We start from the raw sequence: 54,964 nt of genomic DNA, 5'->3' as shown, positions 1-54,964 counted from the left end.
CCCGCCAACTGATGCAGCGCCACGCCATCGTGATCGCCTGCCAGAACGCGCTCTTCCTGCTCGCCCTCATGACACAGGAACTCGCTTGAACAACGACAACGGCAACAACAAGAACGACAGCAGCAGCAGCAGCAGCAGCAGCAGCAGCAATGGCGACGGCAACGACAGCGCCCGCCCCGGCGCCATCGTGCGCCGCGGGCTCGCGGTGGTGGCGGGCCAGCTCATCATCGGCGCGGCCGGCCTCCTGACCGGCGTGCGCGCCATCTGGTCGGGCACCACGCCCAAGGCCGAGCAGACGCTGTACTTCGCCAACCACACGAGCCACGGCGACTTCGTGCTGCTGTGGGCCACGCTGCCCTCCGACCTGCGCGCGCTCACGCGGCCCGTGGCGGGCCAGGACTACTGGGAGGCCTCGAAGCTGCGCAACTTCATCGGCAAGGACGTGTTCAACGCGCTCATGATCCGCCGCGACGGCTCGGGCCAGGGCGGCAACCCGGTCGACCAGATGAAGGAGGCGCTGGAAGGCGGCGACTCGCTCATCATGTTCCCCGAGGGCACCCGCAACACGGGCGACGACATCCTGCTGCCGCTGAAAAGCGGCCTCTTCCACCTGGCGCGCGCCTGCCCCACCGTGCGGCTGGTGCCGGTGTGGATCGAGAACCTCAAGCGCGTGCTGCCCAAGGGCACGCTGGTGCCGATCCCGCTGGCCTGCACGGTGCGCTTCGGCGCACCGATCCAGCTCGAGGAAGGCGAAGACAAGACGGCGTTCCTCGCCCGCGCACGCACGGCCATGCTCGACCTGCGCCCGGAGTACGACCGCATCGAACCCAACGGAGGGACCGCCTCGTGATCGAAATGTCCCCCTTCGCCTGGACCACCTTCAAGCTCTTTGGCGGCGTCTTCGGCGTGCTCGTGCTGGCCTCGGCCATCGGCGCGCTGCTCAAGTGGCGCGTGGCGCACGGCCAGCCGCACTCGGTGATCGACAACCTCAACTCGCGCGTCAACGCGTGGTGGGTCATGGTGGCGGTGATCGGCCTGGCCTTTGCCTTCGGCAAGGGCGGCGTGATCGTGCTGTTCTACCTGATCTCGTTCTATGCACTGCGCGAGTTCATCAGCCTGGCCTACACGCGGCGCGGCGACCACGGCGCCATTGCGCTGGCCTTCTTCGTGGCGCTGCCGGGCCAGTACTTCCTGATCTGGATCGACTGGTACGGGCTGTACTCGATCTACATCCCGGTCTACGCCTTCCTGCTGCTGCCCATCCTGGCGGCCGTGGGCGGCGACACGCAGCGCTTCCTGGAGCGCACCTCGAAGATCCAGTGGGGCCTGATGGTGTGCGTGTTCTGCATCAGCCACGTGCCGGCGCTGCTCACGCTGCAGATCCCGGGCTTCGAGGGCCGCAACCTGCTGCTGATCGCCTTCCTGGTCATCGTGGTGCAGGGCAGCGACGTGCTGCAGTACGTGTGGGGCAAGCTCTTCGGCAAGCGCAAGGTGGCGCCCGAGCTCTCGCCCTCGAAGACCTGGGAAGGACTGATCGGCGGCGTGGCCAGCGCCACCGCGATGGGCGCGGCGCTGTACTGGGCCACGCCCTTCAACCCATGGCAGGCGGCGCTCATGGCCTTCATGATCTGCCTCTTGGGCTTCTTCGGCGGGCTGGTGATGTCGGCCATCAAGCGCGACCGCGGCGTGAAAGATTGGGGCTCCATGATCGAAGGCCACGGCGGCATGCTCGACCGGCTCGACTCGGTGATCTTCGCGGCGCCGATCTACTTCCACGCGCTGCGCTACTGGTGGGTGCCATGAGCCCGGCGGCGAAGAAGACCGCGGTCAAGACCGACCGCATCGTCGACGACACGCCACTGGAATGCGCCGACGCCGCCGCGCTGCTGCGTTGGTACAAGAAACACCATGCGAGCCACGCCGGCGTCTGGCTGCGCATTGCGAAAAAAGCCAGCGGCATCGCCTCCGTCGACCACCCCGAGGCGCTGGAGATCGCGCTGTGCTTCGGCTGGATCGACGGCCAGCGCAAGAGCCAGGACGCGCAGTTCTTCCTGCAGCGCTTCACGCCGCGCACCGCGCGCAGCATCTGGTCGAAGATCAACCGCGACAAGGCGCTGAAGCTCATCGACGAGGGCCGCATGCAGCCCGGCGGCCTGGCCGAGGTGGAGCGCGCCCGCGCCGACGGCCGCTGGGAGGCGGCCTACGACGCCCCGAGCGTGGCCACCGTGCCGCCCGACCTGCAGGCCGCGCTCGACGCCAACCGCAAGGCCAAGGCCTTCTTCGCCACGCTCGATGCGCGCAACCGCTTCGCGGTGCTGTTCCGCACGCAGGGCGCGAAGAAGCCCGAGACGCGCGCCCGGCGCATCGCGCAATTCGTCGAGATGCTCGCCAAGGGCGAGAAGATCCACCCCTGAGCCTGCACGCGGCGGTGCGCGCCGCTCACTGCGGCCCGGTGCCCGTCGCGATGACCGCGAGCTGGTCGGGGTCCACGATGCGGATGCGCTTGTAGCTCATGTCGATCACGCCTTCCGCGACCAGCCGCCCCAGCTCCTTGTTGATGGTCTGGCGCGACAGCCCGAGCATCGCCGCGAGGTCGTTCTGCGACAGCCGCACCGGCAGGCTCGCGGCGGCCTCCACCTGCATGCCGTAGAAGTGGATCACGCTCATCAGCGTGGCGGCCACGCGCCCGCGCACCGAGTTCAGCATCTGGTTCTGCAGCAGCACCACGCTCAGCCGCTGGCGCTTCAGGCCCAGCCGGGCCACGCCGCGCCACAGCGCGGGCTCGGCGTCGAGCACCGCGATCACGGCGTCGCTGGGCAGGTGGACGATCACCGAGTCTTCGTGCGCGTGGTAGTCGTAGGGCAGCGGCACGTCCTCGAGCAGGCGCACCAGCGGCGCCACCTGGCCGGGCCCGAGCAGCGCGTTGACGTACTTGCGCCCCTGCGGGCTCATGCTGCTGATTTCCAGGCAGCCTGACACCACCGCCAGCAGCTCGCGCTTGTGGCGGTCGCGCGCCAGCACCTGCGTGCGGCGGCGGTAGCGCACCAGCCGCGCCGACTTCATGAGCTCGGCGCGGCGCGCGTCGGGCCATTGGGAAAACAGCTCGTTCCAGCGCAGCGCGCGGTCGAGCAGCTCGGCGCTGTCTTCGGCGTCGGGAGGGGTGGTTGCAGGTGGTCGGGTCAGCGGGTTCTCCCTGCCCTGGTGTTCACGAATCTGTCAAAGCGTTGACAGATTCGGGGGCCCTTCATTTCTATCGTAAGCCCCGGACATCGACAAGCACACAGGCGGCACCGCCTTGCGGCTCGCCACACCGGAGACAACCCAAATGAAGAAGACAGCCACCGCGGCCCTCGCGCTCGCGGCCTGCGCCCTTGCGTCCGCGCAAAGCACCGTGAGCGTCTACGGCACGCTCGACCTGTACGTGGCGCACGCCAGGTCGGGCCCCGCCTCCTCCACGCGGCTGGAGGACGGCGGCCAGACCGCCTCGCGCATCGGCTTTCGCGGCACCGAGGACCTGGGCGGCGGCCTGGGCGCGCACTTCACGCTGGAGAGCGGCTTTGCGCCCGACACCGGCAACGGCACGCTGCCCGGCCCCGCGATGTCGTTCAGCCGGCAGTCCTTCGTCGGGTTCTCGGCGCCGTGGGGGCAGATCGACGCGGGCCGCATGTACACGCCGATGTTCTACGCGCTGTTCAAGGCCGACCCCTACGGCCTGAACTCGGTGTTCTCGCCCATCAACCTGGTGGCCGCCACCGACGCGCAACCGGGCCTCACGCCCTTCGCGGCCCGCGCCAGCAACATGGTGCGCTACCGCACGCCGGCCAGCATGGAGTTCTTCGCCGACCTGGCCTACGCGCCCGGCGAATCGAGCGCGCCGAGCCACCAGAGCGGCAACGTCTACGGCGGCAACATCGGCTGGGCGCGCAAGCCCTACTACATCGCCTATGCCTTCCAGCGCGCGCGCTCGGGCTCGGCGGCGGCGCCCGTGGCCTCGCCCGCCACCACGACCTACCAGGCGCTGACGGGCTCCTACGAGCTGCCCTCGATCGGCCTGCAGCTGTACGCCAGCTACGTGCGCAACGCCTCGAGCCTGCCCAACGTGCCGACCGCGAAGCTCGTGAACCTGGGCGCCACCTACAACGTGACGCCGGCCTCGAACCTGATCTTCGGCGCCACGCAGCGCAAGGTGGCTGAGAGCGAACGCTCGCAGCTGGCGTGGACGCTGGGCTACGACTACTACCTGAGCAAGCGCACCGTCGTCTACGCGCGCTGGCTGCGCCTGCTGAACCGGCACGGTGCCTCGGCCTCGCTCGCGACCATCCCGGTGGTGGCCAACAGCGGCAACGACGTGCGCGTGCTCGCCACCGGCATCCGCCACAACTTCTGACTTCCGAACCCTTCGCCATGCCCATGGACTTCTTCTCTTCGCAAGCCGAATCCCTCTCGGCGCTGTTCGCGCCGCGTGCCATCGCGGTGGTCGGCGCCTCGTCCAACGCGCAGAAGATCGGCGGCATTCCCGTCGACTACCAGCGCCGCTTCGGCTTCGAGGGCGCGCTGTACCCGGTCAACCCGAACGCCGACCGCATCCAGGACCTGCCGGCCTACCCCAGCCTGCGCGCCATCGGCCAGCCGGTGGACCTGGCCATCCTCGCGGTGCCGTCGGCGCTGGTCGACGGCGCGCTCGACGACGCCATCGCGGCGGGCGTGAAGGGCGTGGTGCTGTTCTCCTCGGGCTTTGCCGAGGTGGGCACCGAGGGCGCGGCGGCGCAGGCGCGGCTGGGCGACAAGGCGCGTGCCGCGGGCGTGCGGTTGGTCGGCCCCAACTGCCTGGGCTTCATGAACATCGCGCGCCACGTGTACGCCACCTTCTCGCCGGCGCCCGGCGTGGGCCGCGTGATGCCGGGGCGCATCGGGCTCGTGAGCCAGTCGGGCGCGTTCGGCGCCTATGCCTACGCGATGGCGCGGGCGCGCGGCGTCGGCCTGTCGCTGTGGGCCACCACCGGCAACGAGGCCGACGTGCAGGTCGCCGACTGCCTGGCCTGGCTCGCGCAGGACCCCGACACCGACGTGATCATGGCCTACATGGAAGGCTGTCGCGACGGCCCCCGCCTGCGCGCCGCGCTGGCGCTGGCACAGGCCAACGGCAAGCCGGTGGTGATGGTCAAGGTCGGGCGCACCGCACTCGGCGCCGAGGCCGCGGCCTCGCACACCGCCGCACTGGCGGGCGACGACGCGGTGTACGACGCCGTGTTCCGCCAGTACGGCGTGCTGCGCGCGCGCAACCTCACGGAGTTCTTCGACCTGGCCCACAGCGCGGCCGTGGCAGGCCGCCCGCGCGACCGCTCGATCGGCCTGTTCACGCTCTCGGGCGGCGTCGGCGCGCTGATGGCCGACGAGGCCTCGGCCCAGGGCCTCGATGCCCGGCCGCTGAGCGAGGCCGCGCAGGACACGCTGCGCCGCTGGGTGCCCTTCGCGGCGCCGCGCAACCCGGTCGACATCACGGGCCAGGTCACCAACGACATGACGCTGATCGATCGCACGGCGCGCGTGATGCTGGACGACCAGGGCTTCGCGTCGTGGATGGGCTTCCTGGCTGCCGCGGGCGCGTCGGACGCGTTCTGGCCGGTGCTGCGCTCGTTGGTGAGCTCGCTGCGCGAGGCGTATCCCGACACGCTGCTGGCGGTGAGCACGCTGCTGTCGCCCGAACGTCGCGCCGAGCTCGAAGCGATGCGCTGCCTGGTGTTCGCCGACCCGTCGGATGGCATCCGCACGATCGCCGCGCTGGCAGGGCTGAAGCCTGCGGCGGCGGTGGTTGCGGCGCCCGCGTCGATCCAGGCGCCGCTGACGCTCGCGCCCGGCACGATGTCCGAGCCCGACGCGCTCGCGCTGCTGGCCGATGCCGGCGTGCCCGTGGTCGCGCACCGCGTGGTGCGCAGCGCCGACGAAGCCGCGGCTGCAGCCGACGCGCTCGGCGAGGCGGTGGTGGTGAAGATCGTCAGCGCCGACATCCCGCACAAGTCGGACGTGGGCGGCGTGGCGCTCGGACTGCGCGGCGCGGCGCAGGCGCGCGCGGCCTTCGAGCGCACGCGCGACCTCGCGCTCACCGCACGGCCCGAGGCGCGGCTCGACGGCGCGCTGGTGGCACGCATGCTGACGGGCGGCGTCGAATGCATCGCGGGCGTGCACCGCGACCCGGTGTTCGGGCCGGTGCTGATGTTCGGCCTGGGCGGCATCCACGTCGAGACGCTGCGCGACGTGTCGCTGCGCGCACTGCCGATCACACGCGACGACGCGCTGGCCATGGTGCGCGAGCTGCGCGCCTTCGCGATCCTGAACGGCGCGCGCGGCCGGCCGCCGGTCGACCTCGATTCGATCGCCGATGCGCTGTGCGCGCTCGCCGACTTTGCACAGCGCGCGGGCGACTCGCTCGACAGCGCCGAGATCAACCCGCTGATCGCGCGCGCGCACGCCGAGGGCGGCTGCGTGGCGGTCGACGCGCTGGTCGTCGGCCGCGCGCCCTGAAGCACAACAACAACCACCGGAGACATCGCATGACGACATCGAAGAACGGACTCGGGCGCGCACTCGGCGCGGGCGCGGCACTGGCGCTCGCGGCAAGCACGGCGGCGGCGGCCACGGAAGCGCCCTTCCCCTCCAAGCCCGTGCGCATCATCGTGCAGTACCAGGCGGGCGGCTCGACCGACATCCTCGCGCGGCTCGTGGCCGAGGGCCTGTCGAAGCGGCTGGGCCAGCCGGTGGTGGTCGAGAACCGCAGCGGCGCGGGCGGCATCATCGGCACCGACTACGTGGCCAAGAGCCCGCCCGACGGCCACACGCTGCTGCTCACGGTGCCGGGCCCCGTCACGGCGAATCTGGTGCTCTACAGCAAGCTGCCCTACGACCCGCGCACCGACCTGCGCATGGTGTCGGACATCGCCACCACGCGCACCGTGCTGGCGGTGCACCCTTCGGTGCCGGCGACCGACTTCAAGAGCCTGATCGCCGCCGCCAAGGCCGCGCCCGGCAAGTACTCGATGGGCTCGTGGGGCCCGGGCACGCAGCCGCACCAGGTGCAGGTCTACATGGACAAGGCCTATGGCCTGCAGACGATGCACGTGCCCTACAAGGGCGAGAGCCCGATGGCGATCGACCTGATCGGCGGCGTGATCCAGATGACCGTGGGCTCGGTCACCACGCTGCAGCCGTACATCAAGGCCGGCAAGCTGCGCCCGCTGGCCGTGGCCGGCCCCCGGCGCGCCCGCGCGCTGCCCGACGTGCCCACCTTCGCCGAGCAGGGCTACGCCGACGAGGTCTACGCCATGACCGGCCCGACCTCGCTGATGGCGCCGGCCAAGACGCCCGACGCCATCGTCGAGCGCCTGGGCCGCGAGGTCAGCGCGGTGGTGCGCCAGCCCGAGGTGAGCCGGCGCATCGAGGAGCTCGGCGCCGAGCCCGTGGGCAACCTGCCGCCCGAGGCCGCCGCGGCCTACAAGGCCTTCCTGCCCGTGACGCTGAAGCTCACGCAGGCCACGGGCGTGAAGCTCGACTGAACCGCCTTCCCCTCTCCCTCTTTCCGAACCCCGAGGTCTCTCCCATGAACGCTCCCGCTCCCGTGCCCGACATCGCCGCCGCCCGCAAGGCGCTCGCCCGCTCCATCGGCCTGGCCGCCTTCGTCTACGGCTATCCGCTCACCGAGACCTACCGCACCTGCGCCATGCAGACCGCGCCGCGCGCCGAACGCCGCAGCGGTGCCTCGGCCGGCTCCGACGTGCGCGCGCCGCTGAACACGCTGCACCACGCGCCGCGCCCGTCCACCCACGAAGACCGCGACGTGGTCACGCCCGCCAACGACCTGCTCTACACCATGGCCTGGCTGCATCTGGCGCGCGGGCCAATGCTGCTGACCGTGCCTGCGTCGGCACGGCACCCGGGGCGCTACTTCGTGCTGCCGCTGTACGACGCCTACACCGAGAACTTCGAGAACCTGGGCCCGCGCAACTGCAACCCCGAGGGCGAGACGGTGGTGCTCGTGGGCCCCGGCGGCACCGTGCCGGAATCGCTCGCCGGCCACCGCGTGGTGCGCTGCCCGACCGACCTGGTCTGGCTCATCGGCCGCATCCTGGTGGGTGATGAAAGCGACTGGCCGGCCGCGCGGGCGCTGCAGTCGGAGATCCAGCTGACACCCGCGCCCGGCACCGTGCTGCAGGGCCGCCCGGCCGCCATCGAGCAGTGGGCCGGCCCGCACGAGGACGTCATGGCCGCCGCCTTCGAGCACGGCGAGCCCGCTGCAGAAGTGGCGCCGCGCTTCTTCACCAACGTGTGCCACGCGCTGGCCGAAGCGCCGGGCCGCGTGGAAGACCGCGCGCTCGTGGCGTGGTTCGGCCAGGGTGGGCTGCTGGCCAACGCTGCGTTCTCGTGGGACGCGCTCGAAGCACCGCTGCGCGAAGGCCTGATCGAAGGCTTCGCCGAGGGCGTGCAGCTGGTCGGCGCGGTGGGCCGCAACCGCCGGCCCAAGCCCTGGTCGATGACGCCGGCCACCGGCCGCTACGGCAACGAGTTCCTCGGCCGCGCGCGCACCGCCTACCTGGGCCTGGGCGCGCTGGCCACCAGCGAGGCGGTGTACGCCGCCGCACACCACGATGCCACGCAGGAACCGCTGGACGGCCAGCGCCGCTACACGATGCGCTTCGAGGCCGGCGACCTGCCGCCCGCGGACGCCTTCTGGTCGGTCACGCTGTACGACAGCGACCGTTTTCTCTACCCCAACGACGTCCGCCGCCACGCCATCGGCGACCGCACGCCCGGGCTGAAACGCAACGCCGACGGCAGCCTCGAACTGGTGGTGAGCCACGCGCGCCCCGCCGACGCCGCCAACTGGCTGCCCGCGCCGGCCGGGCGCTTCTACCTGATCCTGCGCATGTACTACCCGCGCGAAGGCGTGCAGGGCTGGCGCATCCCGGCGCTGCAGGCACAACAGGGCTGAGCACGATGCAACCGCACACCGACTCCCTTCACGCCCTGGCCGAAGAGGCCGTGGTCTACGCCTACCCGCTGTACGAGATGTGCCGCATGCGCGCGGCCACCTCGCCGCAGCGCACCGACGCCGCCGGCGAGGCGCCCAAGCCGCTGCGCTGGTGCAACGTGTTCACGCACGCGCGCCAGCTGCTGGGCGCGGGCAAGAGCCGCGTCGTCACGCCGAACAACGACACGCTCTACACCAACGCCTGGCTCGACCTGGGCGAGGGCCCGCTCGTGATCGACGTGCCCGACACGGCCGGGCGCTACTACGTGCTGGGTTTGCTCGACTTCTTCACCAACCCCTTCGCGCACCTGGGCCAGCGCCTCACGGGCACGGCGGCGCGCACCTTCGTGGTCACGCCGCCGGGATGGCGTGGCGCGCTGCCCGCAGCCTTCGACGCGCCGGGCGCGCGCATCGAGGCGCCCACGCGCTGGCTGTGGATCATCGGGCGCCTGCTGGTCGACGGCCCGCAGGACGTGCCGGCCGTCAACGCGCTGCAGGACGGTTTTCTCGTGCGCACGCTGACCGACTGGGAAGCCGGCCGCCGCTCGGCGCCGCGCGCCTTCGATCCGGCCTGCGACCCGAAGGCGCCGCTCACCGCGGAGCACTTCGCCGCGCAGGTGAACGCGGCGCTGCGCGACAACGCACCGCCGGCTGGTGATGCGACGCGGCTTGCGCGCTACGCATCGCTCGGCATCGGGGCCGATGCAGGCGCACTCGACGACGGCCAGCGCGCCGCGCTGCAGGCCGCGCTCGACACCGTTCTGCCCCGGCTGCGCGAGGCGCAGTCGGGCCGCACCACGGCCTCGGGCTGGGTGCAGATGCCGCTCGTGGAAGGCTCCTTCGGCGACGACCACCTGGCGCGCGCGCTGATCGCGCTCAAGTACATCGGCATGCTCGAAAGCCGCGAGGCCACCTACCCGATGGCCTGGCACGACGCCACGGGCGAGGCCCTCACCGGCCAGCGCCGCTACACGCTGCGCTTCGCACCCGACGCGCTGCCGCCGGTCGATGCCTTCTGGTCGCTCACGATGTACGACACGCGCGACTACATGCTGGTCGACAACCCGATCGACCGCTACGCCATCGGCGACCGCACGCCGGGACTGCGGCGCGACGCGGACGGCGGGCTCACGCTGCACATCCAGCACGCACGCCCCGAAGGCGAGGCCGCATTCGCCAACTGGCTGCCGGCGCCCGAAGGCAGCTTCTACCTGTGCCTGCGCGCCTACGTGCCGCGCGCCGAACTGCTCGACGGCCGCTACCAGCTGCCGCCCCTCACCGTCACCAAGGATTCCGCATGAGCGCCACCGCTGAAAAACCCCAAGCAGCAACAGAAGAAGAAAAGCCCTTCCTCATCGTCGGCACCGGCACCGAGACCGTCGCGCCGGGCCTGCACATCCTGCGCGGACAGGGCCAATCGTTCGTGGCCGAGACCAACGTGGGCCTGGTCGTGATCGACGCCGGCCCGGGCGGCTCGGTGACGCAGGGCATGATCGACGCGCTGCGCCAGCTCAGCGACGCACCGGTGCATGCGCTGTGCTTCAGCCACGGCCACATCGGCTACAACGCCGGCGTGCCGATGTGGCTGGCCCATGCCGCCGCGCGCGGCGATGCGCCGCCGCGCATCATTGCGCACCGCAACGTGCCGCGCCGCCTGGCGCGCTACCGCGAGACGCTGGCCCTGCAGCACCGCATGGCCGAGATCCAGTTCAACCGCCCCGCCGGCTTCTTCGACCACCGGCTGGTGACACACCCGCCCACCGAGACCTTCGACGACGTGCTGCAGATCGGCAGCGGCGAGCGCCGCATCGAGCTGCGCTGGGCGCCCTCGGAAACCGACGACGCGATCGCGCTGTGGAGCCCGGCGCAGCGCGTGCTGTACGGCGGCGCGGCGCTGATCGACTCCATTCCCAACATCGGCACGCCCTTTCGCACGATGCGCGACACGGTGCGCTGGGCCGACACGCTGGAGACGCTGGCGGCGTTGAAGCCGCGCAAGGCGGTGCGCGAATTCGGCGCCACGCTCGAGGGCGAAGACCAGGTGCAGCACGTGCTCGTGCACACGGCCCGCGCGCTGCGCTGGGTGCGCGCGGAGGTGGTGCGGCTCATGAACGAGGGGCTCAACGAGCGCGACATCCTGGCGCGCATCCGCTTTCCCGACGAGCTGTTCGCGGTCGAGTGGATGAAGCCCACCTACGGCGACCCGGGCTACATCGTGCGCGACATCTACCGCTCGGAGAACGGCTGGTGGGACCGCAACCCGACCTCGCTGCACCCGGCCGCGCCCGAGGCCATCGGCCGCGCGGTGGCCGACGCCATCACCGACAAGCGCGGCGTGATCGACCAGGCACGCGCGCTGGCGGCAAGCAGGCAGTGGCAGCTCGCGCTGCACGTGATCGACCTGCTGGCCACCGCCGAGGGCGAGGCCAGCGAGATCGCCGAGGCGCGCTCGCTCAAGGCCGAATGGCTGCGCGAGCGGGCCCGCGAAGTGCCCAGTTACGTCTCGCGCAACCTGTATCGCGTGGGCGCGGACATGATCGAACAAGGCACGCAGGCGCGCTTCGGCATCCGCTGAAGCCTTTCCATCGGAGACACGGACCATGACAACGACAACACCATTCCGCTTCGGCCTGCGCACGCTGCTGGCCGCCTGCTCCCTGGCCGCACTGGCAACGGCCAGCCACGCACAACAGGCCGACAGCTACCCCGACAAGCCCGTGACGCTGGTCGTGCCCACCGCGGCGGCCGGCGGCACCGACACCATCGCGCGGCTGATCGGCGACGGCCTGGGCAAGATCCTGAAGCAGCCCTTCGTGGTCGACAACCGCCCGGGCGCCAACGGCATCCTCGGCAGCGAGGTGGTGGCGCGTTCCACGCCCGACGGCTACCGGCTGCTGTTCACCTACGCCGCGACGATGGTGGTGAACCCCAGCCTCTACAAGAAACTGCCCTACGACCCGCTGAAGGACTTCGTGCCGATCGCCCAGGTCGGGCGCGGCGGCAACCTGCTGCTGGTGCGCAAGGACCTGCCGGTGAAGACCATCCAGGAGTTCGTCGCCTACGCCAAGGCGCGCCCCGACAAGCTCAGCTACTGCTCGTGGGGCAACGGCTCGGGCGGCCACCTGGCGATGGAAAGCCTCAAGAAGCAGGCCGGCCTGGTCATGACGCACGTGCCCTACAAGGGCAGCGGCCCCTGCGTGCAGGACCTCGTGGGCGGCCAGGTCGATGCGGCCTTCGCCGACATCTCCTCGACCGTGGAGATCGTGCGCGCCGGGCGCATCCGGGCGCTGGCCAACAGCGGCCCCTCGCGCATCCCGATGCTGCCCGACGTGCCCACCATGACCGAGAGCGGCTACCCCTTCACCACCTACGCCTGGTACGGCCTGCTGGCGCCGGCCAAGACGCCGCCGGCCGTCGTGAAGAAGCTCAACGAGGCCGTGAACCAGGTGCTGCGCGACCCCGCGGTGGTGCGCCGCATGTACGAGCTGAACTTCAACGACCTGCCGCAGAACACGCCCGAGCAGTTCACCGCCACGATCCGCAGCGACCTGCGCGACTGGGGCGCGCTGGTGAAGGACATCGGCCTGACGCTCGAATGAACGCCTGAGCGGCCCTGACCAAGGGTAAGCAACATGGTCGGGCGGCGGCGCTTCCCACACACTGCGCCGTGACAGGCACGGTTTCTGCTCATCGGCTGCGCGATGGCAACTGCGCCAGCGCGCACCATGACCGAGCTTCTTCACTTCAGCCGACAACTCACCGCCGAAGCCCAGGCGCAGGCCTCGGGCGTCGGCGCCTGGGACCAGCACTACGAGCAGCTGTCCAACGGCCGCTTCGAGGGGCTGGCCGAAGACCTGCACCTGGACTTCGTGCAGGTCTTCCACGAGCGCGCCAACCAGACCGTGCTGCAGCGCGGCCGGGGCCGCCCCGGCGCCATCGCCTTCGCGCTCACCGAGACGGCCGCCCCGGGCAGCTGGTACTGCGGCCACGACCTGGGCGGGCGCCAGCTCAGCGCGCTGCCGCCGCGGGGCGAGTTCGAGCTGCTGGCCGGCGCCGGCATGGACCTGATGGCCGTGTGCGTCGACACCGAACCGCTGGCCAAGCTGGCCACCACCCTGTTCGGCCCCGACTTCGAACTGCGCATGCCGGCGCCCGCGCCGGTGCAGCACCCCGGCTTCGACGAAACCGCCTTCACCCGCCTGCTGGGCGCCGCCCTGTCGCTGGCGCGCGACAACCTCGCGCAGCTCGAACAGCCGGCCGCGCGCCACATGCTGTCGCTGTCGCTGGCCGACGCGGTGCTGCAGTGCATGGGGTCGAAGGCCTTCGAGGCCCGGCTGCCCGCCAGCACGGCGGCGCGCCGCCACATCGTGGCCAAGGCGCGCGAGTACATGCAGGCGCACGCCGACGAGCCCATCAGCGTGCCCGACCTGTGCGCGGCCACGGGCGTGTCGCGCCGCTCGCTGCAGTACGCCTTCGAGGACGTGCTGCACCTGAGCCCCGTCACCTACCTGCGCGTGATGCGCCTGAACCGCGTGCGCTGCGAGATGCAGGCCTGCCGCGACGACACCATCGGCGACATCGCCGCGCGCTGGGGCTTCTGGCACCTGTCGCGCTTTGCCATCGACTACGCGCGCCTGTTCGGCGAGCTGCCGTCCGCCACGCGCGCGCGGTGGTTTGCCAAATCTTGATAACGCCCGCGCCGGCGGCGCTCTTACCTTCGCGGTTGTCCACCACAACACGCGAAGAAGGATGCAGCCATGCGCAGCAGCTACCACCGAACGCCCGGCCGCGGCGCCGCACGGCGTCTCCTGGGCACCGCCCTGGCCTCTGCCCTGGCGCTCGCCCTCGGCACCCTGAGCCCTGAGCCGGCCCTGGCCCACGGCGGCGCGGCCCACATGGTGCCGCTGAAGAAGACGGTGGAAGACTTCGGCGGCACGCTGCGCTGGGACAGCTTTGCCAACGTGTTCACCGTGGCGCGCAACGGCACGCTGGTGCGCCTGAAGCCCGGCTCGAAGACGGCGCTGGTCAACGGCCAGCCGATGCAGCTGGACGTGCCCGTCGTCATGCGCAAGGGCGCGGCCTACGTGCCGCACGACTTCGTGAACCAGGTGTTCCAGTCCAGCCTGGACAAGACCTTCGTGGTCGAGCGCGTGCCCAACCCGCTGAACCCGCTCACCGAGGCCGAGATCCAGGCCACGCTCGAGGTGCTGAAGGCCTCGGGGCGCCACAAGGCCGGCCTGCGCTTCACCGAGATCAGCGTGAAGCGCCCGCCCAAGGACGAGGTCTGGAACTTCGCGCTCACCGGCCAGCCCGTGCGCGCGCCGCGCCAGGCGGCCTTCGTGGCGCTGGACGGCAAGAAGGTCATCGAGGGCACGGTCGATCTCGCGGCGCGCACGCTCACCGCATGGAAGCCGATCGAAGGCGCGCACGGCATGGTGCTGCTGGACGACTTCGCCACCGTGCAGAGCGCCATCGAGGCCAGCCCCGACTACGCCAAGGCCCTGGCCACGCGCGGCATCGCCGACGTGAAGAAGGTGGTGGCCACGCCGCTCACCGTGGGCTATTTCGACGGCAAGGATTCGCTGCGCCAGGAAGACCGCCTGCTGAAGGTGGTGAGCTACCTGGACGTGGGCGACGGCAACTACTGGGCGCATCCCATCGAAGGCCTGGTGGCGGTGGTCGACCTGGAGCAGAAGAAGGTCATCAAGATCGAGGACGGCGGCCTCGTGCCCGTGCCGCTCAAGCCCACGCCCTACGACGGGCGCGACCGCGCGGCCACGCCCGCGCCCAAGCCGCTGGAGATCACCGAGCCCGAGGGCAAGAACTACACGATCACCGGCCACACGATGCACTGGCGCAACTGGGACTTCCACGTGCGGCTCGACTCGCGCGTGGGCCTGGTGCTGTCCACCGTCACGTACAACGACAAGGGCACGAAGCGCAAGGTGATGTACGAAGGCTCGCTGGGCGGCATGATCGTGCCCTATGGCGACCCCGACACCGGCTGGTACTTCAAGGCGTATCTCGACTCGGGCGAGTACGGCATGGGCACGCTCACCTCGCCCATCGAGCCGAACAAGGACGCGCCGCAGAACGCCGTGCTGCTGGACGCCACGCTGGCCGACTACACCGGCGCGCCCACCAAGGTGCCGCGCGCCATCGCGGTCTTCGAGCGCTATGCCGACCCCGAGTTCAAGCACCAGGAGATGGGCAAGCCCAACATCAGCACCGAGCGGCGCGAGCTGGTGGTGCGCTGGATCAGCACGGTGGGCAACTACGACTACCTGTTCGACTGGGTGTTCGCCGAGAACGGCACCATCGGCATCCACGCCGGCGCCACCGGCATCGAAGCGGTGAAGGGCGTGAAGTCGCGCACCATGCAGGACCCGACGGCCGCCGAGGACACGCGCTATGGCACGCTGCTGGACCACCACATCGTCGGCACCACGCACCAGCACATCTACAACTTCCGCCTCGACCTCGATGTGGACGGCGAGCAGAACACGCTCACCGAGGTCGACCCCGTGGTGCTGCCCAACACGCGCGGCGGCCCGCGCACCAGCACCATGCAGACGGTGCAGCGCACGGTGCGCACCGAGCAGCAGGCGGCGCAGAAGTTCGACCCCTCGACCATCCGCCTGCTGAGCAACCCGGCGAAGAACAACAAGGTCGGCAACCCGGTGTCCTACCAGCTGGTGCCGTACGCGGGCGGCACGCACCCCATCGCCAAGGGCGCCAACTTCGCGAAGGACGAGTGGATCAACCACCGCCTGAGCTTCATGGACCGCCAGCTCTGGGTGACGCGCTACGACCCCGAGGAGCTGTTCCCCGAAGGCAAGTACCCGAACCGCTCCAACAAGGACACGGGCCTGGGCCAGTTCACGGCCGACAACCAGGAGATCGTGAGCACCGACAACGTCGTGTGGCTCACCACCGGCACCACGCACGTCGCGCGCGCCGAGGAGTGGCCGATCATGCCCACCGAGTGGGTGCATGCGCTGCTCAAGCCCTGGAACTTCTTCGACGAGACGCCGACGCTGGGGCTGAACCGGCCAGCTGCGAAATGACTACATCCGACGAGGCCATCGGCCGCTACGAAGACCTGATGACGCTGGCGCCCGCGCTGCAGGCGCCGACCTACCGCCACATGGACCGGCTCTACGCGACGCGCGCGATCCGTCGCGGCACGCAGGTGCATCCGCTGCCCGAGGGCACGCCGGTCGATGCGCAGCGCTTCGGCATCAGCGACTTCATGGCGCGCAACCACACGGCCGGCCTGCTGGTGATCAAGGACGGCCGCGTCGTGCTCGAGCGCTACGCCATGGGCAACGACGCAGCGACGAAGTGGCTGTCGTTCTCAGTCGCGAAATCGCTGACCTCCACGCTGGTTGGCGCGGCCGTGAAAGATGGCCACATCGCCAGCCTCGACGATCCTGTGGTGCGCTACCTGCCCGCATTGAGTGGCTCGGCCTACGACGACGTGACGGTGAAGCAGGTGCTGCAGATGAGCTCGGGCGTGGCCTGGAACGAGGACTACCTCGACGCCGACTCCGACCGGCGCCAGCTGATGCGCGTGCAGCTCACGCGCGAAAAGGGCGCGGTGCTGAAGTTCATGGCGCAGCGCCCGCGCGTGGCACCGGCGGGCACGCGCTTCAACTACAGCACCGGCGAGACCTGCCTGGTCGGCGAGATCCTGGCCAGCGCGATCCGCCGGCCGATCAGCGACTACCTCTCACAAAAAATCTGGGCACCCTTCGGCATGGAGGCCGACGCCTACTGGCAGCTCGATGCGGTCGACGGCCAGGAGTTCACTGGCAGCGGCGTGAACGCCACGCTGCGCGACTTCGGGCGCTTCGGCCTGTTCGTGCTCGGCGGCGGCATGGCCGGCGGCCAGCAGGTGCTGCCCGATGGCTGGGTGGCCGATGCCACGCGCGTCGACGCGGCCAGCCACCTCGCGCCCGGCACGCTCGCGGGCTTTGAGCCGATGGGGTACGGCTACCAGTGGTGGACCTTCCCGACCGGCGAGAAGGCGCTGCCCGAACTCGACGGCGGCCTGTTCGCCGCGCTCGGCATCTTCGGCCAGCAGGTCTACATCCATCCGAAGGAACGGCTCGTGGTCGCGATCCACAGCACGTGGCCGGCGCCGATCCATCCGCCGAGCCTGGTCGAGACCGATGCGCTGCTCGGCGCACTGACCGCCGCGCTGCGCACCTGAACAGAGCGTGGCGCACGCCACGCCCTGCACTGCGTCAGGAAAAGATCACCTGCGCGTCGGTGTACTCCTTCAGCCCTTCTTCCGCGAACTCCACGCCGAGCCCCGAGGCCTTCACGCCGCCGAAGGGCGCGTTGGGCTGGATGGCGCCGTGCTTGTTGATCCACACCGAGCCGCACTCCAGGCGCGAGGCGATGCGCTTGGCGTGCTCGATGTCCTTCGACCACACGGACCCGCCGAGGCCGTTCTCGCTGTCGTTGGCGGCGCGGATGGCCTCTTCGACATCGGTGTAGCGGATGACGGGCAGCGCGGGTCCGAACTGTTCTTCGTCGACCAGCGCATCGCCGTTCTTCAGGCCCGCGACGATGGTCGCGGGGAAGAACAGGCCCTCGCCCGGTTCGCCGCCCGTGAGCACCTGGCCCTTCTTTTTCGCGTCGGCCACGAGCCGCGCAACCTTGTCGAACTGCATGCGGTTCTGCACCGGGCCGAGCACGTTCTTCTCGTCCATGCCGTCGCCCATCGGCACCTGCTTCGCAAAGGCCGCGAGATGCTCGCACACCTCGTCGTGGATGCTGGCGTGCACGTACAGGCGCTTCATGGCCGCGCAGGTCTGGCCGTTGTTGAGGAACGCGCCCCAGAACAGGCCTTCGGCGATGGCCTTGGGGTCGGCGTCGGGCAGCACGATGCCGGCGTCGTTGCCGCCGAGCTCGAGCGTGAGCCGCTTCATGGTGCTGGCGGCCGACTGCATCACCTTCTTGCCGGTGGCGCAGGAGCCGGTGAACACGATCTTGCGGATGACCGGGTCACTCGCCATGTCGGCGCCGAGGTTGGAGGTGCGGTCGTCGCAGCTCACGCTGTTGACCACGCCTTCGGGCAGCACCTCGTTGAGCAGCTCGACAAAGCGCAGCGTGGCCAGCGGCGTGTAGGGCGAAGGCTTGATGACGACCGTGTTGCCCGTGCGCAGCGCCGGCAGCACGTGCCACACGGCGATCAGCACGGGAAAGTTCCACGGCGTGATCGAGCCGACCACGCCCACGGGCTTGCGGAAGATCTCGACGTGGCCCTGCGCGTTGTCCTGCAGCACGCGCGGCGGCAGCGACAGCGCCGCGGTGGCGCCGGCCCAGGCCGCGGCGCCGCCCAGCTCCCAGCGCGACCCCAGGCCGTTGAGCGGCTTGCCCTGCTCCAGCGTGAGCAGGCGCGCCAGTTCTTCGGCGTGCGCGCCGATCTTCTCGGTGACGGCGCGGCAGGCGGCGGCCAGTTCGTCGTCGGACTTTCGCGACCAGCTCGTGAAGGCCTTTTGCGCGGCGGCCACGGCGGCGGCGAGGTCGTCGCGCGAACCGTTCGGCGCGGTGCCGATCACCTGGCCGTTGGCGGGGTTGCGCACTTCGAAGGAGGCCGTGCCTGGCACCGCGCGACCGCCGATCGTCATTCTTGTCTCTTGCATTGCTTTGTCCTGGTTGGGTTGACGCTGGCGCGCGCCGCAGGGCGGGCGCGCCGAGCCAATGTAGGAAAAGCAGGGGCCGGCGTCTTGGAGCCAGGCGTCAGCGAATGGACTCAGGCGTCAGTGCGTCAGTGCGTCAGGGGTCCAAGTGCCAGGCGCCCCGGCGGCACGCCGTAGCGCTTGCGGAACTCGCGGTAGAAGAACGACAGGTCGTTGAAGCCGCAGTCGTAGGCAACCACCGCGATGGCCGGCGCGGGGCCGCCCTGCCGGGCCGCCGCATCGAGCGCGGCGCGCGCCGCCGCCAGCCGCGCGTCGAGGATGTGGCGGCTCGGCGAAACGCCCAGTGCCTCGAAGGCCCGCTGCAGCAGCCGCGGTGACACGCCCAGGTGCCGCGCCAGTTCGCCCGCGTGGAAGGCTGGGTCGTGGAACTGCAGCGCCACGTGGTCCATCGCGCGGCGCAACACGCCCTCGCCGGCGTTGCGTGACAGCAGCGCGGGCGCCTGCCGCGCGCGCTCGACCAGTACCGAACCGAAGACGCCGAGAAAGGCCTCCACGAGGTGCGCGTCGTCGGACTGCCCGCTGTCGAGCAGGCGCGCGAGGATGGCGCGCATCGCGAAGCCCAGCGCGTCGCCGCGTCGCACGCACACGCCGCCCTGCAGCGCGGGGCCGAAGCGCGCGAGCATGTCGGCGCGCGGCAGGTGCACCGACACCTGCTGCGAGCTGGCGCCGTCGTAGACGAACTCCGAGGGCCGCGCCGAATCGATCAGCACGATGTCGCCGGCCTGCACCGCGATCTGCTGCGCGCCCTGGCACATGAGCGCGCCGCCGTGGTCCTGGAACACGAGGAAGAAATGCTCGCGGTCGTCGCGCCGGATGGCCTGCGCGTCGCGGTGCACGCGCTGCAGGTTCTGGCCGATGAGCGCCACGTCGACACCGCCGGCGCGCCGCACCTCGATGCCGCCCGAGACGGTCTGCTGGCGCGGCATGGGCACGGGCGTGAAGTTGCCGCACACGGCCTGCAGGCGCGGGCCGACGAGCTCGAACGGCATCTCGGCGCGCATCCGCGGCGTCAATGGGCCACCGGTCATGCTTGCAGACAGGGGGGCGAAAGAGGAAGCGCTCACGAGGTGTCTCCTTGCAACGCATGTTCGCCGGGCTTCCAGGGGCCCAAGGCGACCCCGGACTTCCACAGCTTGAGTGCGCCCGGCAGTATGGCGCGGCTGCCGACCTTTGCCACGCCCTGCTTGCGGATCTCGCGGTTCAGGCGCGACGAGAAGGCGGTGATCTTGCCGAAATCCCAGGCGCCGACGTCGCCCATCTCGCTCACCGTGCCCGACCAGGCCTGGGCACGCTTGAGCGTGTTGTGGTTGGTGTGAGAGTCTTCGAGCCGCGCGTCGCCCTCGGACAGCGCGCTCAGGTACAGCTGCACCAGGCCCCAGCCGTCGGCGCTGTAGCGAAAGGTGGCGCCATCGCAGGCCTTCGGGTCGAGCGCCACGTGACGAGGCACGAAGGGCGGCCCGGCCCCCAGCACGTAGAGCTGCAAGTGCACAGCGCGCCACTTCCTCCCATTGGGGTAGCGCCGCTCGAACTGCGCCAACACCTCGGCGGCCGTATGGAAGCGTTTCAGGGGCTGGCCGAAGTCGGAGCCCAGTTCATGGACCTCGCAGCTGCCTTCGGCCAGCAGCCACGTGAGCAGGCCCTCATGGTCTTCGGGCGTGGCGTAGAAGTCGCAGTTCGGCATGTCGTGCCTGCCTTCGGTGGCCTGCGGTTACTTCGCCAGGGCTTTCAGTGCCATCTTGATGCCGTCGCTCACGCTCGCGTCCTTTGGCAGCGCCTTCAGCGCGAGCGCGGCTTCCTTGTCGCTGTAGCCCAGCGCCACCAGCGCCTGCAGGATGTCGGCCTGCGCGTCGGACGCGGCATGCGCCGGCAGGCCGATGTCGGCGCCCAGCTTGCCCTTGAGCTCCAGCAGCAGCCGCTCGGCGGTCTTCTTGCCGATGCCCGGGATCTTCACGAGCCGGCCCAGCTCCTGCGTGGTGATGGCCTGCGCCAGCTCGCCCACGCTCATGCCCGAGAGCAGGCCCAGCGCGGTGCGCGGGCCCACGCCGGTGATCTTGATGAGCTGGCGGAAGGCCGCCCGCTCCTCGGCGGTGCCGAAGCCGTAGAGAATCTGCGCGTCCTCGCGCACGACGAAGTGCGTGAGCAGCGACACCTTCGCGCCGACGTTGGGCAGGTTGTAGAACGTGCTCATCGGCACGTCGACCTCGTAGCCGACGCCGTTGCAGTCCACCACCACCTGCGGGGGGTTGCGCTCTGCGAGCGTGCCGGTCAGTTTGCCTATCATGGGTGCCCTTTTTCCTTGAAATGTCCGGCGTGATTCTGCGACACACCTTTACCCCCCTGAACAATTCGCGCCTCGGCCACCTGTGCGGCCCGCTGGATGCGCACCTGCGCCGCATCGAGGACGCCCTGGGCGTGAAGATCGCGCACCGCCACGAGCAGTTCAAGGTCGACGGCCCCAAGGCCCCGGCGCAACGGGCCATGGAGGTGCTGCAGGCGCTGTACGAGATCGCCCAGCGCGCCATCGACCCGGCCGTGGTGCAGCTCACGCTGGCCGGCGACGGCTCGATGAGCGACGAGGATGCGGCCATGCTCGTCACGCGCCGCGCCGACCTGCGCGCGCGCACGCCCACGCAGGCGCTGTACCTGGACAACATCGCCAAGCACGACATCACCTTCGGCATCGGCCCGGCCGGCACCGGCAAGACCTACCTGGCCGTGGCCTGCGCGGTCGATGCACTGGAGCGCGCGGCGGTGCAGCGCATCGTGCTCACGCGCCCCGCCGTGGAAGCGGGCGAGCGCCTGGGCTTTTTGCCGGGCGACCTGACGCAGAAGGTCGACCCCTACCTGCGCCCGCTGTACGACGCGCTGTACGACCTCATGGGCTACGAGAAGGTGCAGAAGGCCTTCGAGCGCAACGTGCTCGAGATTGCGCCGCTGGCCTTCATGCGCGGGCGCACGCTGAACAACGCCTTCGTGATCCTCGACGAGGCGCAGAACACCTCGGTGGAGCAGATGAAGATGTTCCTCACGCGCATCGGCTTCGGCGCCAAGGCGGTGGTGACGGGCGACGTGAGCCAGATCGACCTGCCCAAGCAGCAGCTCAGCGGCCTGATCGACGCCGAGCGCGTGCTCAAGCGCGTGGCCGGCATCGCGACCACGCACTTCACGAGCGCCGACGTGGTGCGCCACCCGCTGGTGGCGAAGATCGTCGATGCCTACGACGGGCAGCGCAAGCGCTCGGGAGGCCACTGACATGGCGGCCTCCTTGCTTCCGGCCCTGTCGCTGTCGCTGCAGTTCGGGCGCTTCAAGGGCGTGGAGCGCCACCGCGCCGCGCTGCCGCGCCACAGCGTGACGCGCTGGATTCGCCACGCGCTGGACATCGACGGCGAGATCACCGTGCGCATCGTCGATGCCGACGAGGGCCAGCGCCTGAACCGCGAGTTCCGCGGCAAGGACTACGCGACCAACGTGCTCACCTTCGACTATGCGCAGGGCCCGGTCGTGATGGCCGACCTGGTGCTGTGCGCGCCCGTGGTGGCGCGCGAGGCCAAGGAAAACCGCAAGACGCTCGCCGCGCACTACGCGCACCTGCTGGTGCACGGCACGCTGCACGCGCAGGGCTGGGACCACGAAACGAGCGAGGCCGACGCGGACGAGATGGAAGCGTACGAAATCGAGATCCTCGCGGGCCTGGGCATTCGCAGCCCGTACGGGCGCTGAGCGGAGGCCGCGTCAGTGTCGGACACCGATCCCTGGTTGCCGCGCTGGCTGCCGCTGCTGCGCGAATGTGCCGGCGACGAGCCGGTGCTCGAATTGGGCTGCGCAGCGGGTCGCGACACCGCCACGCTGGTCGATGCCGGACTGCGGGTGGTGGCGGTCGAGCTGTCGTCCGACGCCTTGGCGCAGGCGCGGCAACGCGTGCCGACAGGCGCCGAGTTCCACTGCGGCGATTTCCGCGAGGCGTGGCCGCTGGCGGAGGGCGCCACGGTCGGCGCCGTGCTCGCGAGCCTGTCGCTGCACTACTTCGCGTGGGACGAGACGCTGGCGCTGGTGCGGCGCGTCCACCGCGTGCTGCGGCCGGGTGGCGTGCTGCTGTGCCGCCTCAATTCGGTCAACGACCTGCACCACGGCGCGCGCGGCCCGTCGGCCAGCGGGCGGGATGAGGATTTTTTCTACACGGTGGACGGCGTCCCCAAGCGCTTCTTCGACCGCGCCGCGGTCGAGCGGCTGTTTGCCGACGGCTGGCAGCTGCAGCACCTCGAGGAGGTGCGCGTGCTGCGCTACGACGAACCGAAGGTGGCGTGGGAAGCGGTGATCCGGCCTGCGCCGTTCACGCCGTCATCTGCAGCGGGATCGTGACCGGCCCGTCGTTCAGCAGGTGCACCTGCATGTCGGCGCCGAACTCGCCGGTCGCCACCACCGGATGCGCGCCGCGCGCCTGCGCCACGAAGTACTCGTAGAGCCGGCGGCCCTCGTCGGGCGGCGCCGCGAGCGTGAAGCTGGGACGGTTGCCGCCGCTCACGTCGGCGGCCAGCGTGAACTGGCTCACGACCAGCAGGCCGCCGCCGATGTCCTGCACGCTGCGGTTCATCTTGCCGGCCTCGTCCGAGAAGATGCGCAGCTTGAGGATCTTGGCGAGCAGGCGGTCGGCCACGCTGTCGCCGTCGCCGCGTTCGGCGCACAGCAGCACCAGCAGGCCGGCCTCGATGGCGCCGACGGTCTGGCCCGCGATGTCGACGCGGGCGTGGGCGACGCGCTGGAGCACGGCTTTCATGAATGGTGGTCCTCGAGTCGGGTGGCGCGCGCTTCCATGGTGAGCGGCAGCAGTTGGATGGTCACGCGCAGGCCGGGCACGGCGTCCATGAGCGCCTGCTCCAGTTCGTCGCGCAGGTTGGCGGCGCGCTGCAGGGTCCAGTCGCCGGGCACGTGCATGTGCAGGTCGGCAAAGCGGCGCTGGCCGGCACCGCGCGTCACCATGTCGTCGAAGCGCAGGCGGTCGCCCTCGGCATGGTTGGCGGCGAAGGCGTCGAGCGTGGCGCGCACGGTGGCGAGTGTCTCGGCATCGAGCGCCTCGTCCATCAGGCCCTGCGAGGAGCGCCACACGAGCTTGAAGCCCTCGCGCACGATGTTGAGCGCCACGCCGATGGCGATCAGCGGGTCGAGCCAGAGCCAGCCGCTGAAATGCACGGCCACGATGCCGACCAGCACGCCGACCGAGGTCCACACGTCGGTCATCAGGTGGCGCCCGTCGGCCTCCAGCGCAATGGAGCGGTGCGCGCGCGCCGCGCGGAACAGCACGAACGCCAGCGCCGCGTTGAAGCCCGAGCTGATCACCGACAGCGCCAGGCCCCAGCCCAGCTGCTCCAGCGGCTGCGGCGACAGCAGCCGCAGCACCGACACCCACAGGATGGCGACGGCGGCGGCCACGATCAGCAGGCCCTCGAAGCCGGACGAGAAGTACTCGGCCTTGTGGTGGCCATAGGGATGGTCCTCGTCGGCCGGGCGCTCGGCGATGGTCACCATGGCCAGCGCGAACATGGCGCTGGCGAGGTTCACGCAGGACTCCATGGCGTCCGAAATCAGGCCCATCGAGTTCGTCAGGTAGCCGGCCCATCCCTTCAGGAGGATGGTGATCAGGGCCACCGCGACAGAGACGCGAAGCAGCGTTTTAGGGGTCAACGTCATGCAGAAAGAACAAGATCAGGTAAAAAGGGCCTGTGCGGGCGGGCATTACGTCGCAGGAATCGGCTGAATTATCAGCCGCGTGACCATATGTAACGCCTTCGCCTTAATATTTGCGCTCATTGCGAAGCAATCAGTCACAGAGAGGCAAATGATGAAGAAATTTTTGACCGCCGCCCTCGGGCTCGCCATCGTCGGCGCAGCCACCCTGGCACAGGCCCAGGCTCCCGCTGCGGCTCCCGCTGCGCCCCAGCAGGCCGGGTTCGTGAAGACGGTGCGCGGCAACGTCCAGCTGCTCGACAGCGCCGGCGCCACGCGCACGGCCGCCCCCGGCGACGCGTTGGGCGCGGTCGATCGCATCGTGACCGGCCCGGACTCGTCGGCGGCCGTCGTGCTGCGCGACAACACCACGCTGATGGTCGGCCCGTCCTCGCGCATGGACCTCAAGGAATTCCACTTCGACGGCACCACCCGCGACGGCGGCATGCTCGTGTCGCTGCTGCGCGGCTCGATGCGCATGATCACCGGCCTCATCGGCAAGACCAACCCCGACGCCGTGCGCGTCGAAACCCAGACCGCCACCATCGGCATTCGGGGCACGGACTTCATCGTGCAGACCGACGGCCAACCCTGAAAAGATGCAGACACCGCCACGCCGCTCCCCCCTTCTTCCTGCGACCGCGCTGGTCGCCCTGTTCCTGGCCGCCTGCTCCTCGCCGGGCACGCGCGTGGTGCTGTTGCCCCAGGCCGACGGCACGCCCTCCGCCGTGGTGGTGCGCGCCAAGGACGGCGAAGAAGTGCTCTCCAAGCCCTACCAGCGCGCCACGGCCGCAGTGGGCGCGAGCGGTGCGCCGGTGGTCGACCAGGCCGACGCGGCCAAGGTCCAGGCCGAAAACAAGCCCCTGTTCGACATGCGCCCGCCGCTTCCGCAGCGCTACACGGTGTTCTTCGAAGTGGGCACCACCACGCTGACGGCGGCGTCGCAGCAGATCATGACCGAGGCATTGACCGCCGCGCTGGCCCGCAGCGGCGGCGACATCGTGGTGACCGGCCACACCGACACCAAGGGTGCCGGCGAGCAGAACGACCAGCTGTCGCGCCGCCGCGCGCAGGAAGTGGTGCAGCTGTTCGTGGAGCGCCAGTTCCCGGCGAACCGCATCGAGGCCGTGGGCCGTGGCGAACGCGACCTGGCCGTGCCAACCGCCGACGAGGTGGACGAGCCGCGCAACCGGCGCGTGACCATCGAGGTCCGCTGACCCCGCCGCGCTGCCCCCATTGAAAAAGGCCCCGAGGGGCCTTTTTTTCTTGCGATCAGCTCAGGGTCACCCGCGCGAACTTGCGCTTGCCGACCTGCACCACGTAGCTGCCCGCGGGCAGCTTCAGGCCCTTGTCGGACACCACGACCGAATCGATGCGCACGCCGCCGCCGTCGATCAGGCGGTTGCCCTCGCCCGACGACGACGCCAGGTTGGCCTGCTTGAGCAGCTGGCCAATGCCCAGCGGGGCGCCGCCGAGCGCCACCTCGGGAATCTCGTCGGGCACGCCGCCCTTGCTGCGGTTGATGAAGTCCTGCTCCGCCGCATCGGCCGCCGCCGCGCTGTGGAAGCGCGCAGTGATTTCCTTGGCCAGCGCCACCTTGGCGTCCTTCGGGTTGCGGCCGGCCGCGATCTCGGCCTTCAGCGCCTCGATCTGCGCCACCGACTGGAAGCTCAGCAGCGTGTACCAGCGCCACATCAGCGTGTCGGAGATCGACAGCACCTTGGCGAACATGCTGTTGGCGTCTTCGCTGATGCCGATGTAGTTGCCCTTGCTCTTGGACATCTTCTCGACGCCGTCGAGCCCTTCGAGCAGCGGCATAGTAAGTATGCACTGCGGCTCCTGACCGTATTCCTGCTGGAGATGGCGCCCGACGAGCAGGTTGAACTTCTGGTCGGTGCCGCCCAGCTCGAGGTCGCTTTCGAGCGCCACCGAGTCGTAGCCCTGCATCAGCGGGTACAGGAACTCGTGCACCGAGATCGACTGGCCGGCCTTGAAGCGCTTGTTGAAGTCGTCGCGCTCCATCATGCGCGCCACCGTGTACTTGGCCGCCAGCTGGATCATGCCGCGCGCGCCCAACGGGTCGCTCCACTCCGAGTTGTAGCGGATCTCGGTCTTCGATTCGTCCAGCACCAGCTTGGCCTGGGCGAAGTAGGTCTCGGCGTTGGCGCGGATCTGCTCGGCCGTGAGCGGCGGGCGGGTGCTGTTGCGGCCCGAGGGGTCGCCGATCAGGGAAGTGAAGTCGCCGATCAGGAAGATCACGCGGTGCCCCAGGTCCTGGAGCTGGCGCATCTTGTTGAGCACCACCGTGTGTCCGATATGAATATCCGGTGCGGTCGGGTCCAGGCCCAGCTTGATGCGCAGCGGCTTGCCGCTGGCTTCCGCCTTCTGGAGCTTCTTGACCCACTCGTCCTGCGGCAGCAGCTCGTCAGCGCCTCGGAGGGATATTTCGAGGGCTTGTCTTACACCATCGGAGAGGCTGGTGGATGTAACAGATTCGGCGTTCATGGGCTTTTTTGGCGGTTTTTCCGGTGGCCGAAGCTATACTCAGCCCGACTTTTCAAGCGCCGGATTCTAAGCGGCGCTTTTTTTCCGCACCGTCTCCTGCCGCCCTGAACGCACTGGGCCTTGCAGCACGGACCTGCAGAACCTGAGTTGGAATCCACAGTTTGATCAACGGCATTCTCGCCGCCGAGGAGCTTCTCGCTTCCCGCGTGGCCTACACATTCCGGACGTACCCCAAGCAGATCACCGCAGCGATCGCTGCGATGCTGCTCAGCGCCGGCACCCTTGCGGTCGCCTCGCTCGGTCCCGACGCGTCCGACCTCCCCATCCAGCAAGTGCTCGAAGCCACCGCGCCGGTGTCTTTCGCCGACCAGTCGGCGTCGCTCGAGAACTTCAGCTTCACGCTGTTCCGCACCGACGTCTCGCGCTCCAGCGACACGGCCGAGGCGCTGATGAAGCGCCTGGGCATTTCCGACCCCGCCGCCACCGCCTTCGTGCGTGGCAACGCCGAGGCGCGCATGGCGCTGTTCGCGCGCGTGGGCCGCACCGTGACGGCCGAAGCCACACAGGAAAACCAGCTGCAAAAGCTCAGCGCCCGCTGGATTCCCGACGCCGACGGCGGCTTCAAGCGTTTCGTCGTCGAGCGCACGCCCACCGGTTTTGTCGCCCGCACCGAGCGCGACATGCTGACGCCGGGCACGCGCCTGGCCAGCGGCACCATCCGCAGCTCGCTGTTCGCCGCCACCGACGACTCGCGCATTCCCGACGCCGTGGCGAGCCAGCTGGCCGACATCTTCGCGGGCGACGTCGACGTGCGCTCGCTGCGCAAGGGCGACCGCTTCGCCGTGGTCTACGAGACCTTCGAAGCCGACGGCCAGGCGCTGCGCAGCGGCCGCGTGCTCTCGGCCGAGTTCGAGAACAACGGCAAGGTCCACCAGGCCGTCTGGTTCCAGCCCCCGGGCGCGGGCCAGAAGGGCAGCTACTACCGCCCGAACGGCGACAGCCTGCGCAAGGCCTACTTGGCCTCGCCGGTGGAGTTCTCGCGCGTGTCCAGCGGTTTCGCGATGCGCATGCACCCGATTTTGAACAGCTGGCGTCAGCACAACGGCATCGACTACGCGGCGCCCACGGGCACCGCGGTGCGCACGGTCGGTGATGGCACGGTCGATTTCGCCGGCACGCAAAGCGGCTACGGCAACATCGTCATCATCAACCACCGCAACAACCAGCAGACCGCCTACGCCCACCTGAGCCGCATCAACGTGAAGGCCGGCGAGAGCGTGAGCCAGGGCCAGACCATCGGCGCCGTCGGCTCCACCGGCTGGGCCACCGGCCCGCACCTGCACTTCGAATACCGCGTCGGCGGGGCCTACCAGGACCCGACCACGATCGCGCAAGAAGGCGGCGCCCCGATCACCGCGGCCCTGCGTCCGGCCTTCGAACGCATCGCCGTGGGCGCCCGCACCGAGCTGGCCGCCGCCTTCTCGGTGATCCAGGCCAGCGCCGACTGAGCCTCGCGCCCCAAGGCATGGCCGCCGCACCGCAGCCGCCGCAGCAACGCTTCATCGGCCTGATGTCGGGCACCTCGCTCGACGGGGTCGACGGTGTCATCGCCGATTTCTCCGACGACGGCCACCTCGCGGTGATCGGCCACGCCAGCGCCGACTTTCCCGCCCCGCTGCGCGCCGAGCTGCTGGCGCTCAACACCCCCGGCGACAACGAACTGCACCGCGCGGCCCTGGCCGGCAACGGCCTGGCACGGGTGTATGCCGACGTGGTCGCGCAGCTGCTTGCCAACACCGACACCGCCCCGCAAGCCGTCACCGCCATCGGCGCCCACGGCCAGACCGTGCGCCACCGGCCGCTCGAGTTCGACGGCACGGGCTACACGCTGCAGGTCAACAACCCCTCGCTGCTGGCCGAGCTGAGCGGCATCGACGTGGTCGCCGACTTCCGCAGCCGCGACCTCGCGGCCGGCGGCCAGGGCGCCCCGCTGGTGCCGGCCTTCCACCAGGCGCTGTTCGCCCGGCCCGACGCGCCCGTTGCCGTGCTGAACCTCGGCGGCATCTCCAACCTGAGCCTGCTGCCCGCCACGAGCGCGCCGGCGGGCACCGCGCCCCTGCTGGGCTTCGATTGCGGCCCCGCCAACGCGCTGATGGACCACTGGTGCCAGCGCCACCTCGGCCAGCCCTTCGACCGGGGCGGCCACTGGGCGGCCAGCGGGCGCGTGCTGCCCGAGCTGCTCGCCCGGCTACAGGCCGAGCCGTACTTCGCCAAGGCGCCGCCGAAGAGCACGGGGCGCGATTTATTCCATCCGGACTGGCTGGCCGGCCACCTGGTCACGGCCACCTGGGCGCCTGTCGATGTGCAGGCCACGCTGGCCGAACTGACCGCCGGCACCTGCGCGGCAGCACTGCGAAGCTATCAAAAAGAGAGCGCCTTGCTGATCGTCTGCGGCGGCGGTGCGCTCAACGACCACCTCATGGCCCGCCTGCGCGCCCTGCTGCCCGGCGTGCAGGTGCAGGCATCGTCGGAACACGGCCTGCCGCCCCAGCAGGTCGAGGCAGCCGCCTTCGCGTGGCTGGCCCGGCGCACCGTCCGGCGCGAACCCGGCAACCTCGCGAGCGTGACCGGCGCGCGCGGGGCGCGGGTGCTCGGCGCGATCTACCCCACCTGAATTGCGTCAGCCCTGGCCGGAGACCTCCGGCTGCGCAGGCTGCGCCGCCCGCACTTCTGCGGGCAAATGCCAGAAGATCAGCGCCGAAGCCACCGTGATGAGCCCCATGGTCGCAAACGTGGCCTGAAACGCATCGAGCGTCTGCACCGCCGTCGTGGTACCGAAAACGCCGTTGTAGCCCGCCAGCACCGCGCCGGCGGCGGCCACGCCCAGGCTCATCGCCAGCATCTGCACCATCGACAGCAGGCTGTTGCCGCTGCTGGCCATGCTGCCGTCGAGGTCCTTCAGGGTGATCGTGTTCATGGCCGTGAACTGCAGCGAGTTGACCGCGCCGAACACCAGCAGCTGCAGCAGGTGCAGCGCCACCGGCTGCCCCGGCGCCGTGAGGCCGAAGCTGGCCATGGTGCAGCCGACCAGCACCGTGTTGGCGACCAGCACGCGGCGGTAGCCGTGGCGCGTGATCAGCGGCGTGGCAAAGCGCTTCATGGCCATGCCGGCCAGCGCGACCGGCAGCATCATCAGCCCGGCGCGCACCGGCGAATAGCCCATCGACACCTGCAGCAGCAGCGGCACCAGGAACGGCATGCAGCTGCTGCCCAGTCGCGAGAACAGGTTGCCCAGCAGGCCGATGCTCAGCGTCGGAATGCCGAACAGCGCGGGCGAGAACAGCGGTTCGGGTGTGCGCGCCGCGCGCAGCCAGTAGGCGACCACGGCGGCGAAACCGAAGATCAGCACGGCCATCACCCCGCCCTGGCGCAGCCCGAGCCCTGACACGCCATCGACCGCCAGCGAGATCGCCACCATGCCGAAGGCCAGCAGCGCGTAGCCCACGCCGTCGAAGCGCTTCTGGAGCGCGCCGCGCAGGTCCGGCATGTAGCGCAGCGTGGCGATGCAGCCCGCCAGCCCCACCGGCACGTTGATCAGGAAGATCCAGTGCCAGGAGGCGTACTGCACCAGCCAGCCACCCAGCGTGGGCCCCAGCAGCGGCCCGATGAGCCCCGGAATGGCCACGAAGCTCATCGCCTGCAGGAACTCGCCGCGCGGCACCGTGCGCAGCAGCGCCAGGCGCCCCACAGGCAGCAGCAGCGCCCCGCCCAGACCCTGCACCACCCGCGCCGCCACGAGCTGTCCCAGCCCCTGCGAGAGCGCGCACAGCACCGAGCCGGCCGCGAACAGCACGATGGCGCAGAAGAAGACGCGCCGCGTGCCGAAGCGGTCGGCGATCCAGCCCGAGGCCGGGATCAGCATCGCCATCGTGAGGGCGTAGGCCACCACCACCGACTGCATGCGCAGCGGGCTCTCGCCCAGGCTGGCGGCCATCGCGGGCAGCGCCGTGTTGATGATGGTGGCGTCCAGCGTCTGCATGAAGAAGCCCACGGCCACGAGCCACAGCAGGCTCTTGCGGGCGGGATCGACGGAAACGGCGGTGTCGGGGCTCATCGGGAAGGCGTGGACTCAGCAGGAAAACGACAGGCAGCAAAAAGCCGCCCGGAGGCGGCTTTTTCGAGGGGGCTGGTCAGCAGCATCCAGGCATCAGGCCGAGAAGCTGGAACCGCAGCCGCAGGTGCTGGTGGCGTTCGGGTTCTTGATGACGAACTGGGCGCCCTGCAGGTCTTCCTTGTAGTCGATCTCGGCGCCGAGCAGGTACTGGTAGCTCATGGCGTCGATCAGCAGCGACACACCGTTCTTGGTCATGGTGGTGTCGTCTTCGTTGGTGATCTCGTCGAAGGTGAAACCGTACTGGAAGCCCGAGCACCCGCCACCCTGCACGAACACGCGCAGCTTCAGGTCGGGATTGCCCTCTTCGGCGATCAGGTCGGCGACCTTGGCGGCCGCGCTGTCGGTGAAGACGATCGGCTCGGGCATCTGGGTCTGGATGTTTTCGGCAACAGCGCTCATGGGGTGAAACTCCTTGGGGGGCCGCTTGGGCGGCCAATGGGACGGATGCTACTGCAATGCCGCATTTTCGGCAGGCCGACTGTGGCGAGCACCCATCGCAAGTGGGGTCGGGCGCCGCATCCACCAGGGGCACCTGGGGGACGCGGCCACGAAAAAGCCGCCCGAGGGCGGCTTCTTGTCTCGCAACGAGCAGGGATCAGCGCTTGCTGAACTGCTTGCGGCGACGGGCGGAGTGCAGACCGACCTTCTTACGCTCGACTTCACGTGCGTCACGCGTCACGAAGCCGGCTTGGCTCAGGACGGGCTTCAGCGAAGCGTCGTAGTCGATCAGGGCACGGGTGATGCCGTGGCGCGTGGCGCCGGCTTGACCCGATTCGCCGCCGCCGTTCACGTTGACCATCACGTCGAAAGCTTCGAGGTTGTTGGTCAGCGCCAGGGGCTGCTTGGCGATCATGATCGAGGTTTCACGGCCGAAGAACGCTTGGATGTCCTTGCCGTTGACCGTGATCTTGCCGGTGCCTTTTTTCAGAAACACGCGGGCGACGCTGGATTTGCGACGGCCGGTGCCATTGTTCCATTCACCAATCATTCTCAAGGCTCCTTACAGTTCCAGCACTTTGGGCTGTTGGGCGGTATGCGGGTGCTCAGCACCACCGTACACCTTGAGTTTCTTGATCATCGCGTAACCAAGCGGGCCCTTGGGCAGCATGCCCTTGACAGCCTTTTCCAGGGCGCGGCCCGGGAACTTGTTCTGCATGTCGCGGAAGTTCGTCGCCGTGATACCGCCCGGGTAGCCCGAGTGACGGTAGTACACCTTGTCGATCGACTTGGCGCCGGTGACGCGCAGTTGCGCGGCGTTGATGATGACGATGTAGTCACCGGTATCGACGTGAGGCGTGTAAATGGCCTTGTGTTTGCCGCGCAAACGGAGAGCAACTTCGCTGGCTACTCGTCCGAGGACCTTGTCGGTCGCGTCAATCACAAACCACTCGTGCGTCACGTCAGCGGGCTTGGCGCTGAACGTTTTGGTCATGAGTTTTTCTCTTGAAAGAGGGTTTGGTGAGCCCTTTTCCACGGTCGGCGTTCCTCTGATGGGAATCTCTTAGGTGGGTTTTCACGCCTTCCGCCCAATGAAAGGACAGCTGGCATGCCTTCGCCGCGGGGCTACAAAAACGCTGCGAAGCCCGCGATTATATGAAGAAATGGCCAAACGGCCAATTTTCGGGCTTCCGGGGGCCTCAGCGCTGGATGCGGACCAGCTCCAGGCTCTCGTTGGCCCCCGAGGAGACCCCGCGCTGGTATTCGCCCTCGAAACGGACGACCCGGCCCAGCTCGGGGCTGTACCAGGCGGCGCCCCGAAAGCGCGTGCTGGCGCCGGTCAGCGGCAAGCTGGTGGTGCTGGAGGCGAAGATCCAGCCCTCGTAGCCGATGCGCATCACGTTCAGCTCCACCCCGTCCACGCGCATCGCGTGCTCGCCGCCCACCGAGGCGGTGAGTTCATGCCGCAGCCGGTCGCCGGTGGTCGTCACGTAGTCGAGCTGCCAGCGCATGCCGGGCTGGATGTCGTCCTTGCGCAATGCCCAGCCGCCCGGCGGCGACGCGGTGTCGAACAGGCCGCCGGCCGGCGACGTGATGGAGACCACCTGCCCGTTGGTCTTCTCGATCCGGCTGCCGGCATTGAACGACACCTCGTCGCCGCTGACCCGGTCCACCCGGTAGATCACCGGCGCCCGGTTGCCCGTCAGCCGGTCCGTGCGCACGTACTCGAGCGCGTCGCCGGCGCGCAGCGGCTCGGTCAGCGGGATGCCCGCCCCACCGGCGTCGGCCACCCGTCGGGCGGCAGCGCCCGCAGGCTCCCGGGCCCGCGCCGCCAGCTGCGCCTGGGCGCGGGCCGGCAGTTCCGCCAGGAACTCGGCCGGCATCGCGAAATTCAGGTTGCCGCCGTCGCGGGCGGCGAAGGTGGTGATGCCCAGAAGGCGGCCGTCGCTGTCGAACAGCCCGCCGCCGCTCGACCCGGGCGCGATCGCCGCCGTGGTCTGCAGCAGCCGCGCCTCCCCGTCGCCGCCGCGCAGGCCCGACAACAGGCCTTCGCTGAGCGTGTTTTCCAACCCGCGCGGGTTGCCGATGGCGTACACGCGCTGCCCCACCCGCGCGGTGCCAGCAGGCGCCAGCGCCACCGGCGGCGCCGTGAAGTTGGCGACCTTGATCTGGCACAGGTCGCGCCCCGGGTCCGGGTATTCGAGCGTGGCGCCGTAGGTGACGTTGTCGCGCTTGACCACGAAATTGCTGGCCTTGGCGAGCACGTGGCAGTTGGTGACGAGGCGGCCGGGCGCGATCACCACGGCGCTGCCGGCGCGCAGCGGGCGCTCCTGCGCGTCGAAGGTGCGCACGGCCCAGACGCTGCCGGTCAGCTTGGCGAACAGGGCGTCAGGCTCCAGCGCGGCGGCGGGGCCGGCAGCCAGCAGGGCGCCCGCGGCGCACAGCCACGGCGCGGCGTTCTTCCAGATCGGCTTCACGGCTTGGCGGGCAGCAGGCCGCGCAGGTCGTCCATCGAGACGCGGGCGTCGGGCGCGGCGGACGGCGCTGCAGGCGCGGGGCGCACCGGAGCGGCCGGTGCGACCGCCACGGGAGGAGAAGGAGGAGGCGGAGACGCCACCACGGCCGGCGCGGGCGCAAGCACAGGCGCCGCAGCCGTCTTCGGCGCCGGCGCTGCCGCCATCTCGGTCGTACCGATCTTCATGCCAGTCGTCGCCTCGTCGCCGGTCTGCGCGCTGCGGTCGAAACTGCGCACCTCGCCGAAGATCAGCTGGATCCAGCTCGGGTAGTTGAAGCCCGCGCCGGTGCCGGTGTCGATCGCCACGCCGACCAGGCCGCCGATCATCACGTTGCCGACCAGGCCCACGTTGACACGCGAAATCGCCTGGCCGCGGGCCGGCGGCAGGCCGGACTGGGTGCATTCGATGTTCAGGTTCTCGCCCGAGCGCCGCACGGGCAGGGTCAGGCCGGAGCGCACCACCGCATCATTGCGGTCGTTGGAGACCCGGCAGCGGGCGCCGTCGACCACCTTGCCCTCGGGCGACAGGGTCTCGACCTTCACGTTCTGCGTGGTGCCGTGGGTCACGGAAGCGCAGCCCGTCAAAATAGACAAAACACCCGCGCCGACGCACAGGCCCCAAAATCGCCATCCGGCTCCTCGCATTGCTGCCCCTCGTTGTGTTTTGTAAATCAATGTAGCGCCGCGCGAGTCTAGCGCTCCCCTTTCCACTTTTTCAGGCCTCATTCCATGTTCAGTTACCGCCACGCGTTCCATGCCGGCAACCACGCCGACGTGCTCAAGCACACGGTCCTGATTGCCACCCTCGACCACCTGCTTGAAAAAGACGCCGCGCTGACCGTCGTCGACACCCACGCCGGCGCCGGCCTGTACCGGCTCGACGGCGACTACGCCGGCACCAGCGGCGAAGCGGCCGACGGCGTGCTGCGCTTCTTCCCCGCGCCGACAAAAGCGGCCGAAACGCCCGCGCCAGCCACGAAAACGGCTGGCAAGAAAGCGGCAGCCCCCGCCGAGGAAAAGCCGGTTGCCGAAGCCATCGCCCGCTACCTGAGCGTGATCCACGACTTCAACCCCAAGGGCGGCGCCCGCGTCTACCCTGGCTCGCCGTTCATCGTGCAGCACCTGCTGCGCGACCACGACAAGCTCAAGCTGTTCGAGCTGCACCCGACCGATTCGCGCACGCTTGGCGCCAACATCGCGCAGCTCGAAGCCGGCCGGCAGATCGCCGTGTTGACCGAAGACGGCTTCGGCAGCGCCACCAAGTTCCTGCCGCCGCCTTCGCGCCGCGCACTGGTGCTGATGGACCCGAGCTACGAAATGAAGACCGACTACGGCCGTGTGCTCGACTTCGCGGCCGAGGCGCTCAAGCGTTTCGCCACGGGCACGTATGCCGTCTGGTACCCGATCATTCCGCGCCCCGAGGCGCACGACCTGCCGCGCCGCCTGAAGACGATGGCGACCAAGGCCGGCAAGCCGTGGCTGCACGCCACGCTGACGGTCAAGTCGAGCAAGATCACGAAGGACGCCGCCTCGGGCGAAACGCAGCGCCCGGGCCTGCCGGCCAGCGGCATGTTCCTGATCAACCCGCCCTACACGCTGAAGGCGCAACTGGCCGAGGCGCTGCCCCAGCTGGCCGAGCGGCTGGCCCAGGACCGCAACGCCGCCTACTCGCTCGAGAGCGGCGGCTGAGGCCGGCCGCTCAGCGGCGCTTGCGCGGCGGCACGATCACCCGCTTGCGCGCAGGGGCCGGTGCACGCACGCGCGAGGTCGGCGCCTCCGGCACGACCTGCAGCTCGCCCCCCGCCACGGCCTCGCCGCCGCAGCGCATGCCCTCGCGGTCGATGACCGACAGCGCCACCTGCTTGATGCCCATGCTCGTGAGACCGATGCGGTCGGCCGCGGCGCGGCTCAGGTCGATGATGCGGCCCGGCGTGAAGGGCCCGCGGTCGTTGACGCGCACCAGCACCTCGCTGCCGTTGACCAGGCTGCGCACGCACACGCGGGTGTTGAAGGGCAGCGTCTTGTGGGCCGCCGTCATGGCGCCCATGTCGAAGCGCTCGCCGTTGGCGGTCTTGCGCTGGTGGAACTGGATGCCGTACCACGACGCGCCACCACGCTCGAAGATCTCGCGCGGCTCATCGCCGGGCACGCCATCGTCCAGCGACTCGCCGGTGCCGGACACCGCGAGGTCGTAGCGCACCGACGGCACGGCCGAGCGCGGGGCGGCGCCGGGCGGCACGGCCAGGCCGCGTCCCAGCGGCTGCAGCCGCTTGCCGGACGCCGCCGGCGCGGCGGCGGTGTCCGCGTCTTTCTCCTGCGTGGCAGGCGGCATGGTGCACCCTGCGAGCACGCAGGAGACCGCGACGGCGACCGCGCGCAGCCCTCTCAATCCAGGCGCTCCAGGATCGCCAGCGTGGCCGCCGACTGGTTCATCGTGTAGAAGTGGATCGCGGGTGCACCGCCTTCTTGCAGGCGCGCGCACAGGTCGGTCACCACGTCCAGGCCGAAGGCCTTGATGGAGGCCGTGTCGTCGCCGAAGCCCTGCAGCCGCAGGCGGATCCAGCGCGGAATCTCGGCGCCGCAGGCGTCCGAGAAACGCATGAGCTGCGTCGAGCTCGTGATGGGCATGATGCCCGGCACGATCGGCGTGTCGAGCCCCAGCTTGCGCGCGTCGTCGACGAAGCGGAAGTAGGCCTCGGGGCTGAAGAAATACTGCGTGATAGCCGAGTCGGCCCCCGCCTTCATCTTGGTGGCGAAGGCTTGCAGGTCGGCTTCGGGCGAGCGCGCCTGCGGATGCACTTCGGGGTAGCAGGCCACCTCGATGTGGAAGTCGCGGCCGGTCTCCTCGCGGATGAAGGCGACGAGGTCGCTCGCGTACTGGAACTCGCCACCGATGCCGTAGCCGCTGGGCAGGTCGCCGCGCAGCGCCACCAGGCGCTTCACGCCCATGGCCTTCAGCTCGGCCAGCTGCTCGCGCACGGTGGCGCGCGTGGCGCCGATGCACGAGAAGTGGCTGGCGGCGTCCACGCCTTCGGCCAGGATCTCCTGCACCGCACCGAAGGTGCCCTGGTGCGTGGAGCCGCCCGCGCCGTAGGTGACGGAGCAGAACTGCGGCTTGCGCGCATACAGCTGCTGGCGCACGGCGCGCAGCTTGACCGCGCCTTCGGGCGTCTTGGTCGGGAAGAATTCAAAACTCAGCGGAAGGCGCACCTGCGTCTCCTTAGGAACCGTCGCCCGCCTTGGCAGCAGCACGAACGGCGTGAATGAAAAACTCGCGGTTGCCGTCGCCCCCGGCGATCGGGCTGTCGAACCAGCGCAGCACCTTCAGCTCGAGCGCCGCGCAGGCGTCGTGCAGGCGCTTCTCGACCACAGCGTACATCGCCTCGTCGCGCACGATGCCGCCCTTGCCGACCTGGCCGGGCTGCAGCTCGAACTGCGGCTTGACCAGCATCAGCAACTGGCCGTCGTCGGCCAGGAACTGCACCACGGCCGGCAGCACCAGCGTGAGCGAGATGAACGACAGGTCGCCGACGATGAGATCGAAGCGCGGCTCGGCCGGGGCGTCGACGACTTCGAGCGCCTCGCCAGCTTCTGCGTCTTCTTCATCGTCCACCTGCAGGTCAGCCGGCGACAGCGCCCGCGCATTGACGCCTTCGATGGCGACCACGCGTTCGTCCTCGCGCATGCGCGCATGCAACTGCCCGTGGCCGACGTCGACGCCCACCACCTTGGCAGCGCCATGCTGCAACAGGCAGTCGGTGAAGCCGCCGGTCGACTGGCCGACGTCCAGGCAGAGCTTGCCGGTCGGGTCCACGCCGCTGGTCTTCAGCGCGCCTTCGAGCTTGAGGCCGCCGCGCGACACGTAGCGCGCCTCGGCGGCGTCGGCGAGCTCGAGCTCGGCCGACTCGGGCACTTCGTCCTTGTTCTTGGCGACGTTGCGCCACGCGTCGCCCGTGCCCGCGTCACGCCAGCGCATGCCGCCGGCGATGAGCCGGACCGCTTGCGAACGTGACGCGGCCAGGCCGCGCTCCACCAACAGTTGATCGGCGCGCACGCGGATCAGTAGCGGTAGGTGTCCGGCTTGTAAGGGCCGTTCTTGTCCACGCCGATGTAGGCGGCCTGGGAGTCGGTCAGCTCGGTGAGCATGGCGCCGACCTTCTTCAGGTGCAGGCGCGCGACCTTCTCGTCCAGGTGCTTGGGCAGCACGTAGACCTTGCCGGCCTGGTAGGCGTCGGGCTTGGTGAACAGCTCGATCTGGGCGATGGTCTGGTTGGCGAACGACGACGACATCACGAAGCTCGGGTGGCCCGTGCCGCAGCCCAGGTTCACGAGGCGGCCCTTGGCCAGCAGGATGATCTTCTTGCCGTTCGGGAAGGTGATGTGGTCCACCTGCGGCTTGATCTCTTCCCACTCGTACTTCTCGATCGACGCGACGTCGATCTCGTTGTCGAAGTGGCCGATGTTGCAGACGATGGCCTGGTCCTTCATGGCGGCCATGTGCTCGTGGCGGATCACGTCGCGGTTGCCGGTGGTGGTCACGAAGATGTCGGCCTTGTCGGCGGCGTACTCCATGGTCACGACCTTGTAGCCTTCCATCGCGGCTTGCAGGGCGTTGATCGGGTCGATTTCGGTGACCCACACCTGGGCGCTCAGGGCGCGCAGGGCCTGGGCCGAGCCCTTGCCCACGTCGCCGTAGCCGGCCACGCAAGCCACCTTGCCGGCGATCATCACGTCGGTCGCGCGCTTGATGCCGTCCACCAGCGATTCGCGGCAGCCGTACAGGTTGTCGAACTTGCTCTTGGTGACCGAGTCGTTCACGTTGATGGCGCGGAACAGCAGCGTGCCCTTGGCGCTCATCTCGTTCAGGCGGTGCACGCCGGTGGTGGTCTCTTCGGTCACGCCGATGATTTCAGCGGACTTGCGGGTGTACCAGGTGTCGTCCACGGCCAGCTTGGCCTTGATGGCGGCGTACAGAATGCGTTCTTCTTCGCTGGTCGGGTTGGCGAGCACGCCCAGGTCTTTTTCAGCGCGCTGGCCCAGGTGCATGAGCAGCGTGGCGTCGCCGCCGTCGTCCAGGATCATGTTCGGGCCTTCGCCCTTCGAGCCCTTGGGACCGAAGTCGAAGATGGCGTGGGTGTAGTCCCAGTAGTCCTTCAGCGACTCGCCCTTGATGGCGAACACCGGCGTGCCGGCGGCGGCGATGGCGGCGGCGGCGTGGTCCTGCGTCGAGAAGATGTTGCACGAGGCCCAGCGCACTTCGGCGCCCAGGGCTTGCAGCGTCTCGATGAGCACGGCCGTCTGGATGGTCATGTGCAGCGAGCCCGTGATGCGCGCGCCCTTCAGGGCCTGGCCCTTCGAGAACTCTTCACGGATGGCCATCAGGCCGGGCATCTCGGTTTCGGCGATCTTGATTTCCTTGCGGCCCCAGGCGGCAAGGGACAGGTCGGCAATCGCCTGGTCGGCGGTCGAGACGGGGGTGGGCTTGAGTACAGCGCTCATGTGAACTCCAAAACTGGTTTGAAAGATGCCACTGCGTACGGGGAAGAAAGACTCACCGCGAGAACAGCGGGTGAGCGTGGTTGCGATGTGGTCCGAGCCTCACGCCTGACGGCGCTGCAACGCTCCTCGGAGCGCCGGATTGTAGTCGCGGCCGCCCGGCCCGCCAATCGACCGGGGCATCCCACATCACGGAAAGCGCGGGCGACCGCCAGGCCGGGCCGGGCGGCGCAGGCCACCCCGGGAAACTCCGCAGGCAAATCCGCGCTTGGAGCGCCCTGAGCCGCGCCGGCCCGGCGTATCGTGGCGGCGGGCCCCGGCCGCCCGGCCGCTGCCTGCATCCACCCGTTCGATTGTTTTCATCACCCGACACAGGAGATTCCGCACCATGGCCACTGCCAAGAAAGCCGCCGCGAAAAAAACCACCGCCAGCAGCGCCGGCGCGAAGCAGGCGGCGCCGTCCGCCGCGGACATGCTCGATCCGATGAAGAACCTCAAGGGCATGGCCGAGCGCCTGCAGAACCTGAACCTCACCGGCGGCGCCGGCAAGCTGCTCGACAGCGGCCGCAAGGACCTGCAGGCGCTGATGCAGGCCAACGAGAAGTCCTACCAGGGCCTGCAGACCGTGGTGCAGCGACAGACCGAGATGATCAAGACGGCCATCGCCGAATGGCAGACCGCCGCCAAGGCGATGCCGGGCAAGGACCCGAAGGAAAACCTCGCCAAGCTCGACGAGCTGGGCCGCCAGTCGTTCCAGCGCGCCGTCGACGACATCAAGGAGCTGGCCACCCTGGCCGCCAAGTCGCAGGCCGATGCCTTCGACGTGGTGCGCCAGCGCATCCAGGCCAACGTGGACGAGGTCACGAAGCTGCTGCAGCGCAAGTAACAAGAAGCAAAGAAAGGCCCGCATGACCGCCGTCGCGCCCCGCACCGAACGGCGCACCCGCGCCAACGGCATCGAACTGGCCTGGGACAGCTTCGGCGACCCCGAGGCGCCGCCGCTGTTGCTGGTCATGGGCCTCGGCGCCCAGATGGTCGCCTGGGACGACGCGTTCTGCGCCGCCCTGGCGCAGGCCGGCGGCCACCACGTGATCCGCTTCGACAACCGCGACATCGGCCACTCCACCCACCTGCCGCACGCTGGCGTGCCCGACATCCAGGCGCTGATGCTGCAGGCCATGGCCGGGCGCCCGCTGCAGGTGCCCTACACGCTGCGCGACATGGCCGACGACTGCGCCGGCCTGCTCGACGCGCTGGGCATCGCGCGCGCCCACGTCGTGGGGGCGTCGATGGGCGGCGCCATCGGGCAGGAGATGGCCATCCATCACCCGGGGCGGATGCGCTCGCTCACCAGCATCATGTCGAGCACCGGCGACCCGGCCCTGCCGCCGCCCACGCCCGAGGCGCTGGCGGTGCTGTTCGCGCCCGCGCCGACCCGCTTCGAGGCCTACCTGCCGCACCACGCCAAGCTGTGGCGCGTGCTGCGCGGCCCCGACGCCTTTCCGCTCGACGAGGCGCGCGACGCCGAGCGCGCGCAACTGGCCTTCCTGCGCGGCCTCAACCCGGGCGGCGTGGCGCGACAGCTGGCGGCCGTGTTCGCATCGGGCAACCGCAAGCCGGCGCTGCGCGCGGTGCAGGTGCCCACGCTGGTGATCCACGGCGACGTCGATCCGCTGGTGCCCGTGGCCTGCGGCATCGACGTGGCCGAGGCCATTCCCGGCGCGACGCTGCTGCGCATCCCGCGCATGGGCCATGCGCTGCCGATCGCGATGTGGCCGCAGATCATCGAGGCCATCGCCGCGCACACCGCACGGGCGGCGCGGCGCGACGATCACTGAAGAAAAAGAGACAACGACAAGAAACCCAGACGGAGGTGTTTTTCATGAGCCAGTTTCCGTCCCTCGATCCCATGGCCCTGTGGCGCGAGCTCACGGCCCAGTGGGAAAAAAGCACCAACGAATTCGCCAACGAAGCCATGGCCTCGGACCCGTTCCGCCAGGGCATGCACGGCGGCATGAACGCCTCGCTCACTGCGCAGAAGGCGGTGGGCGACCTGATGGCGCGCTACCTCACGCTGCTGAACCTGCCCACGCGCGCCGACCTGCAGGCGCTGGGCGAGCAGCTGCACCGCATCGACGACCACCTGGCGGGCATCCGCCGCGCGCTGGAAGGCGGGGCCGGCCCTGCCGCGCGGACCGCTGATACGGCCACTGCGCCGCCCCGGCCGCGTCGGACCAAGCAACCGCCCGCAGCGGCGGCGGCGCCTGCACCGGCCGCCAAGACCGCCGCCCCCAAGAAACGCCCCGCCGGAAAGCGCCGCCCATGAGCGCGCCGCCCGACACCTTCCAGCTGCCCGACATCCGCGGCGAGATCGAGCGCACGATCCAGCGCAACATCAAGGGGCTGGACTTCCTGACCTCGACCGCGCCGGCCGTCGGCCTCACGCCCAAGGACGAGATCCACCGGCGCGGCACGCTGAGCCTGTACCACTACCGCCCGATGGTCGACGAGATCTACCGCGTGCCGGTGCTGATGGTGATGGCCACCACCAACCGCGCCTACATCTTCGACCTCGCGCCGGGCCAGAGCATGGTCGAGTATTTGCTGCTCAAGGGCTACGACGTCTACGTGATGGACTGGAACGCACCGCGCCCCGACGAGAAGCGCCTGCGCATCGAGGACTACGTGCTCGACTTCATTCCCGATTCGATCCGCCGCGTGCAGGAAGACTCGGGCGAGGAAGACGTGACCATCGCCGGCTACTGCATGGGCGGCGTGCTCTCCACGCTGTACGCGGCGCTGCACCCCGGCGGGCCGATGAAGAACCTCGCGCTCTTCACCACGCCGATCGACTTCAGCCGCATGAAGCTCTTTCATGCGTGGTCCGACCGGCGCTACTTCGACGTCGACCGCCTCATCGACACCGTGGGCAACGTGCCGCCCGAGATGCTGTTCGCCTCCTTCGACATGCTGCGCCCCGCCGGGCGCGGCGCCGGGCTGGTGCAGCTGTGGGACAACATGGCCAACGACGAGTTCGTCAAGTCGTACCGCATGTTCGACCGCTGGGGCGCCGAGATGCTGCCGCTGGCCGGCGAGTACTTCCGCCAGACCGTGAAGGAGCTCATGTGGGACAACAAGCTGCACAAGGGCGAGCTGGTGCTCGGCGGGCGCCCCGTGCTGCTGAAGAACATCACCGTGCCGGTGCTGCACGCGCTGGCGCAGCACGACCACATCGTGCCCTACGAGGCGGGGCAGCCGCTGATCGCCGGCATCGGCTCCACCGACAAGGAGGAGGTGGTGCTCAAGGGCGGCCACGTGAGCCTGGCGGCCGGCACCAACGCCGTGCGGCGGCTGTGGCCCAAGCTCGACGAGTGGCTGGGCGTGCGCTCCACCTGACGAACACAACCATCCCCCTACGCTCATGACCGCATCTTCTTCCCGCACCTACCCGCGCACCGTCGCCCACGCGGACGGCGACATCGCCCTGCGCCTCATGACCGGCGCCGACGCCCCCGCCGTGCTGGCCTTCGCGCAGGCGCTGCCGGCGCACGACCTGCTCTTTCTGCCGCGCGACATCACCGAGCCCAAGGTGATGGCCGCCTGGGTCCGCGCCATCGAGCGCGGCGACATCGACAGCGTGCTCGCCGTGCGCGACGGCGCCGTGCTGGGCTGCGCCGCCGTCATCCGCGACCCGCACTCGTGGTCGGGCCACGTGGCCGAGCTGCGCGTGCTGGTGTCGCCCACGCTGCGCGGCGGCGGCCTGGGCCAGCAGCTGGCGCAGGAGGGCTGCGCACTGGCCTTCGCGCATGGGCAGGAAAAGATCGTCGCCCAGATGACCGTCGACCAGCGCGGCGCCATCGCCGTCTTCCAGTCCCTGGGCTTCCGGCCCGAGGCTCTGCTGACGCGCCACGTGAAGGACCGCGAGGGCAAGGCGCACGACCTCGTGGTGCTGAGCCAGGACGCGGCGCAGGTCGAGGCGCAGATGCGGGCGTACGGGGTGACGGAGGCGTTTTAGGCCTACAGCCCGGGGTTGGCGGGGCGGCCTCCTAAAATCGGGGGATTCCCCTGCAGATTGCCCACCTTGTCTTTTCTCGCCGAAACCCGCCGCCGTCGCACCTTCGCGATCATTTCCCACCCTGACGCCGGCAAGACCACGCTGACCGAAAAACTGCTGCTGTTCTCGGGCGCGATCCAGATCGCCGGCTCGGTGAAGGCGCGCAAGGCCTCGCGCCACGCCACCTCCGACTGGATGGAAATCGAGAAGCAGCGCGGCATCTCGGTGGCCTCGTCGGTGATGCAGATGGTGTACCGCGAGCACGTGATCAACCTGCTCGACACGCCCGGCCACAAGGACTTCTCGGAAGACACCTACCGCGTGCTCACCGCCGTCGACTCGGCGCTGATGGTGATCGACGCGGCCAACGGCGTGGAAGCGCAGACGCGCCGGCTGATCGAGGTCTGCCGCCAGCGCGACACCCCCATCATCACCTTCGTCAACAAGATGGACCGCGAAGTGCGCGAGCCGCTGGACATCCTGGACGAGGTGGAGCGCGAACTCGGCATGCCCTGCGTGCCCATGACCTGGCCCGTGGGCCAGGGCAAGAGCTTCCGCGGGATCATGAACCTGCGCACGCAGGCGATGACGGTGTTCGAGTCGGGCAGCGAGCGGCTGCCGCACGACTTCGAGACCATTCCGCTGAGCGAGCGCGACACGCTCGTCAAGCGCTTCGGCGCTGACTTCGAGCACGCCATGGAAAGCATGGAACTGGCCACCGGCGCCTCCCCCACCTGGGACCGCGAGGCCTTCCTGGCCGGCAAGCAGACGCCCGTGTTCTTCGGCTCCGGCGTGAACAACTTCGGCGTGATGGAAGTGCTCGACGCGCTGGTCGACCTGGCGCCCTCGCCGCAGTCGCGCACCAGCACCACGCTGGTCAACCGCCAGCCGGTGGTGAAAGAGATCCAGCCCGAGGACAAGGACTTCGCGGGCGTGGTCTTCAAGGTGCAGGCCAACATGGACGCCAACCACCGCGACCGCATCGCCTTCGTGCGCATGGCCTCGGGCAAGTACACGCCGGGCATGAAGCTGAAGGTGCAGCGCACCGCGAAGGAGCTGCGCCCCACCAGCGTCGTGACCTTCATGAGCCAGCGCCGCGAGGCGGTGGAAGAGGCCTACGCCGGCGACATCGTGGGCTTCACCACGCACGGCGGCGTGCAGCTGGGCGACACCATCACCGACGGCGCGAACCTGCAGTTCACCGGGCTGCCCTTCTTCGCGCCCGAGCTGTTCATGACCGTCATCCTGAAGAACCCGCTGCGCACCAAGCAGCTGCAGCAGGGCCTGGCCCAGCTCGGCGAAGAAGGCGCGATCCAGGTCTTCCGCCCCGAAGTCGGCGGCCCGATGCTGCTGGGCGCCGTCGGCCAGCTGCAGTTCGAAGTGGTGCAGCACCGCCTGAAGGCCGAGTACGACGCCGACGTGCGGCTCGAAGGCTGCCAGTACACGGGCGCGCGCTGGATCACGGCCGACACCCCGGCCGAGCTGCGCGAGTTCGTCCACGCCTACCCGGTGCGCATGGCGAAAGATGCGGCCGACACGCTGGCTTTCCTGTGCACCTCGCCGTACGACGTGCGGCTGGCGCAGGAGCGTTTTCCGAAGATCCACTTCCATCCGCTGCGCGAGCACGCGGGCTTGGCGCTGCAGAGCGCCGGCTGATCAGCTGCCCGACGAGGTGTAGTGGCGCAGCCCGAGGCGCCACGCACCGAACGCCGCCGCGAGGAACACGAAACCCGCGAGCGGCGACACCCACCCCACCCAGGCCGGTGCGCCCAGCGGGTCGGGCTTGCCCAGGATCGCCAGCACCGGGTAGTACGCCACGCAGGCCAGCGGCACGATGAAGGTCAGCACGCGGCGGAACCACTGCGCATAGAGCGCCAGCGGGTACTGCGCCGCCTGCACGCCGCCGTAGGTGAGCACGTTGGCGATTTCCAGGCTCTCGACGGTCCAGAACGACAGCGTGCCCTGCAGCACGAGGATGCCGAGGAACAGCGCGATGCCACCGGCCAGGGCGAACAGCGCGACGGCCACGGCGCTGGGCGTCCATGCGATGTCGGCCTGCACGGTCGCGAAGGCCAGCACGAGCAGGCCCTGCAGCAGACGGCCCAGCCGGCTGATGCGCACGTCGTGGCCCATGAGCTGCAGCGCGAGCGGACGTGGGCGCAGCAGCAGCCGGTCGAAGGTGCCGGTGCGCAGGAACTCGGTGCCCAGCACGTCGAAGCCGCGGCCCAGTGCGTCGGCGAGGGCGAACATGCAGTTCACCAGCCCGTAGAACAGCGCGACCTCGCCGATGCCCCAGCCCTGCACCTCGCCGAAGCGATGGAACAGCGCCCAGACGGCGACGACCTCGATGCCTGTTCCGAGGAACTGGCCGAGGGTCAACAGCAAGGCGGACGCGGGGTACCTGGCCTGGCCGCTGATGGAGGCGGCCATGAGGCGGAAGAAGAGAGGGAGGGCGCCCATCTTCAATGGCCCCCGCCGCTGTTCAGGGCGCGTGCACAGGCCACCGGGTACTTCCCTCCGCGAATGTCCCCCGGGCTTCGCCCTCCTCCTTGATTTCGCTGCGGGAAGCACCCGGTGTCCTGCGCACACCGAGCGCGGTCGTGGTGCGGGTCGGTCCACCGCTGTGCGGATTGCGTCATGCCGCTCATTGCTCGTAGCAGATGTCGAGCCTGATCAATGCGCCGCGGGCATCGATGCGGTCGGCTCGGAAGTAGAAGCGGTCGCGGTAGCTGTCGAGGTGAAGGGGTCCGGTGACCGGGTCGCCCCAGCTCGTCACCGAGAAGCCCTGCCCGCGCAGCCATCGCAGCAGGGCGTCCAGGCGCTGCGGGTCGGCGTCGACGTGGATGTCGGCGTCTGCGGGCGGCGGGCCTTGTGGGTCCTGCTGCCAGCGCGCGAAGCTGCCGAACAGCGTGAAGACGTGTCCTGCGGCGCGCATCGCATCGAGCAGCGCGGCGGTGGCCGGCAGGTCGATGCGCTCGCGCTGCTTGCGAAAGACCAGCGCGTGTTCGTGGCGCCGGTCGGTGCGGGCATCGGTGTCGCTGTCTTCCGCGTCGTGCGGATAGACCAGCACGCGCTCCTCCTCCATCGTGAAGAGCGAACCCAGGATGCGGGCGAGATCGAAGGCCAGCGGCAGCACGCGATCGCCGATCCGGAGGTTCTCCACCATCGCGATGCAGGCACCGCCCTCGCGCAATCCGGCGCGGACGCGGTGGAAGACATTGCGCAGGCCATCGAGGTGCTGCGCGTAGCTGGGGCTGTCGTAAAGCTGGGAGGTTGCCTGCGCACCGGTCCAGCGACAACCGAAGTAGGGCACGTTCGTCAGGCACAGGTCGAAGGGCGGGAGCGCGGCGTCTTCGAGCGCATCGCACGAGGCATGCAGGAGCGTCGTGCCGTGGGCGAAGCCGTGGCGCGCCAGCCGCTCGCGGATGAGGTCGATGCGGCCGGCATCGACTTCGCAGCCCAAAGCCCGTCGGCCCTCAAGGCGCGCCGCGAGCAGCGTCGTGCCGAAGCCGGCGAACGGATCGAACACCGTGTCGCCCGGTTGTGAGAACCGGCGCACGAAGGGCAGCATCTGCTCGAGCCATCCGCAATCGCGCCCGCCCATCGGGTCCCGCGCGCGCAGGCCGTCCGGCAGGCGGTAGCGCGGCGATTCATGGTCGAGCATCAGCCAGCTGTGACTGCTCATGGACAGGCCTTCGCGGTGCGCGTGTCGAGCAGCACGTCGTGCCCCGGCTCCCAGCCGGCGCACAGCTGTCCGTCGGCAAAGTAGACGAGCTTGTAGACATCGCCGGTCGCATGGCGCGCGTGCATGGCGCCGTAGTCGGCGCTTTCGAAGACGACCGTCAGGCCGCTGTCGGTGCGCAGGCGCAGGTTCCAGAAGTAGTAGCCCTCGGTGAGGCTTTCGAGGGTCCACCCGCGCGAGATGTCGGGGTCGTCGAGGCAGGCCGTCAGCAGCGCGTCCATCGAGACCCGCTGCGTGCGCAGATAGCGCGCGGTGGCGTTGTCGCGATAGCCCTCGTCGAGCCGCGAGAACTCCCGGAAGACGACGGTCCCGGCGCCGCATTGCCGTGCCCACGCGAGGTACGCGGCCACGTCGGTCGGCTGCGCGACGCCGCCGCGCTGGAGGATGCACACGAGCCGCAGCGCCACCGCATCGGCGAGCTGGCGCGCGGTGCGTTCGAACACGGCGGCATCGCCGATGGCCACCTCGGGCCGGAACCGCATGATGGCCTGGTTGACCGCGCCGTCGTGGTGGTGGCGGGACAGCTCCAGCCAGCTCATTTCGAAGCGTTGCAGCGCGCGCCGCAGCGCCTCGCCCTGCGGGCCGGCAAAGCCTGCGCCGTTGGTATAGAGCACACGGTCCTCGACCACCGGGCCTTCGCTTTCGCCCGCGGCCAGCGTGTGCAGCAGCCGAAGCATCCAGTCGGCGTCGTCGCTCGTTTCCAGGCCCGAGAGCGACCACGACAGCGGCACGCCGCGCAAGGCGCGCAGCGCGCGGGACAGGCCGTCGAAGTAGTCGGGCGCCGGACGCAGCCGGGACGCCGAGGTTCCACCCTCGGTCTTGCGCAGGTTTTCCGAGCAGAAGCCGCAACGTGCCGAACAAGGCTTCACGGAGGCGTATGGCGTGAACGTGAGGGGCTGCGCAAGGCGCCGCGCGACGCCGCCGATCGTGTGCGTGTGCCAGCGCGCGGCCTCGTTCGAAGGCGGCGTGCGAAGGGTCACCCCGCGCACGGAGCGGCGAAGGCGTTCGAAGAGCGGGGAACTCGCGCTGCGCGGCAGATCGGCCACGGCGATCTGGTCGATCGCGCAGGTCACGGTCCGCACGGCGAGGGGCGTCGGCGCATCGGCTTCAACGGGAATGACGGGGCGCATGGCAGGGGCGGGGTTGTCGCACCCGCCACCATACGACAGCGCTGCCTCCGAGGGCGGGAGTGGCTCCCTGCGCGCGCCCGTCACCCTAGCCACCCTGCACCTGCAGACTGCGCATCGTGCGCCCCATCGCCATCCGCCCGAACGCGACCAGCGCGACGATCCAGAAGCACTGCAGCCCCAGCGCGCCCAGCGCATGCCAGCCGCTCAGGTGCCCGAAGTACAGCCGCGCCGGAATGTCGAACAGCCCCGCCAGCGGCTGCACCAGCAGCGCGGTCTGCCAGGCGTCGGGCAGCAGCGCCAGCGGCAGCAGGTTGCCCGAGAACACGATGACCACGGGCGTCGCCACCGCCTGGATGCCGCGCTCGTTGAGCGCCGCCGTGGTCGCCACGTTGAGCAGCATCACCATCGCGGTCGAAAGCAAGAGGCCCAGCCCCACCGACAGCAGGAACGCCGCGCCGGCCACCGCGTTGGCGGGCAATTGCCAGGCCCAGTCGCCCAGCCCGACCAGCGGCAATGCGACCGCCGCGAAGGCCGCCATCAGTGCCACGCGCGGCAGCAGGCGCGCCGCGATCCAGCCGGCCGTGCGCGCGAACCACAGCGCGTAAGCGTCCACCGGGCGCAGCCGGTCGTAGGCGACGGCACCGGTGCGCGCGGCCTGCGCCACTTCGGGGTCGCCGAGCCAGGGCATCAGCACCAGCAGGCCCTGCGCGAGCCAGGTATAGGTGATGGCCTGGGCCAGCGTCATCGACGAGGCCGCGCCCGCGATGGCGCTGCCGCTGTAGAACGCGGCGAACACCATCACCTTGATGCCGCCCCACCAGCACTGCGTGGCAAAGCCCGCGAGCGCCGCGGTGCGGTACTGCAGCATCTGCAGGAAGCGCGAGACGAACGCCGCGACATACGGCCGGGCGAGATCGCGCGGGCCCATCGCCGGCCTCACGCCTCGGCCGCTCCGTGCATGGCGTAGAAGCGCGCGATCACGGCTTCGATCGCGAGGCCTTCGAGGCGGATGTCTTCCACGGCGTGCGCGCCGGCGATGCGCGCGATGAGCGCGGGCGCGGGGGTCTGCTTGGGGTCGAAGTCGAGCACCAGCGTCTGGCCGTCGCGCGAATGCACGGTGGCGCCGTCGACCTGCGCGGGCAGCGTGGCATCTTGTGCAAAGTCGACCACCAGCCGGCGCTCGGCCATCACCTGCGCGCGCAGCGCCTCGACGGGGCTGTCGGCCAGCACGCGGCCGTGGCCGATCACGATCACGCGCTGGGCCAGGGCCTCGATGTCGTGCATGTCGTGCGTGGTCAGCAGCACGGTGGTGCCGCGCTCGCGGTTGGCGCGGCGCACGAAGTCGCGCACGGCGAGCTTGGAGGGCGCATCGAGGCCGATGGTCGGCTCGTCGAGGAACAGGATGTCGGGCTCGTGCAGCAGCGCCGCCGCGATCTCGGCGCGCATGCGCTGGCCCAGCGAGAGCTGTCGCACCGGTTGGTCGAGCACGCGCTCCAGGTGCAGCAGCGCGACCAGCTCGTCGCGCGTGCGGCGGTAGCGCTGCGGATCGACGCGGTAGATGTCGCGCAGCAGGTCGAAGCCGTCGCCCACGGGCAGGTCCCACCACAGCTGCGTGCGCTGGCCGAAGACCACGCCGATGCGCGCCACGTGCCGCTCGCGGTCGGCAAAGGGGTCGCGGCCGTCGACTTCCACGCGCCCGCCGTCGGGCCGCAGGATGCCCGAGAGGATCTTGATGGTGGTCGACTTGCCCGCGCCGTTCGGCCCGATGAAGCCCAGCAGCTCGCCGCGCTCCAGCGCGAACGACACGCCCGACAGCGCCTCCACCGTGCGGTGGCGGCGCTGCAGCAGGCCGCGCAGCGCCCCGCGCAGACCGGGGTCGCGCTCGGACACACGGTAGGTCTTGCGCAGGTTGTCGACGAGGATGTGAGGCATGGTGAGAAGCGCCGCGCCGGCCCGAAAGCGCGGCGGGGGCGGGATGCTACACGAAAGCGCCGGTACGATCACGGGCCTCTTCGAGAATCCTGCCTCATGTCTTCGCCTCCCCTGCCCGCCTCGCCCCACCACCTGTTGCCGCTCACGCGCTGGCCCGCCGACGCACGCGCGGCGCTGGTCGGCGTGTTCACCGACATCGACGACACGCTCACCACCGATGGCGCGATCACGCCCGACGCGCTGAAGGCGCTGGCCGACCTGAAGGCCGCGGGCCTGGCGGTGGTCGCGATCACCGGCCGGCCCGTGGGCTGGAGCCTGCCTTTCGTGAACAGCTGGCCGGTCGATGCGATCGTGGCCGAGAACGGCGCGGTGGCGCTGCGCCCGGCAGCCGATGGCGGCGTCGAGAAGCGCTACCAGCAGGACGCCGCCACGCGCGCCGCCAACTTCGCGCGCATGCAGGCCGTGCTGGCGCGCATCGAGCACGAGATTCCGGGCGCCGGCCGCGCCACCGACTCGCCGGGGCGCGAGACCGACATCGCCATCGACCACAGCGAGTTCGTGACGCTGAGCGACGACACCATCGCGCGCGTCGTCGCGCTGATGCGCGGCGAAGGCATGCACGCCACCGTGAGCAGCATCCACATCAACGGCTGGTACGGCGACAACGACAAGCTCGAGGGCGCACGCTGGATCGTGCGCGAACTGTGGGGCCGCACGCTCGACGACGAGATGGACCGCTGGGCCTACGTGGGTGACTCCACCAACGACCAGCTGATGTTCCGCAGCTTCGCGCACAGCATCGGCGTGGCGAACGTGGCGCGCTTCGTGCCGCAGCTGGAGCACCTGCCGCGCTATGTGACGCAGGGTGAACGCGGCGCGGGGTTTGCGCAGGCCGCGCAGGCGGTGCTGTCGGCGCGCTGAGCCGCGCACGAAAAAAAGGCCCGCGCAGGGCGGGCCGAATGGACCGGTTGAACGACCCTTGGAGAAACTTGCAGGGGTGAGGGTCGCGCGATGCGCGACCCTTCAGGACATCAGAACGTGTGGCGGATGCCGAACTCGTAGCCCATCGAGCTCTTGGCCTGCAGCGCGGTGCGGTTGAACGTGGTGGCGTACGACGGGCCTGCACCCACCGTGAGCCCCGCGCCGTTCTTGTTGCTGACGCGCGCGACCGTGCCGTACAGCGCGGTGCGCTTGGACAGGTTGTGCACGTAGCCCAGCGCGAGCTTGCTGGCCTTCGGATCGGCGTTGTTCACGCCGAACACGGGCACGCGGTTGAAGTCGTACTTGACCTGCGAATACGACGCGCGGATCACGCCCGGGCCGATCGGCACGGTCACGCCCAGCAGGTAGCCGGTGAGGTCCACGTCCTGGCCGGGCGTGAAGATGTTCAGCGCGTTGCGCTCGTCCTTCGAACGCGAGATCTCGCCGAACAGCTTGGCCACGCCGAAGTCGTAGGTCGCGCCGAGGTTGAAGGTCTTGACCTTGCCTGGGCGTGCCACGGCGGCGGCGCCGCTGCCGGTCGTGAAGCTGGTGTCGTTCTGCGCGTAGCTGGCGGCGATGTCGAACGGGCCCGTCGTGTAGCCCAGGCGACCGCCGATGTGGCGGCCGGTGTTGGTGCTGGCGGCGGTGTCGGGCGACAGCCGCGTCTGCTCGGCCAGGCCGTACGCCACGTTGCCGTAGAAGCCGCCCAGGCGCGGCAGGAAGTACTGCACCATGTTGCTCGCGCGCTTGTAGGTGCCGTTGCTGCCGTAGCCGCTGCCCGGCACGCTGGCTTCGTTGGCGTCGATGATCAGCGAGCCGCCGATGCCGGTGTCGCCGAACGGGTCGAACTGTTCTTCATTCATCACCGTCGCGGTCTTGTCGCGGCCCAGGCGCAGTTCGCCGAAGCTGCCTGCCAGGCTCACGGTCGAGCGGCGGGTGAAGTTCGACACGCCGGTGGCGCCGTCGTCATTGGTGATCGGGGCTTCGAGCCAGAAGCTGGCCGACAGGCCGCCGCCCAGGTCTTCCACGCCGCGGAAACCGAGGCGGCTCGAGCTCAGGCCCGAATTCGCCAGCTCGGTGCGGCTGGCCTTCACGCTGTAGGCGGGACCGAAGGGGGTGGTCGAAACGCTCTTGTTCGCTACGTTGCGGTAGGCGGCATCGACCACGCCGAACAGGGTCACGGTCGATTGCGCCGACGCGGCGCCGCAGGCTGCGATGGCAGCCAGAACAAGCAGGGATTTTTTCATTGGTGTCACTCCAGGAGGGGGATGTCGCTGCGCCGAGACCGGGCGCGACTTTGGGACGTCCGGGCCTTGTTGCCGCGAGACTGGGTCCGAGTTTTCCTTCACTGGAAGACAAAGGGATTACATAGGGTTAACGCCTAGATTACAGAGGGATATAGGGGGTGAGTTCAGGACAGCGGTCGCGGATCGGGGTAGGCGCCGCGCACGCCTCCCCTTTTCCGACGGGCGCTTACTTCTCTTTCGCCAACCCCAGCTTGTCGATGATCACCTTCTCGCGCACCACCGTGTCCTGCGCGAACTTGGTGTACGTGGCCGAGCTCATGTAGTTGGGCAGCATGTCGTAGCGGCCGAGCGAGGCCACGTAGCTGGGCTCTTCCATCGCCTGCTTGAAGGCGTCGTGCAGCTTCTTCACGACCTCGGGCGGGGTGCCCTTGGGGGCGCCGATGCCGAAGGGCGAGTTCTGCACCACGTCGTAGCCCAGCTCCTTCAGCGTGGGTGCGTCGGGGAACTTGGCCAGGCGCTTCTCGCCCCAGGTGTTGAGCACGCGCAGCTTGCCGGCCTCGACCTGCGGCGCGAAGCCGGTGCTGTCGGCCGCGGCCATGAGCTGGCCGCTGACCACGGCCAGCATCAGGTCGGCGCTGCCCTTGTAGGGCACGTGCTGCAACGTGATGCCGGCCTTCTGCGCCACGATCTCGGTCGTGAGGTGCGGGCTGGTCAGGTTGCCGGTCGAGCCGTAGGTGAGCTTGCCGGGGTTGGCCTTGGCGTAGGCGACGAAGTCGGCCCAGGTCTTGAAGGGGCTGTCGGCCGGCACGACGATGCCGAAGGCATAGCCGGTGACGTTCAGCACGTAGGTGATGTCCTTGAGCGGGTCCCAGTTGATCTTGGTGGTGTAGCCCAGGCGGAACACGCCCAGCGGAATCTGCGCGACGGTGTAGCCGTCGGGCTGCGCGGTCTGCAGCGCCTGCGCGGGCAGCGTGCCGCCGGCGCCGGGCTTGTTGTCGACGATCACGGGCTGGCCCAGGATCTTGCTGGCGTTGTCGGCCAGCTGGCGCATGGTGATGTCGGTCGGGCCGCCCGCGGGAAAGGCGATCACGAGCTTGATGGGCTTCGCGGGAAAGGCCTGTGCAAGCACCGCCAGCGGCGCGGCGAGGCCGCAGGCGGCCAGCGTGGCGGCACGGAGAAGGGAACGGCGAAACATGACGGAAGGCTCCTGAAGCGTGGATCGAGCCGCGCATTGGGCCCTGCCCCGCCCGGTGCAGCAATCGGGGCTCACCCGACTGCTGTCGCCGAAGCAACTCCGCCTTCAGCCCGCGGCTTGCGCGAAGCCTTCGAGAACGTTGACCGCGTTCACACCCACCTCGGCGACCGCATAGCCGCCCTCGAACACGAACACGGTGGGCAGGCCGGCGCGCGCGAGGTCTTCGCCCATGCGCAGGTAGTCGTCGCTCTTCAGCTTGAAGCCCGAGATCGGGTCGCCCTCGAAGGTGTCGACACCCAGCGAGACCACGAGCGCGCCGGCCTTGACCTTCGCGATGCCGTCGAGCGCCGTCTTGAGCGCCGCGCGCCAGGCCGTGAAGTCGGTGCCGCGCGGCAGCGGCAGGTTGTGGTTGAAGCCCTCGCCTTTGCCGGCGCCGCGCTCGTCGGCGTGGCCCAGGTAGTACGGGTAGTCGGTGAGCGGGTCACCGTGCAGGCTGGCGAAGTGCACGTCGCTGCGCTCGTAGAAGATGGCCTGCGTGCCGTTGCCGTGGTGGTAGTCGACGTCGAGCACGGCCACGCGTTCGACGCCGGCATCGCGCAGCGCCTGCGCGGCCACGGCGGCGTTGTTGACGAAGCAGTAGCCGCCGAAGAAGTCGGCGCCCGCGTGGTGGCCGGGCGGGCGCGTGAGCGCGAAGGCACTGCGCTCGCCGCCGACGACGCGCTGCGCCGCCGTCCACGCACAGGCCGCGCCATGGCGCGCAGCGGCCCAGCTGCCCGCCATCAGCGGCGTGCCGGCATCAAACGAAAAAAGGCCCAGGCGCGCGGGAAAGCTCTGGGGCAGCACGTCGGTGCGCATGCCGCGCGTGGGCCAGTACGAGGGCAGCGCGTCGCGCGTGGCGTTGGCGGCGTCGAGCGCCACCCACTCGTCCCAGGCATGGGCGATGAAGTCGAGGTAACGCGGCGCATGCACCTTCGCCAGCAGCGCGTCGTCGAACGCGTCGGGCGCCTGCAGCGGGCCGAGGCCGCGCCGTTCCAGCTCGTGCCTCACATGGTCGACGCGGGCGGGCACCTCGAAGCAGGGCACCAGCTCGCCCCGGAA

General features: G+C 69.7%; 55 protein-coding genes and 1 riboswitch (2 of these 56 only partly in view). Of the genes, 29 read left to right on the top strand and 26 right to left on the bottom strand.

Annotation, left to right across the window (positions count from 1 at the left end; genetic code table 11):
- From AC07OX_RS21770 to AC07OX_RS21755, 4 genes are all read left to right on the top strand, one after another.
- Positions 1-89, top strand: the 3' portion of a protein-coding gene (locus AC07OX_RS21770) for a hypothetical protein (RefSeq protein WP_062482724.1). The gene continues 352 nt to the left of window position 1, outside the view; only the last 89 of its 441 coding nucleotides appear in the window; the start codon falls outside the window, past its left edge; it ends in the stop codon at positions 87-89.
- A gap of 95 nt (positions 90-184) precedes the next feature.
- Positions 185-850 carry a lysophospholipid acyltransferase family protein gene (locus tag AC07OX_RS21765; protein ID WP_307696472.1) on the top strand — a complete coding sequence of 222 codons (666 nt, stop codon included), beginning with the start codon at positions 185-187 and terminating at the stop codon, positions 848-850.
- 5 nt (positions 851-855) lie between these two features.
- Complete coding sequence (locus AC07OX_RS21760) at positions 856-1,803, top strand: phosphatidate cytidylyltransferase (protein WP_172438312.1); 948 nt, start codon at positions 856-858, stop codon at positions 1,801-1,803.
- Positions 1,800-2,414 (top strand): YdeI/OmpD-associated family protein, encoded by a 615-nt coding sequence (locus AC07OX_RS21755; RefSeq protein WP_062482720.1) that lies wholly within the window; start codon positions 1,800-1,802, stop codon positions 2,412-2,414. The genes AC07OX_RS21760 and AC07OX_RS21755 overlap by 4 nt, the downstream gene beginning before the upstream one ends.
- Positions 2,415-2,439: 25 nt before the next feature.
- Here the strand turns inward: AC07OX_RS21755 and AC07OX_RS21750 are convergent, their stop codons facing one another.
- A complete protein-coding gene (locus AC07OX_RS21750) occupies positions 2,440-3,063 on the bottom strand; it encodes a Crp/Fnr family transcriptional regulator (protein WP_223301435.1) in 624 nt (207 codons plus the stop codon).
- A gap of 262 nt (positions 3,064-3,325) precedes the next feature.
- Between AC07OX_RS21750 and AC07OX_RS21745 the strand changes: the two genes are divergently transcribed.
- The 10 genes from AC07OX_RS21745 (at position 3,326) to AC07OX_RS21700 (ending at position 17,237) form a co-directional block, all read left to right on the top strand.
- Positions 3,326-4,387: a porin gene (locus tag AC07OX_RS21745; RefSeq protein ID WP_139704412.1), complete on the top strand. Its 1,062-nt coding sequence runs from the start codon at positions 3,326-3,328 to the stop codon at positions 4,385-4,387.
- Positions 4,388-4,410: 23 nt separating this feature from the next.
- Positions 4,411-6,522, top strand: coding sequence for an acetate--CoA ligase family protein (locus tag AC07OX_RS21740; RefSeq protein ID WP_495262466.1), 2,112 nt, complete (start codon positions 4,411-4,413; stop codon positions 6,520-6,522).
- 29 nt (positions 6,523-6,551) lie between these two features.
- Positions 6,552-7,550 carry a Bug family tripartite tricarboxylate transporter substrate binding protein gene (locus tag AC07OX_RS21735; RefSeq protein WP_495262437.1) on the top strand — a complete coding sequence of 333 codons (999 nt, stop codon included), beginning with the start codon at positions 6,552-6,554 and terminating at the stop codon, positions 7,548-7,550.
- 44 nt (positions 7,551-7,594) lie between these two features.
- Positions 7,595-8,983, top strand: coding sequence for a DUF1254 domain-containing protein (locus AC07OX_RS21730; protein ID WP_495262438.1), 1,389 nt, complete (start codon positions 7,595-7,597; stop codon positions 8,981-8,983).
- A gap of 5 nt (positions 8,984-8,988) precedes the next feature.
- Positions 8,989-10,323: a DUF1254 domain-containing protein gene (locus AC07OX_RS21725; RefSeq protein ID WP_495262439.1), complete on the top strand. Its 1,335-nt coding sequence runs from the start codon at positions 8,989-8,991 to the stop codon at positions 10,321-10,323.
- Positions 10,320-11,597 carry an alkyl sulfatase dimerization domain-containing protein gene (locus AC07OX_RS21720; RefSeq protein WP_495262440.1) on the top strand — a complete coding sequence of 426 codons (1,278 nt, stop codon included), beginning with the start codon at positions 10,320-10,322 and terminating at the stop codon, positions 11,595-11,597. Before AC07OX_RS21725 ends, AC07OX_RS21720 begins: the two co-directional genes overlap by 4 nt.
- A gap of 25 nt (positions 11,598-11,622) precedes the next feature.
- A complete protein-coding gene (locus AC07OX_RS21715) occupies positions 11,623-12,621 on the top strand; it encodes a Bug family tripartite tricarboxylate transporter substrate binding protein (RefSeq protein WP_447747292.1) in 999 nt (332 codons plus the stop codon).
- A 126-nt stretch (positions 12,622-12,747) separates the two neighbouring features.
- The gene (locus AC07OX_RS21710; RefSeq protein WP_062479263.1) at positions 12,748-13,710 is read left to right on the top strand and encodes a helix-turn-helix domain-containing protein; all 963 of its coding nucleotides are present in this window, start codon (positions 12,748-12,750) and stop codon (positions 13,708-13,710) included.
- Between the two features lie 69 nt (positions 13,711-13,779).
- Positions 13,780-16,089, top strand: coding sequence for a primary-amine oxidase (gene tynA, locus AC07OX_RS21705; RefSeq protein WP_495262441.1), 2,310 nt, complete (start codon positions 13,780-13,782; stop codon positions 16,087-16,089).
- Positions 16,086-17,237 (top strand): serine hydrolase domain-containing protein, encoded by a 1,152-nt coding sequence (locus AC07OX_RS21700; protein ID WP_495262442.1) that lies wholly within the window; start codon positions 16,086-16,088, stop codon positions 17,235-17,237. Before tynA ends, AC07OX_RS21700 begins: the two co-directional genes overlap by 4 nt.
- A 34-nt stretch (positions 17,238-17,271) precedes the next feature.
- Here AC07OX_RS21700 and AC07OX_RS21695 read toward each other — a convergent pair whose 3' ends face one another.
- From AC07OX_RS21695 to ruvA, 4 genes are all read right to left on the bottom strand, one after another.
- Positions 17,272-18,678 (bottom strand): aldehyde dehydrogenase family protein, encoded by a 1,407-nt coding sequence (locus AC07OX_RS21695; protein ID WP_216846565.1) that lies wholly within the window; start codon positions 18,676-18,678, stop codon positions 17,272-17,274.
- 125 nt (positions 18,679-18,803) lie between these two features.
- Positions 18,804-19,799, bottom strand: coding sequence for a helix-turn-helix domain-containing protein (locus AC07OX_RS21690; RefSeq protein WP_495262443.1), 996 nt, complete (start codon positions 19,797-19,799; stop codon positions 18,804-18,806).
- Complete coding sequence (locus AC07OX_RS21685; RefSeq protein WP_495262444.1) at positions 19,796-20,416, bottom strand: hypothetical protein; 621 nt, start codon at positions 20,414-20,416, stop codon at positions 19,796-19,798. Before AC07OX_RS21685 ends, AC07OX_RS21690 begins: the two co-directional genes overlap by 4 nt.
- A gap of 27 nt (positions 20,417-20,443) precedes the next feature.
- Positions 20,444-21,016 carry a Holliday junction branch migration protein RuvA gene (gene ruvA / locus AC07OX_RS21680; RefSeq protein WP_056577514.1) on the bottom strand — a complete coding sequence of 191 codons (573 nt, stop codon included), beginning with the start codon at positions 21,014-21,016 and terminating at the stop codon, positions 20,444-20,446.
- Between the two features lie 20 nt (positions 21,017-21,036).
- Between ruvA and AC07OX_RS21675 the strand changes: the two genes are divergently transcribed.
- The 3 genes from AC07OX_RS21675 to AC07OX_RS21665 are packed head-to-tail and all read left to right on the top strand — an operon-like array spanning position 21,037 to position 23,095.
- Positions 21,037-21,987, top strand: coding sequence for a PhoH family protein (locus AC07OX_RS21675; RefSeq protein ID WP_172438305.1), 951 nt, complete (start codon positions 21,037-21,039; stop codon positions 21,985-21,987).
- A gap of 1 nt (position 21,988) precedes the next feature.
- Entirely contained in the window at positions 21,989-22,456 is a 468-nt protein-coding gene (ybeY, locus tag AC07OX_RS21670) for an rRNA maturation RNase YbeY (protein WP_495262445.1), read from the top strand.
- A 15-nt stretch (positions 22,457-22,471) separates the two neighbouring features.
- Positions 22,472-23,095 (top strand): class I SAM-dependent methyltransferase, encoded by a 624-nt coding sequence (locus AC07OX_RS21665; protein WP_495262446.1) that lies wholly within the window; start codon positions 22,472-22,474, stop codon positions 23,093-23,095.
- On the opposite strand, the gene dtd is transcribed toward AC07OX_RS21665, so the two are convergent.
- Both dtd and AC07OX_RS21655 read right to left on the bottom strand, forming a co-directional pair.
- Entirely contained in the window at positions 23,067-23,510 is a 444-nt protein-coding gene (gene dtd, locus AC07OX_RS21660; protein WP_062479238.1) for a D-aminoacyl-tRNA deacylase, read from the bottom strand. The genes AC07OX_RS21665 and dtd overlap by 29 nt on opposite strands.
- Positions 23,507-24,421 carry a cation diffusion facilitator family transporter gene (locus tag AC07OX_RS21655; protein WP_062479235.1) on the bottom strand — a complete coding sequence of 305 codons (915 nt, stop codon included), beginning with the start codon at positions 24,419-24,421 and terminating at the stop codon, positions 23,507-23,509. Before AC07OX_RS21655 ends, dtd begins: the two co-directional genes overlap by 4 nt.
- A gap of 148 nt (positions 24,422-24,569) precedes the next feature.
- Between AC07OX_RS21655 and AC07OX_RS21650 the strand changes: the two genes are divergently transcribed.
- Together AC07OX_RS21650 and AC07OX_RS21645 are read left to right on the top strand one after the other, a co-directional pair.
- Positions 24,570-25,052, top strand: coding sequence for a FecR family protein (locus tag AC07OX_RS21650; protein ID WP_495262447.1), 483 nt, complete (start codon positions 24,570-24,572; stop codon positions 25,050-25,052).
- Positions 25,053-25,056: 4 nt separating this feature from the next.
- Complete coding sequence (locus AC07OX_RS21645) at positions 25,057-25,674, top strand: OmpA family protein (RefSeq protein WP_495262448.1); 618 nt, start codon at positions 25,057-25,059, stop codon at positions 25,672-25,674.
- A gap of 55 nt (positions 25,675-25,729) precedes the next feature.
- On the opposite strand, the gene tyrS is transcribed toward AC07OX_RS21645, so the two are convergent.
- Complete coding sequence (tyrS, locus tag AC07OX_RS21640) at positions 25,730-26,962, bottom strand: tyrosine--tRNA ligase (RefSeq protein WP_495262449.1); 1,233 nt, start codon at positions 26,960-26,962, stop codon at positions 25,730-25,732.
- Between the two features lie 161 nt (positions 26,963-27,123).
- On the opposite strand from tyrS, the gene AC07OX_RS21635 reads away from it, so the two are divergent.
- Both AC07OX_RS21635 and AC07OX_RS21630 read left to right on the top strand, forming a co-directional pair.
- Positions 27,124-28,470: a M23 family metallopeptidase gene (locus AC07OX_RS21635; protein ID WP_062479224.1), complete on the top strand. Its 1,347-nt coding sequence runs from the start codon at positions 27,124-27,126 to the stop codon at positions 28,468-28,470.
- Positions 28,471-28,487: 17 nt separating this feature from the next.
- Positions 28,488-29,636 carry an anhydro-N-acetylmuramic acid kinase gene (locus AC07OX_RS21630; protein ID WP_495262450.1) on the top strand — a complete coding sequence of 383 codons (1,149 nt, stop codon included), beginning with the start codon at positions 28,488-28,490 and terminating at the stop codon, positions 29,634-29,636.
- A gap of 6 nt (positions 29,637-29,642) precedes the next feature.
- Here the strand turns inward: AC07OX_RS21630 and mdtD are convergent, their stop codons facing one another.
- The 6 genes from mdtD to AC07OX_RS21600 form a co-directional block, all read right to left on the bottom strand.
- Positions 29,643-31,076, bottom strand: a complete 1,434-nt coding sequence (gene mdtD, locus AC07OX_RS21625) for a multidrug transporter subunit MdtD (RefSeq protein WP_495262451.1) — start codon at positions 31,074-31,076, stop codon at positions 29,643-29,645.
- Positions 31,077-31,169: 93 nt separating this feature from the next.
- Positions 31,170-31,535: an iron-sulfur cluster insertion protein ErpA gene (gene erpA / locus AC07OX_RS21620; protein WP_056577477.1), complete on the bottom strand. Its 366-nt coding sequence runs from the start codon at positions 31,533-31,535 to the stop codon at positions 31,170-31,172.
- A 196-nt stretch (positions 31,536-31,731) separates the two neighbouring features.
- The gene (gene rpsI / locus AC07OX_RS21615; protein WP_062479216.1) at positions 31,732-32,124 is read right to left on the bottom strand and encodes a 30S ribosomal protein S9; all 393 of its coding nucleotides are present in this window, start codon (positions 32,122-32,124) and stop codon (positions 31,732-31,734) included.
- Positions 32,125-32,136: 12 nt separating this feature from the next.
- Positions 32,137-32,568 (bottom strand): 50S ribosomal protein L13, encoded by a 432-nt coding sequence (rplM, locus tag AC07OX_RS21610; RefSeq protein ID WP_056577471.1) that lies wholly within the window; start codon positions 32,566-32,568, stop codon positions 32,137-32,139.
- Positions 32,569-32,773: 205 nt separating this feature from the next.
- Positions 32,774-34,051, bottom strand: a complete 1,278-nt coding sequence (locus AC07OX_RS21605; protein WP_495262452.1) for a S1C family serine protease — start codon at positions 34,049-34,051, stop codon at positions 32,774-32,776.
- Entirely contained in the window at positions 34,048-34,656 is a 609-nt protein-coding gene (locus AC07OX_RS21600) for a hypothetical protein (RefSeq protein WP_495262453.1), read from the bottom strand. The genes AC07OX_RS21605 and AC07OX_RS21600 overlap by 4 nt, the downstream gene beginning before the upstream one ends.
- Positions 34,657-34,818: 162 nt before the next feature.
- Here AC07OX_RS21600 and AC07OX_RS21595 point away from each other — a divergent pair, with 162 nt between their 5' ends.
- Entirely contained in the window at positions 34,819-35,778 is a 960-nt protein-coding gene (locus tag AC07OX_RS21595) for a 23S rRNA (adenine(2030)-N(6))-methyltransferase RlmJ (protein WP_495262454.1), read from the top strand.
- Between the two features lie 10 nt (positions 35,779-35,788).
- Here AC07OX_RS21595 and AC07OX_RS21590 read toward each other — a convergent pair whose 3' ends face one another.
- The 4 genes from AC07OX_RS21590 to ahcY are packed head-to-tail and all read right to left on the bottom strand — an operon-like array spanning position 35,789 to position 39,588.
- Complete coding sequence (locus tag AC07OX_RS21590) at positions 35,789-36,421, bottom strand: septal ring lytic transglycosylase RlpA family protein (RefSeq protein WP_495262455.1); 633 nt, start codon at positions 36,419-36,421, stop codon at positions 35,789-35,791.
- A 53-nt stretch (positions 36,422-36,474) separates the two neighbouring features.
- Positions 36,475-37,299: a methylenetetrahydrofolate reductase [NAD(P)H] gene (gene metF / locus AC07OX_RS21585; RefSeq protein WP_070062884.1), complete on the bottom strand. Its 825-nt coding sequence runs from the start codon at positions 37,297-37,299 to the stop codon at positions 36,475-36,477.
- A 10-nt stretch (positions 37,300-37,309) separates the two neighbouring features.
- On the bottom strand, positions 37,310-38,143 hold the full coding sequence (locus AC07OX_RS21580) for a TlyA family RNA methyltransferase (protein WP_495262456.1): 834 nt from the start codon (positions 38,141-38,143) through the stop codon (positions 37,310-37,312).
- 5 nt (positions 38,144-38,148) lie between these two features.
- Positions 38,149-39,588, bottom strand: coding sequence for an adenosylhomocysteinase (gene ahcY, locus AC07OX_RS21575; RefSeq protein WP_495262457.1), 1,440 nt, complete (start codon positions 39,586-39,588; stop codon positions 38,149-38,151).
- A 65-nt stretch (positions 39,589-39,653) separates the two neighbouring features.
- Positions 39,654-39,722, bottom strand: a riboswitch (S-adenosyl-L-homocysteine riboswitch).
- 251 nt (positions 39,723-39,973) lie between these two features.
- Here ahcY and phaP point away from each other — a divergent pair.
- The 6 genes from phaP to AC07OX_RS21545 all read left to right on the top strand — a co-directional run bounded on the left by phaP (position 39,974) and on the right by AC07OX_RS21545 (position 45,295).
- Entirely contained in the window at positions 39,974-40,471 is a 498-nt protein-coding gene (gene phaP / locus AC07OX_RS21570) for a TIGR01841 family phasin (protein WP_062482351.1), read from the top strand.
- A 22-nt stretch (positions 40,472-40,493) separates the two neighbouring features.
- Entirely contained in the window at positions 40,494-41,423 is a 930-nt protein-coding gene (locus AC07OX_RS21565) for an alpha/beta fold hydrolase (RefSeq protein ID WP_062482348.1), read from the top strand.
- A 44-nt stretch (positions 41,424-41,467) separates the two neighbouring features.
- Complete coding sequence (locus AC07OX_RS21560) at positions 41,468-41,911, top strand: hypothetical protein (protein ID WP_495262458.1); 444 nt, start codon at positions 41,468-41,470, stop codon at positions 41,909-41,911.
- Entirely contained in the window at positions 41,908-42,981 is a 1,074-nt protein-coding gene (locus AC07OX_RS21555; RefSeq protein ID WP_307584315.1) for an alpha/beta fold hydrolase, read from the top strand. The genes AC07OX_RS21560 and AC07OX_RS21555 overlap by 4 nt, the downstream gene beginning before the upstream one ends.
- Before the next feature lie 25 nt (positions 42,982-43,006).
- Positions 43,007-43,600 (top strand): GNAT family N-acetyltransferase, encoded by a 594-nt coding sequence (locus AC07OX_RS21550; protein WP_495262459.1) that lies wholly within the window; start codon positions 43,007-43,009, stop codon positions 43,598-43,600.
- A 66-nt stretch (positions 43,601-43,666) separates the two neighbouring features.
- The gene (locus AC07OX_RS21545) at positions 43,667-45,295 is read left to right on the top strand and encodes a peptide chain release factor 3 (RefSeq protein WP_062482912.1); all 1,629 of its coding nucleotides are present in this window, start codon (positions 43,667-43,669) and stop codon (positions 45,293-45,295) included.
- Here AC07OX_RS21545 and AC07OX_RS21540 read toward each other — a convergent pair whose 3' ends face one another.
- The 5 genes from AC07OX_RS21540 to AC07OX_RS21520 form a co-directional block, all read right to left on the bottom strand.
- Positions 45,296-46,099: an ABC transporter permease gene (locus AC07OX_RS21540; protein WP_307584313.1), complete on the bottom strand. Its 804-nt coding sequence runs from the start codon at positions 46,097-46,099 to the stop codon at positions 45,296-45,298.
- Positions 46,100-46,283: 184 nt separating this feature from the next.
- The gene (locus tag AC07OX_RS21535; protein ID WP_495263165.1) at positions 46,284-47,324 is read right to left on the bottom strand and encodes a DNA methyltransferase; all 1,041 of its coding nucleotides are present in this window, start codon (positions 47,322-47,324) and stop codon (positions 46,284-46,286) included.
- Complete coding sequence (locus AC07OX_RS21530) at positions 47,321-48,511, bottom strand: hypothetical protein (RefSeq protein ID WP_495263166.1); 1,191 nt, start codon at positions 48,509-48,511, stop codon at positions 47,321-47,323. The genes AC07OX_RS21535 and AC07OX_RS21530 overlap by 4 nt, the downstream gene beginning before the upstream one ends.
- 85 nt (positions 48,512-48,596) lie before the next feature.
- Positions 48,597-49,439: an ABC transporter permease gene (locus tag AC07OX_RS21525; protein WP_495263167.1), complete on the bottom strand. Its 843-nt coding sequence runs from the start codon at positions 49,437-49,439 to the stop codon at positions 48,597-48,599.
- Positions 49,440-49,447: 8 nt separating this feature from the next.
- Positions 49,448-50,443 carry an ABC transporter ATP-binding protein gene (locus AC07OX_RS21520; protein WP_159272795.1) on the bottom strand — a complete coding sequence of 332 codons (996 nt, stop codon included), beginning with the start codon at positions 50,441-50,443 and terminating at the stop codon, positions 49,448-49,450.
- Positions 50,444-50,539: 96 nt separating this feature from the next.
- Here AC07OX_RS21520 and AC07OX_RS21515 point away from each other — a divergent pair, with 96 nt between their 5' ends.
- Positions 50,540-51,364, top strand: a complete 825-nt coding sequence (locus tag AC07OX_RS21515) for an HAD-IIB family hydrolase (protein ID WP_495263168.1) — start codon at positions 50,540-50,542, stop codon at positions 51,362-51,364.
- A gap of 110 nt (positions 51,365-51,474) precedes the next feature.
- Here the strand turns inward: AC07OX_RS21515 and AC07OX_RS21510 are convergent, their stop codons facing one another.
- The 3 genes from AC07OX_RS21510 to AC07OX_RS21500 all read right to left on the bottom strand — a co-directional run.
- The gene (locus AC07OX_RS21510; protein WP_495263169.1) at positions 51,475-52,671 is read right to left on the bottom strand and encodes a porin; all 1,197 of its coding nucleotides are present in this window, start codon (positions 52,669-52,671) and stop codon (positions 51,475-51,477) included.
- 226 nt (positions 52,672-52,897) lie between these two features.
- Entirely contained in the window at positions 52,898-53,866 is a 969-nt protein-coding gene (locus AC07OX_RS21505; protein WP_495263170.1) for a Bug family tripartite tricarboxylate transporter substrate binding protein, read from the bottom strand.
- A gap of 105 nt (positions 53,867-53,971) precedes the next feature.
- Positions 53,972-54,964 carry the 3' portion of a histone deacetylase family protein gene (locus AC07OX_RS21500; protein ID WP_495263171.1) on the bottom strand. Its footprint extends 54 nt past the window's final position, so 993 of the gene's 1,047 nt are visible here — the last part of the coding sequence; its start codon lies off the right edge, out of view; its stop codon occupies positions 53,972-53,974.

This window comes from Variovorax sp. GW821-FHT09D07, assembly GCF_059416345.1.
This window is presented reverse-complemented; position numbering and strand designations above follow the sequence as displayed.

Bases quoted from the DNA above. Each gene is read 5' to 3' on its own strand.
- rpsI (WP_062479216.1), bottom strand. From the start codon at position 32,124: ATGATTGGTGAATGGAACAATGGCACCGGCCGTCGCAAATCCAGCGTC.
- mdtD (WP_495262451.1), bottom strand. From the start codon at position 31,076: ATGAGCCCCGACACCGCCGTTTCCGTCGATCCCGCCCGCAAGAGCCTG.
- AC07OX_RS21750 (WP_223301435.1), bottom strand. From the start codon at position 3,063: ATGAAGTCGGCGCGGCTGGTGCGCTACCGCCGCCGCACGCAGGTGCTG.
- AC07OX_RS21725 (WP_495262439.1), top strand. From the start codon at position 8,989: ATGCAACCGCACACCGACTCCCTTCACGCCCTGGCCGAAGAGGCCGTG.
- AC07OX_RS21755 (WP_062482720.1), top strand. From the start codon at position 1,800: ATGAGCCCGGCGGCGAAGAAGACCGCGGTCAAGACCGACCGCATCGTC.
- AC07OX_RS21565 (WP_062482348.1), top strand. From the start codon at position 40,494: ATGACCGCCGTCGCGCCCCGCACCGAACGGCGCACCCGCGCCAACGGC.
- AC07OX_RS21645 (WP_495262448.1), top strand. From the start codon at position 25,057: ATGCAGACACCGCCACGCCGCTCCCCCCTTCTTCCTGCGACCGCGCTG.
- AC07OX_RS21555 (WP_307584315.1), top strand. From the start codon at position 41,908: ATGAGCGCGCCGCCCGACACCTTCCAGCTGCCCGACATCCGCGGCGAG.
- ruvA (WP_056577514.1), bottom strand. From the start codon at position 21,016: ATGATAGGCAAACTGACCGGCACGCTCGCAGAGCGCAACCCCCCGCAG.
- AC07OX_RS21730 (WP_495262438.1), top strand. From the start codon at position 7,595: ATGAACGCTCCCGCTCCCGTGCCCGACATCGCCGCCGCCCGCAAGGCG.
- AC07OX_RS21695 (WP_216846565.1), bottom strand. From the start codon at position 18,678: ATGCAAGAGACAAGAATGACGATCGGCGGTCGCGCGGTGCCAGGCACG.
- AC07OX_RS21560 (WP_495262458.1), top strand. From the start codon at position 41,468: ATGAGCCAGTTTCCGTCCCTCGATCCCATGGCCCTGTGGCGCGAGCTC.
- AC07OX_RS21515 (WP_495263168.1), top strand. From the start codon at position 50,540: ATGTCTTCGCCTCCCCTGCCCGCCTCGCCCCACCACCTGTTGCCGCTC.
- phaP (WP_062482351.1), top strand. From the start codon at position 39,974: ATGGCCACTGCCAAGAAAGCCGCCGCGAAAAAAACCACCGCCAGCAGC.
- rplM (WP_056577471.1), bottom strand. From the start codon at position 32,568: ATGACCAAAACGTTCAGCGCCAAGCCCGCTGACGTGACGCACGAGTGG.
- AC07OX_RS21735 (WP_495262437.1), top strand. From the start codon at position 6,552: ATGACGACATCGAAGAACGGACTCGGGCGCGCACTCGGCGCGGGCGCG.
- AC07OX_RS21525 (WP_495263167.1), bottom strand. From the start codon at position 49,439: ATGGGCCCGCGCGATCTCGCCCGGCCGTATGTCGCGGCGTTCGTCTCG.
- AC07OX_RS21520 (WP_159272795.1), bottom strand. From the start codon at position 50,443: ATGCCTCACATCCTCGTCGACAACCTGCGCAAGACCTACCGTGTGTCC.
- dtd (WP_062479238.1), bottom strand. From the start codon at position 23,510: ATGAAAGCCGTGCTCCAGCGCGTCGCCCACGCCCGCGTCGACATCGCG.
- AC07OX_RS21675 (WP_172438305.1), top strand. From the start codon at position 21,037: ATGTCCGGCGTGATTCTGCGACACACCTTTACCCCCCTGAACAATTCG.
- AC07OX_RS21510 (WP_495263169.1), bottom strand. From the start codon at position 52,671: ATGAAAAAATCCCTGCTTGTTCTGGCTGCCATCGCAGCCTGCGGCGCC.
- tynA (WP_495262441.1), top strand. From the start codon at position 13,780: ATGCGCAGCAGCTACCACCGAACGCCCGGCCGCGGCGCCGCACGGCGT.
- AC07OX_RS21595 (WP_495262454.1), top strand. From the start codon at position 34,819: ATGTTCAGTTACCGCCACGCGTTCCATGCCGGCAACCACGCCGACGTG.
- AC07OX_RS21550 (WP_495262459.1), top strand. From the start codon at position 43,007: ATGACCGCATCTTCTTCCCGCACCTACCCGCGCACCGTCGCCCACGCG.
- AC07OX_RS21715 (WP_447747292.1), top strand. From the start codon at position 11,623: ATGACAACGACAACACCATTCCGCTTCGGCCTGCGCACGCTGCTGGCC.
- AC07OX_RS21760 (WP_172438312.1), top strand. From the start codon at position 856: ATGTCCCCCTTCGCCTGGACCACCTTCAAGCTCTTTGGCGGCGTCTTC.
- AC07OX_RS21655 (WP_062479235.1), bottom strand. From the start codon at position 24,421: ATGACGTTGACCCCTAAAACGCTGCTTCGCGTCTCTGTCGCGGTGGCC.
- AC07OX_RS21710 (WP_062479263.1), top strand. From the start codon at position 12,748: ATGACCGAGCTTCTTCACTTCAGCCGACAACTCACCGCCGAAGCCCAG.
- AC07OX_RS21540 (WP_307584313.1), bottom strand. From the start codon at position 46,099: ATGGGCGCCCTCCCTCTCTTCTTCCGCCTCATGGCCGCCTCCATCAGC.
- AC07OX_RS21630 (WP_495262450.1), top strand. From the start codon at position 28,488: ATGGCCGCCGCACCGCAGCCGCCGCAGCAACGCTTCATCGGCCTGATG.
- AC07OX_RS21700 (WP_495262442.1), top strand. From the start codon at position 16,086: ATGACTACATCCGACGAGGCCATCGGCCGCTACGAAGACCTGATGACG.
- ybeY (WP_495262445.1), top strand. From the start codon at position 21,989: ATGGCGGCCTCCTTGCTTCCGGCCCTGTCGCTGTCGCTGCAGTTCGGG.
- erpA (WP_056577477.1), bottom strand. From the start codon at position 31,535: ATGAGCGCTGTTGCCGAAAACATCCAGACCCAGATGCCCGAGCCGATC.
- AC07OX_RS21650 (WP_495262447.1), top strand. From the start codon at position 24,570: ATGATGAAGAAATTTTTGACCGCCGCCCTCGGGCTCGCCATCGTCGGC.
- AC07OX_RS21530 (WP_495263166.1), bottom strand. From the start codon at position 48,511: ATGCGCCCCGTCATTCCCGTTGAAGCCGATGCGCCGACGCCCCTCGCC.
- AC07OX_RS21505 (WP_495263170.1), bottom strand. From the start codon at position 53,866: ATGTTTCGCCGTTCCCTTCTCCGTGCCGCCACGCTGGCCGCCTGCGGC.
- AC07OX_RS21685 (WP_495262444.1), bottom strand. From the start codon at position 20,416: ATGCCGAACTGCGACTTCTACGCCACGCCCGAAGACCATGAGGGCCTG.
- ahcY (WP_495262457.1), bottom strand. From the start codon at position 39,588: ATGAGCGCTGTACTCAAGCCCACCCCCGTCTCGACCGCCGACCAGGCG.
- AC07OX_RS21590 (WP_495262455.1), bottom strand. From the start codon at position 36,421: ATGCCGCCTGCCACGCAGGAGAAAGACGCGGACACCGCCGCCGCGCCG.
- tyrS (WP_495262449.1), bottom strand. From the start codon at position 26,962: ATGAACGCCGAATCTGTTACATCCACCAGCCTCTCCGATGGTGTAAGA.
- AC07OX_RS21720 (WP_495262440.1), top strand. From the start codon at position 10,320: ATGAGCGCCACCGCTGAAAAACCCCAAGCAGCAACAGAAGAAGAAAAG.
- AC07OX_RS21745 (WP_139704412.1), top strand. From the start codon at position 3,326: ATGAAGAAGACAGCCACCGCGGCCCTCGCGCTCGCGGCCTGCGCCCTT.
- AC07OX_RS21740 (WP_495262466.1), top strand. From the start codon at position 4,411: ATGGACTTCTTCTCTTCGCAAGCCGAATCCCTCTCGGCGCTGTTCGCG.
- AC07OX_RS21535 (WP_495263165.1), bottom strand. From the start codon at position 47,324: ATGAGCAGTCACAGCTGGCTGATGCTCGACCATGAATCGCCGCGCTAC.